Here is a 57,671-nt window from a genome sequence, read left to right on the forward strand (position 1 = left end):
GGTTAATGGAAAACCTTAATAAATAGTGGATCAATATTCAAATGGTGGAGTGGATCACTTTTCGGTTGTTGTTGACATTAACTCCCGGTTATTATCACGCTTAACAGTTAGTAAATTTATGGAAGTGATATTGTGAAATGATTTGAGCTAAAATGATAGCGCAAACTAAAAACCCAACATGAGCTGGGTTTTTAATTAATTTAATGCGCTAGGAGCTACTTATTAGCTTCGTTAAATTATCTATGTAGTTCGCCGACTCTTTCAGGTTGGTAGGTTACTTCTTTTATTTTTACTTTTATTAAACCTCCACCAGGCTTAGGCCATTCAATTTCATCTCCTTGTGATAGCCCAAGTAAAGCGCCTCCTATAGGGGCTAAAATTGATATTTTTTGGCCGCTAGCGTCAAGATCTTTCGGGTAGACAAGAGTTAAATTAAATTCTTCTTTTGAAGATTCTACAACAAAATTTACGGTCGAATTCATGGTAACTATTGTTGCTGGAACGTCTTTAGGATCAACTATAGTTGCTCGCCCTAATTCTGCTTCCAGTTCTTTTTCACCCGCAAAACTGTTTGCTGGCAATGATTCGATTAAATCATATAGTCTATCTGCATCTAATGATGAGATGATTATTTCAGGTCTTTTATTCAACTCAATATCCTTAATAATGTTTATGTAAATAAAACTTACTCTGAGTATGATTCGGCATAAGCTTAATTGCACTAGAATACGTTGAAGTAATTTTTATTTGCAACTCAATAATCAACTATCTTAAGCAATAGTACTTAAGTGACTAAGAGTATAGTTAGTTTTTTATTTTTTCTATAACATTAAAAACCCAGCCGAGGCTGGGTTTTTTAACCGGGAGGTTTAGGTGGGGTTTACATCATACCGCCCATTCCACCCATACCGCCCATGCCACCCATATCAGGAGCGCTATCATCTTTAGGGATTTCAGCTACCATAGCTTCGGTAGTGATCATTAGACCCGCAATAGACCCTGCAAATTGTAGTGCAGAGCGTGTTACTTTAGTTGGATCTAGGATACCCATTTCAATCATGTCATTGTATTCGCCAGTAGCAGCATTGTAACCAAAGTTACCTGAACCTGCTTTAACTGCGTTAATTACAACTGAAGCTTCGTCACCTGCGTTTGTTACGATTTGACGAAGTGGCGCTTCCATTGCACGAAGTGCAACTTTAATACCGTGGTTTTGATCTTCGTTGTCGCCAACTAAATCTACAAGCTTACTTGCTGCACGAACTAGTGCAACGCCGCCACCAGGTACTACGCCTTCTTCAACCGCTGCACGAGTTGCATTTAATGCATCTTCAACGCGGTCTTTTTTCTCTTTCATTTCCATTTCAGTCGCAGCACCAACTTTGATTACTGCAACACCGCCAGCTAGTTTAGCCATGCGCTCTTGTAGTTTTTCTTTATCGTAGTCTGATGTTGCTTCTTCGATTTGTGCTTTAATTTGTGAAACACGGCCGTTAATACCTGCTTCTTCGCCAGCACCATCAATGATAGTTGTATCATCTTTAGTGATAATTACGCGCTTAGCTGTACCTAGGTCTTCAACTGTTGCTTTTTCAAGCTCAAGGCCGATTTCTTCTGAAATCACAGTACCGCCAGTTAATACAGCGATATCTTGTAGCATTGCTTTACGACGGTCGCCAAAACCAGGAGCTTTCACTGCTGATACTTTAACAATACCGCGCATGTTATTAACTACTAATGTAGCTAATGCTTCGCCTTCAAGGTCTTCTGCGATGATTAGTAGTGGCTTGCTTGCTTTAGCTACCGCTTCTAATGTTGGTAATAATTCGCGAATGTTAGATATTTTTTTATCTACAAGTAGAATAAATGGGTTATCTAGTTCAACAGTACCTTTTTCTGGGCTGTTAATAAAGTAAGGAGATAAGTAACCACGGTCAAACTGCATGCCTTCAACAACATCAAGTTCATTTTCTAGTGATTGACCTTCTTCTACAGTAATAACACCACTGTTACGGCCTACTTTTTCCATTGCTTGTGCAATGATGTCGCCAATCTCTTTATCAGAGTTAGCTGAAATAGTACCTACTTGTGCAATTGCTTTAGTGTCAGAGCATGGAACAGATAACGCTTTAAGCTCTGCAACAGCAGCAATTACTGCTTTGTCGATGCCGCGCTTAAGGTCCATTGGGTTCATGCCTGCTGCAACAGCTTTAAGGCCTTCGTTTACAATAGACTGTGCAAGTACTGTAGCGGTAGTTGTACCATCGCCGGCTGCATCGTTAGCTTTAGATGCAACTTCTTTAACCATTTGTGCGCCCATGTTTTCAAACTTGTCTTCAAGTTCGATTTCTTTTGCTACAGATACACCATCTTTAGTGATAACTGGAGAGCCAAATGATTTATCTAGTACAACGTTACGGCCTTTAGGACCTAATGTAACTTTTACTGCGTTTGCCAGGATGTTTACGCCAGTTAGCATTTTAGCGCGTGCGTCACCTGCAAAAAGTACTTCTTTTGCTGCCATGTTTTAAATTCCTCTAAATTCTTAAATGTTTATAAACGAAAAGTAGGTTTAGCCTACAATGCCTAAAATATTATCTTCACGCATGATCAGGTACTCTTGACCTTCGATCTTTTCAACTTTCTCAACATATGAGCCAAATAACACAGTGTCACCGGCTTTAACTTCTAATACTCTAACATCACCGCTTTCTAAAATGCGACCATTACCAACGGCAACAACTTCTCCGCGGGTTGATTTTTCAGCTGCAGAGCCAGTTAATACAATACCGCCAGCAGATTTTGTTTCTTCTTCTAGACGCTTAACGATCACGCGATCATGTAAAGGACGAATATTCATTTATTTAGTTCTCCTAACAGTTTCTGCGAAGGGCAGAAAAAAGCTTATATTGGTTGCATTCAATAATGGGGGTGTTACGCCAAAATCCAAGCGTAAAATTAAAAAAATTAATCTTTTCGTTCAAACTCACCATCTATGATGGTCGGTTTGTTCACTTGATGAGGTTCTGCTTCAGTTTGACTGTGTTGGGTAAATGGTGAACTACCTTGTTGCATACCTGCACTCATACGTACAGTCGCTTGGCTAGCAAGGCCGGCTGCCAGTTTGTTGCGAATTACTGGGGTTAATAATAGTAGCCCAAAAACGTCGGTCATAATGCCAGGCGTTAACAATAATACGCCTGCGATAATAACGCATATACCGGTAAATAACTCTTTGGCAGGCATTTGCCCTTCGGCCATTTGAGTTTGCGCTTTTTGAAGTGCGCTCATACCTTGTTGTTTTACCATTTTTGCGCCTAAGATCGCGGTAATAATTACTAACGCAATTGTCGAAAAACCACCTATTACTTCGCTTACTTGTATAAGTAAGGCGATTTCAATAATAGGAATAATGATAAACAACACAAATAAAAATCTAAACATAAAGCTCTCTAAATAATGAAACTCAAAAGAGTTGATGAAATATAAATGAGGGTGGAGCGGTCTAATTTCAAGGATACAGTAAGTGCTATTGCTATTTTTTTGCAGTTATAGCACCTACACATTACATACGCTATCAGATACTATGCTTACAGACATTATTAAACACATAAAGGTTCATTATGGCGGCGCAATTTAAACTTATTTTTACTACCTGCAAAGATGAAAATGAAGCAAGAGAGCTGGCAAAAGCATTAGTTGAGAGAAAACTGGCTGCATGTGTGAATATCCTACCAAAGGTAGCTTCTATTTACATATGGGAAGGTGAAGTAGTTGAGGCAACCGAGGCCAAACTATTGATCAAAACAAAGTTAGATAAAATGAACGATGTATTTTTAACTATTAAAGCATTACACAGCTACGAAGTGCCAGAGATCCAGGTTGTTGATGTGGCAACGGGTAACTTAGCTTATTTTAATTGGATAGATGAGGTACTTAATTAATGCGTTTTTTCTTTTTATTACTGGTTGCATTATTAGCGGCTCCAGCTAAGGCTAATAATATACTTGGTGATTTACTTGCACCTCCCCAACAAACCTTTTTACAAGTAGACCAAGCATTTGTATTTGATTTTGATCAGCAAGGTAATACTTTATTTATAGGCTGGGATATTGCACCTGAGTACTACTTATATAAAAATAAAATAGAGATTATTGCCAAAGGCGCGAATATAGAAGTAGGCGACTTAGGTAATGGAGAAGTTATCGAAGATGAGTTCTTTGGTAAAACAGAAGTTTTTTTTAATGCACTTAGTATTGTTAGTAAGCTCAGTAATGTAACTGAGGGAGCAGTAGTAAAAGTGCGTTACCAAGGTTGTGCTGAAGCTGGGTTATGTTATCCACCTGAAGTTATTAGTATTCCACTAAACAAAATTGCCGGTGAACAGCTGCAAAATGCAGATGAGGCTACGCAAAGTGCAACCACTGCAAACGCATTTACAGCATTGAGCAAGACGAATGAGCCGACAAGCAATGCCCCTAAAAAAGATCTAACCTTTACCGAGCAGTTAGCAAGCCAAGGGCTAATTACTAATTTACTGATATTTTTTGTTGTTGGTGTTGGCCTGGCTTTTACACCGTGTGTATTTCCAATGTTTCCAATTTTGTCGAGCTTAATTGCTGGGCAAAAAAATCTCTCAACTAAAAAAGCCTTCGCGTTATCATTTGTATATATTCAAGGTATGGCAGTGACCTACGCGGCATTAGGTTTGGTTGTGGCCGCACTTGGCGGGCAAGTTCAAGGTTATTTGCAGCACCCTTATGTACTTATTAGCTTTAGTTTATTGTTTGTATTATTAGCAATGTCGATGTTTGGTTGGTACGAAATAAAGCTACCAAGTGGCATGATGAACAAGTTAACCCAAGTAAGTAATAACCAAAAAGGTGGCAACTACGTTGGTGTGTTTTTAATGGGCGTATTATCGGGCTTGATTGCCTCGCCTTGCACCACCGCACCTTTGTCAGCGGCGCTATTGTTTGTAGCACAAAGTGGCGACTATTTAGTGGGGGGATTAACGCTTTATGTACTGAGTTTAGGGATGGGGCTGCCATTATTGTTACTCGGTACATCGGGCGGAAAACTATTGCCTAAAGCCGGTGGCTGGATGGAGCAAGTTAAAACCCTATTTGGCTTTATTATGCTAGTTGTGCCACTTATATTACTCGAGCGCCTTTTAGATGCCGATGTTATTTTATTAATGGCGGGAATATTAGCCTTAGCAACCGCGCTTTACTTACATCATTGGCAAAGTAGCCAAATGCAAAGCAAGTTAAAAACAGCGCTGTGGTTTGCTGCAACGTTACTCGTTGTTAGTGGCTTTAACTTAACTAAGAATTACTTTTGGCCAGTACACATGCAAACAATGCAAGTAAGTGCGCAAAGTAATGAGTTTAAGCAAGTAGCCAATTTAACTGAGTTAAAAGCAGCCGTTGCTCACGCTAATGAGCAAGGCCGACTGGTTATGGTCGACTTATATGCTGATTGGTGTATTGCGTGTAAAGAATTTGAGCATTACACCTTTCCCGATGCAAAAGTGCAAAATGAGTTTAGTCACTTTGAGCTTATTCAAGTCGATTTAACCGACAGCGATAACAAAACAATCGAGCTAATGGAAGAATATACGGTGTTTGGTTTGCCGAGTATTTTGTTTTTTAATACCCAAGGAGAGGAGCTAAGTGCACAACGTGTTACCGGCTTTTTGAATGCTGACGATTTTGCTCAGCACCTATCTACAGTGCGCGCCAGCGTAAAGTAGCAATATAATAGCCCCCCATAATTTAAAGGCGGGGCTATTACTACCACCTCAATGTTTGTCCCCAATACAGAGATAAGACCAGTATTTTGCTGTTATTTACATCGAAATCACTATAATAGTTGGTTAACGTGAGAAATTGTTGTTATCTTATTTTTTATAATCACATAATTGTAAAAAATTAGCTAACGACTGCTTAACTCAATACTTATAGGATATATCGCGTATTATGGCTGCAAAATTCAAGCTTTTAGTTATAAATGGCCCAAATTTAAATATGCTAGGTAAACGTGAGCCAGATAAATACGGTTCACGTACGCTAAGCGAAATTATGAGCGAACTAACATGTGCCGCTGATAGTTTAAATGTTGAGTTAACGCACTTCCAAAGTAATAGTGAGCAAGCACTGATAGAGCGTATTCACGATACTTGGCAAGCGATTGATTATATAATTATTAATCCTGCTGCATTTACGCATACGAGCGTCGCATTACGTGATGCATTGTTAAGTGTTGATATTCCGTTTTTTGAAGTGCATTTAAGCAACGTGCACGCACGTGAAGCGTTTCGCCATCATTCGTATTTTTCTGATGTGGCGCAAGGCGTAATATGTGGATTAGGTGCAATGGGTTATCACGCAGCGCTTGAAGCTGCAGTAAACCAATTGCAAAACTCAAATTAATTTTAAACACACAAACTAATAGGCGGGCCGTTTATGGATATTCGCAAGATCAAAAAACTTATTGAATTAGTAGAAGAGTCAGGTATTGCTGAGCTAGAAATCACTGAAGGTGAAGAATCAGTACGTATAAATCGTAATAACATGAGTGCAGGCCCAGGCTATGCTCAGTTTGCGCCACAGCAATATGCACCAGCACCAGTTGCCGCTCCAGTTGCTGCAGCTCCTGCAGCAGCAGTTGAAGCCGCTGCTCCAGCAGCCTCTACAGGTCATCAAGTTAAATCACCTATGGTTGGCTCATTCTACGCTGCAGCTTCACCAGAAGCGCCAGCATACGTAGAAGTTGGTTCTCAAGTTAAAGTTGGCGATACATTATGTATCATCGAAGCAATGAAAATGATGAACCAAATTGAGTCAGACAAAGCTGGTACAGTAAAAGCTATTTTAGCTGAAAATGGCGAGCCAATAGAATTTGATCAACCTTTATTCATCATTGAATAATAGCGCAACCTAAAAGGCCAACTCTAATGTTAGATAAAGTAGTCATTGCAAACCGAGGTGAAATTGCACTTCGTATATTGCGCGCCTGCAAAGAGCTTGGGATCAAAACGGTTGCTGTGCATTCAACGGCAGATCGCGATCTTAAGCATGTATTGCTTGCAGATGAAACCATCTGTATTGGTAAACCAGCAGCAACAGAAAGTTATTTAGATATTCCGCGTATTATTGCCGCGGCTGAAATAACTGACGCTGTAGCGATTCATCCTGGTTATGGTTTTCTTGCAGAAAATGCTGATTTTGCCGATCAAGTTGAGCAAAGTGGTTTTGTATTTATTGGTCCTACTGGCGATACAATTCGTCTTATGGGCGATAAAGTATCTGCAATCGCAGCAATGCGTAAAGCCGGTGTTCCGTGTGTACCAGGCTCAGATGGTCCAGTATCAGATGACAAAGAGCGCAATATGCAAATTGCTAAGCGCATTGGTTATCCGGTAATCATTAAAGCCGCCGGTGGCGGTGGTGGTCGCGGTATGCGTGTTGTGCGCAGCGAAGCTGAACTGATTGATTCAATTGCATTAACCCAACAAGAAGCGAAGCAGTTCTTTGGTAATGGCATGGTTTACATGGAGAAATACCTTGAAAACCCACGTCATATCGAAGTACAAATTTTAGCAGATGGCCAAGGTAATGCAGTGCATTTAGGTGAACGTGATTGCTCTATGCAACGTCGTCACCAAAAAGTAGTAGAAGAAGCACCCGCTCCAGGAATTACAGCAGAAACACGTAAATTTATTGGTGAGCGCTGTACGCGTGCCTGTATTGAAATTGGTTATCGTGGAGCTGGTACGTTTGAGTTTTTATACGAAAACGGCGAGTTTTATTTTATCGAAATGAATACCCGTATTCAGGTTGAGCATACAATTACTGAAATGGTTACAGGTATTGATTTAGTTAAAGAACAGCTAAAAATTGCTGCTGGTCAGCCATTGTCGTTCACTCAAGACGATGTTGTTATTCGCGGCCATGCAATTGAATGTCGTATTAACGCAGAAGACCCAGAAACCTTTATTCCATCACCGGGTAAAATTACACGTTTTCATCCTGCGGGTGGTTTAGGTATTCGTTGGGACAGCCATATTTATGCTGACTACACGGTTCCACCACATTACGATTCAATGATTGGTAAGCTAATTACTTACGGTGAAAACCGTGACGTAGCAATTGCTCGTGCACGTAACGCACTAAATGAATTAGTAATCGACGGTATTAAAACCAATACTCCGCTGCATAAAAGAATTCTTGCAGACGAAAACTTCCAAAATGGTGGGACTAATATCCACTATCTTGAGAAAAAATTGGGACTATAATTCCTCGTTAATAGAAACCGGCGCTTAGCCGGTTTTTTTATCTTTAAAAATTGGCTGTATCACCTTAAATAAATAATCTGGTATGATTAACAAATATGCGCTTTAATAAATTTTTGAGGTAAAGGTAATAATGTCACGTAGTTTTAAGTCTCACTTGAGTGATGATATTGCCACGGTAACAATGGGCAATCGAATTGCGGCTATTATAGAGCAAGGTGCGGTAATTTATTTACATGGCGATTTAGGCGCGGGTAAAACCACCTTTACACGTGGCATAGTGCAAGGTTTTGGCCATACAGGTAAGGTTAAAAGTCCAACGTATACCTTAGTAGAGCCATATGAGCTGGAGCGCGCTAATGTTTACCACTTTGATTTGTATCGTTTAGGCGATCCAGAAGAACTTGAATATATGGGAATACGCGATTACTTTTCAGCGCAAGCAATTTGTGTGGTTGAATGGCCAGAAAAAGGCGGAGAGTTTATTCCTGTGCCAGATTTAAATATTACCTTAAGCTATGTAGGCGATGAGCGAAATATCGTTATTAATAGTGCCAGTGAGCGTGGTAGCGTAATTATTGAAAAACTAAATAACTTAACCTCAGAGTAATAATATTGGTTATATAACAAATAATAAAATAGTTAAGGCAGTCACTATCAACATGAGTCGCGGTGTAATTAAACTCTTTATTTATCTTGTAGCTATCACTATGAGTTCGTCGCTATGGGCACAAAATACCATTAATAGTGTGCGCGTTTGGCCATCTCCCGATAGCACTCGGGTGGTATTTGATTTAACTGAAAAGCCTGACTTTAGTTATTTTATGCTTAAAAATCCTAGCCGTTTAGTGGTTGATTTAGAGCAAACACGGGAGCTTAAAGTGTTACCCGGTATTCCGCCTGAGCATCAAATTGTTAGTAAGCTTCGTTATTCTAAACCAAAAAATAAACACAGCGTGCGCTTTGTCTTTGAATTGAGTGCCCCGGTAAAGCCTGTGGTTTTTGCATTAGCACCAACGGGCCCCTATAAAAACAGGTTGGTTGTTGATCTATATGATAAAAGTGAATCATCCACAGCAGTATCACCAGCGCAGACAGCGGCTAAAAACCGTCAATTAAGCCAAGAGCGCGATATTGTTATTGCGATTGACGCTGGTCACGGTGGCGAAGACCCTGGCTCAATTGGCCCATCGGGTACCTATGAAAAAACGATTACATTACAAATAGCTAAACGCTTAGAGAGGATGATTGACTCTGAGCGCGGGATGATTTCGCGTATGGTGCGCAGCGGCGATTACTTTGTAAAGCTCAATACCCGCACCAATCGTGCTCGTGAGAAAAAAGCTGATTTTTTTGTCTCTATTCATGCTGATGCATTTACGAGCCCAGGTCCAAATGGTGCCTCAGTGTGGGTGTTATCACTGCGCCGTGCTAACTCAGAAATAGGTAAATGGATTGAAGATAAAGAAAAACACTCTGAGCTTTTAGGTGGCGCGGCAGATGTAATAAAAGATGCCGCCAATGAAAAGTACTTAGCGCAAGCACTGCTTGATATGTCGATGGATCATTCGATGAAAACCGGTTTGAGCGTTGCTGATGAAGTAGTAAAAGAGCTGCGTAAGGTGGCAAAGTTACATAAAAAAGATCCTCAACATGCGAGTCTTGCAGTATTAAAGTCACCAGACATTCCTTCTATTTTAATCGAAACAGGGTTTATTTCTAATCCCCGTGAAGAAAAATTGCTAAAAAGTGCTAATCACCAAGAGCGTTTAGCCAAAGCTATATTTACCTCAATTAAAAATTATTACTTAAAAAATCCACCTGACGATTCTTTATTTGCCAAGTTAAAGTCGCAATATCCAACCAAGCATAAAGTTCGCCCGGGGGAGTCGTTAAGCATGTTAGCGAGTCGCTACGGCATAACTATAAACAAGTTAAAGCAGGCGAATAAATTAAGCTCTAATACCTTATTTATTGGCCAAGAACTCGATATACCGCAAAGTTAATTGCTTATCATTAGAGCCATGTTTGTTAGGAAATTGAATGAGTATTGAAATACTACCCGCACGTTTAGCGAACCAAATTGCTGCAGGTGAAGTGGTCGAGCGCCCCGCGTCGGTGGTAAAAGAATTAGTAGAAAACAGCCTAGATGCTGGTGCTACACGCATTCAAATAGATATTGAGCGAGGTGGGCAAAAACTAATTCGTATTCGTGACAATGGTGCGGGTATTGCTCAAGACGAGCTTACATTGGCGCTTTCTCGCCATGCAACCAGTAAATTGAAATCCCTCGATGATTTAGAAAATATTTGCTCACTAGGATTTAGAGGTGAAGCACTGGCGTCAATTAGTTCCGTTTCGCGCTTAACGCTAAGCTCAAAAACTAAACATCAAGAAGCCGCTTGGCAAGCATTTGCACAAGGCCGCGATATGGCTGTGCAAGTAAAACCAGTAGCGCACCCAGATGGCACCACCATAGAAGTAAAAGATTTATTTTTTAATACGCCAGCACGGCGCAAATTTTTACGTACCGAAAAAACAGAGTTTAGCCATATTGATGAGCTTATAAAGCGCATTGCGCTGAGTCGATTTGATGTATCTATTACCCTTACTCATAATGAAAAAGTAGTCAGGCAGTACCGTGCTAAAACTGATCCTAGCCAAGCAATTGCCCGTGTAGCGCAAGTGGCGGGTAAAGCATTTGCTGAGCAAGGCTTGCATATTCAATCGGGCGAGGGGGGCTTGCAGCTCCATGGCTGGGTATTGCCGGTTGGTTCTGCTAACACCGTGCAGTATACCTATGTAAATAATCGTATGATGCGCGACAAGCTTATACTGCACGCTATTCGCCAAGCATTTGAAGAAGTAAGTGGTGCCCAAGAGTTACCCGGTTTTGTTATTTATATTGATATTGACCCTCGTCAAGTTGATGTAAATGTTCATCCGGCAAAACACGAAGTACGTTTTCATCAAGGGCGTTTAGTACACGACTTTATACTACAAGCAATTAAACAAGTTGTTGTGCCACTGCAAGGTGAGTTTACTAATGAGCCTTTAAATAACCTAGCCGATACGGCATTTAGTCAGACAGACACTGCGCGTTCTCCCACTGGGAATTTTGAGTCGGGTGAGGTATTTGATTATCCTAAATCGCAATTGCAACCATCTCATAGTGTCAGTTCTGGCGGCGCATCGCTAAGTTCGCGTGGTGCGGGAGGGAGTGGCGGCGGCTACAGAGCTACACCTAGCACTAATCATCATGATATTAATGCTTTTTATCAGGGCGTGAGTGAGCAGCATGCCGCGCATTTTGACCAAGGTGCTCACGTATCTGTTGGGGTTAACCAGTCACACGCTGTGGAGCAGGCAGTTGCTTTAAAAACGGTTGCTATTATCAGCATCAACGAAGGCGTGTGTGTGTTTAGCAGCGAGCAGCAATTGTATTGCTCACATTTTAAATATGCATTAGTTGATGATTGGCATGAGCAAATAAAAGAGCAGGGCAGCTTAGAGGGCAAAGCGCTGTTGTTGCCAGTACGGGTTAATTTATCCAAGCAAGACTGTGAGCTAATAGCAGCGCAACAGTCTTGGTTTACGCTATTAGGTTTTGAGCTAATTATTGAAAAACAGTTTGTGATGGTTAAAAAACTTCCTGCGTGCTTATATTTATTAGACGTTACTAGCGCGGTTGAAAGCCTGCTGGAAGCGTGTAAAGCACCACTTGAAAACATAGAAAGCTGGTTGGCGTGGCAGATGCAGCACACACCAGCGCGTTTTTATTCCAGCAATATCTTTTTAGCGCAGCAAGCCCGCATGCAAAATAATCCGCAAACAATTGAACGTTTGCGTGTAAAAGCAGTTAAAATAGATATAGAGCACTATTTAACGCAATTAGATTAAGGTATTCGTGTTGAGTAATTTACCAGTCATATTTTTAATGGGTCCAACTGCAGCGGGTAAAACGGCGTTGGCAATTTCATTGTGTGAGCATTTAAATACCGAAATAATTAGTGTTGATTCAGCGTTAGTATATAAGGGTATGGATATTGGCACGGCTAAACCCGATGCATCAGAGTTAGCACGTGCTCCGCATCACTTAATTGATTTACTTGACCCAAGTGAAACTTATTCAGTTGCTGATTTTAGACGTGATGCGATAATAAAAATAGATGAATTTCATCAGCAAGGTAAGGTGCCGGTATTAGTTGGCGGCACCATGTTGTACTTCAAGGCTCTGATTGATGGTTTATCACCACTGCCAGAAGCTAACGTGGAAATAAGAGCCGAACTTGAAGCGCAAGCTGCGCAATATGGCTGGCCACATTTGTATCAAGAACTGGTAAAAATAGACCCGCAAGCAGCGCAAAAAATGAGTGAAAACGATTCACAAAGAATTAATCGTGCTTTAGAGGTATACAAATTAACAGGTAAAACCATGACCGAGCTGCAAAAGCAAAAACAGCCGGTTTTACCTTATACTTTTCATCAATTTGCTATTGCGCCAACGCAGCGCAGTGAATTACATCAGCGAATTGAAAAAAGGTTTAAAATAATGCTCGAACAGGGGTTTGAAAATGAAGTTTCGACCCTATATCTACGTAAGGATTTACACCCCAATATGCCTTCTATTCGTTGTGTAGGTTATAGACAAATGTGGGATTACCTTGCGGGTGAAATTGACCATGATGAAATGGTATTTCGCGGCATTGCGGCTACACGTCAATTGGCTAAACGCCAATTAACTTGGTTAAGAAGCTGGCCTGATGTTACATGGTTAACAACGGGTGATGAAGAAAACTTGCATCGTGTAGTAAGTTCGCTAAGCTAGTAGTAGTTGAATAAAATTTAGCTTTGTTAAATAAGTTCAGCCACTTAATTATAATAACACCTAGAACGAAGGAATAATAACATGGCAAAAGGCCAATCGTTACAAGACCCATTTTTGAATGCACTACGCCGTGAGCGCATCCCAGTATCAATCTTTTTGGTTAATGGCATAAAATTACAAGGTAAAATTCAGTCATTTGATCAATTTGTTATTTTACTAGAAAACACCGTAAATCAAATGGTGTATAAACATGCAATTTCAACAGTTGTTCCTGCTCGTGCAGTTAATTTCCAAGGTGTTCAAGAAAATGACGACACTGAAGAACCTGAAGCTGGAAACATTTAAATTAGGAGCGTGATGCTTGTTTGACCGCTATAAATCTGGCGAACAGGCAGTTTTAGTTCATATTGACTTTCCTAAAGAGGGGGATCGTGAAGATCTTCACGAATTAGAATTGTTGGTATCTTCTGCTGGTGTTAGTAGTTTGGCGGTTGTGCAAGGCAGCCGTCAAGCACCACATCCGAAACTATTTGTCGGAACTGGTAAAGCAGAAGAAATAGCTGAGACTGTTAAAATCCACAATGCCGATGTCGTTATTTTTAATCATCAACTCAGACCGTCCCAAGAGCGTAACTTAGAACGCATTTTGCAATGTCGTGTGCTTGATAGAACCACCCTTATTCTTGATATATTTGCGCAACGTGCACGTACCCACGAAGGTAAGTTGCAAGTTGAACTGGCGCAATTGCGTCATATGTCCACGCGACTAATTCGTGGTTGGACGCATTTAGAGCGTCAAAAAGGGGGCGTGGGTTTACGTGGGCCAGGTGAAACACAGCTCGAAACCGATAGACGCTTATTGCGCGCCCGCCTGCAAAATATTCGTGCACGCCTAGATAAAGTTGCTGTACAGCGCGAGCAAGGTAGACGAGCTCGTAGCCGTAACGAAATACCAACTGTATCGTTAGTAGGGTATACTAACGCGGGTAAATCAACATTATTTAATCGTATTACAAACTCAGATGTTTATGCTGCAGATCAATTGTTTGCGACGCTTGACCCAACGTTACGAAAACTTGAGTTAGGCGATGTTGGTCCGGTTATTTTAGCCGATACTGTTGGCTTTATTCGCCATTTGCCGCATGACTTAGTGGCGGCATTTAAAGCGACGCTAACAGAAACGCGAGAAGCCGACTTACAGCTGCATGTTATTGATGTGGCAGATGCACGACTAAAAGAAAATATTGAACAAGTACAATCAGTACTCAAAGAAATTGAAGCTGATGAAGTACCGCAATTATTGGTTTATAACAAAATTGATGCGCTGGATGATATTACTGCGCGTATTGATCGCGATGATGAAGGCCAACCTATAAGGGTATGGCTTTCTGCTCAAACCGGCGAAGGTTGCGAGTTACTTAGCGAAGCTATTAGCGAATTACTTGCTAAACAAATGCTTAGCGAAACATTATTGCTCGCACCACAATATGGACGGTTAAGATCGTCGTTATTTAGTTTAAGTGCGGTAAGCGACGAGCGCTTTGATGAACAAGGTAACTGGCTGTTAGATGTTAGGTTACCTATAGTTGAGTGGAATCGTTTAATTAAAGAATTTGGTCCTGAAATTGCTGGTTTTATCGTCTGTGATTAAAAATTGATGTAATTAATGTCGGTTTTTGTATAAGAAACGCAGTAGATTTGTTAGATTTAACTCAATTTCCTTATTTATTTAGATAACAATGGAGTATAGCTATGGCCTGGAATGAACCGGGTAATAATGGCAATGATAAAGATCCGTGGAATAACAAAGGCGGACGAGATCAAGGCCCACCTGATTTAGACGAGGTGCTGCGTAAATTCAGTAACAAGTTTAGTGGCTTATTTGGCGGCAAAAAACCGGGCAATGGTAGCGGCGGTGGACTTGGTGGAGCCGGTATTTCATTTATACTTATAATTGCTGTAATTGTATGGGCACTCAGTGGTATTTATACCGTGAAAGAAGCTGAGCGTGGTGTGGTTCTTCAATTTGGTAAGTATGATCGTATTGCTGATCCTGGTCTGCGTTGGAAAATGACCTTTATTGAAACCATAATACCAGTAGATATTGAAGCTGTTCGTTCATTATCAACGTCTGGTTTTATGTTAACTGAAGACGAAAACGTAGTAAGCGTTGAGTTCCAAGTTCAATATCGTGTTATTGACCCATACTTGTATAAATTTAGTGTAACTAATGCTGATAGTAGCTTAGAAGAAGCACTAGAAAGTGCACTACGTTATGTAGTTGGCCATGCAAAAATGGACCAAGTACTAACAAACGGCCGTGAGGTTGTGCGCCAAAATACATGGGATGAGCTGAACAAGGTTATTGAACCTTATAACTTAGGTTTAATTGTGACTGACGTGAACTTTAAAGATTCTCGTCCACCGGCTGAAGTTAAAGATGCGTTTGATGATGCAATTGCTGCACAAGAAGATGAAGAGCGCTTTATCCGTGAAGCTGAAGCATATGCGCGTGAAATTGAACCTCGTGCTCGTGGTCAAGTTACACGTATGACTCAAGAAGCCGAAGGTTATCAAGAGCGTATTACACTTGAGGCACAAGGTGAAGTTGCTCGTTTTGAAAAGCTATTACCAGAATATCAAGCGGCTAAAACAGTAACTCGTGAACGTTTATACATTGATGCAATGCAAGAAGTATTAGGCAATAGCTCTAAAGTACTTGTTGATGTAAAAGGTGGCAACAACATGATGTACTTACCACTTGATAAAATTATGGAAAAGCAAGGCACAGCAACCCGTGTTGCACTTCCTAGCTCAAGTGATATTCAAGATTTACGTAACAAAGTAAATACGTCACGTAACAGCTCTGTTAATAGTGGTAATGACCGCTTTAACAACGATCGTTTTAATGATGGGAGATAACAATAATGAAAAACTTTAGTTTAGTCATACTATTAGCTGCCATTGTAATGTCTTTCTCGTCAGTTTTTGTTGTACCTGAAGGGCAAAAAGCAATTGTTTTGTTATTCAGTAAAGTACAAAAAGACAGTGATGATCAAGCCATAGTGTACAGCCCCGGCTTACAATTTAAAGTACCATTTTTTAGCCAAGTACGTCGTATTGATGCACGTATTCAAACGCTTGATGGTACACCAGACCGCTTTGTAACGAGCGAGAAAAAAGACTTAATTGTTGACTCGTTTGTAAAATGGCGTGTTAACGACTTTAGTGCTTTTTACTTGCGTGCTCGTGGCGATAAGCAATATGCTGAAACGCTGCTAGAACAAAAAGTAAATAACGGTCTACGTACTAACTTTGGTACGCGTACTATTCGTGAAATAGTGTCGGGTGAGCGTAGCGAGTTAATGGAAGAGGCGTTAGTACAAGCTTCTGAAAGTGCCCGCGAGCTAGGTATTGAAGTACTTGACGTGCGTGTTAAGCAAATAAACCTACCACAAGAAGTAAGTAGCTCGATTTATCAGCGTATGCGTGCAGAGCGTACTGCGGTTGCTAAAGAACATCGTTCAGAGGGTCAAGAAAAAGCCGAAACTATTCGTGCTGGCGTTGATCGTCGTGTAACGGTAATGCTTGCCGATGCTGAGCGTAATTCACGTACAGTACGTGGTCAAGGTGATGCAGATGCAGCAGCTATTTATGCTAATGCGTACAATAAAGATCCTGAGTTTTTTAGTTTTGTTCGTTCGTTAGAGGCGTATAAACAAACCTTTAAAAACAAGCAAGACGTAATGGTTCTTTCACCAGATAGCGACTTCTTTAAATATATGAAAGGTGCTACTGCACAATAAAGCTAACCAATATATTTAAATCTTAAAAGCCTCGCGTTAGTGGGGCTTTTTATTGAAACAGATTTAATGCATTAAACCACTGTTATCTATGTGGTTATTAGTTAATATTTATACATATAAATATACGAGCGGAAAATATAAGCTAAACGGGGTGAACTTTGGCTTTGTTTTCTGGTAAAATCTTGTCCTAATTTTTTTAAGTGAAGTTACAATGGGTAAAAACGTTGTTGTATTAGGCACCCAATGGGGTGACGAAGGTAAGGGTAAGGTAGTTGACCTCCTTACAGATAAAGCATCTTTAGTAGTTCGTTATCAAGGTGGGCACAATGCTGGCCATACCTTAGTGATCGACGGTGAAAAGACAGTTCTGCACCTTATTCCATCGGGTGTATTACGTGACAATGTTAAATGTGTGATTGGTAATGGTGTTGTATTATCACCAGAAGCGCTAATGAGAGAGATTGGCATGTTAGAAGCACGTGGCGTACCTGTACGCGAGCGTCTTTTAATCAGTGCTGCATGTCCATTAATTTTGCCTTTCCATGTTGCATTAGATGTAGCCCGTGAAACTGCACGTGGTGATAAGCCAATTGGTACAACTGGCCGTGGTATCGGTCCTGCGTACGAAGATAAAGTGGCACGTCGTGGTTTGCGCGTAGGGGATTTATTTAATCCTGAACTATTCGCAGCAAAACTAGAAGAAGTTCTTGAATACCATAACTTTACTTTAGTTAATTACTATAAAGTAGATGCTGTTGATTTTCAGAAAACCTTTGATGACGCAATGGCCGTTGCTGATATTTTAAAAGCGATGATTGTTGATGTTACTGAGCTTTTAGATCAAACGCGTTTAGCTGGCGACAACATTTTGTTTGAAGGCGCACAAGGTACGTTACTTGATATCGATCATGGTACTTACCCTTATGTAACGTCTTCTAACACTACAGCTGGTGGCGTTGCTACTGGTGCTGGTTTTGGCCCACTACACCTTGATTATGTGCTTGGTATTATTAAAGCATATACTACACGTGTTGGTTCAGGCCCTTTTCCTACAGAGCTTTACGACGGCCTTGATAAGCAAGACCCAGTTGGTAAGCACTTAGGCGATAAAGGCCATGAGTTTGGCGCAACCACTGGTCGACTTCGTCGTACTGGTTGGTTAGATGCCGTAGCAATGCGTCGTGCAGTGCAAATCAATAGTATTTCTGGTTTTTGTTTAACTAAGCTTGATGTTTTAGATGGCTTAGAAACACTTAAAATCTGTACTGGTTATAAGCTTGAAGATGGCACAGTTACTAACGTAACGCCATTAGCAGCTGAAGGTTACGAAAAAGTAACGCCAATATACGAAGAAATGCCTGGTTGGTCAGAAAATACTGTTGGTGTAACTAGCCTTGATGGTTTACCAAAAGCAGCGATTGATTACGTTAAGCGTATTGAAGAGCTCACTGGTGTTCCTGTTGATATTATTTCTACTGGTCCTGATCGTGTAGAAACTATGATACTTCGCAATCCGTTTGCGTAATATCAACTAGACTTGAAAAAAGCTGCTTAATGCAGCTTTTTTTATGTCTAAAAATAACAATAGAGTATAAATAACCTGAGATCCGGATAATAAACTTATCTCAAGCAGCTATTTTCAGCGCTAACTGCGTTGAATTTACTTGCAATAGGCCAGCTATTGACGCGTAAATTCGCCTTGTTTTCACTGAAAACCTCTGGCTAGAGAAAATAAAATTAAATATAACTATGATTCAATACGTTAGTAAATCTCTTAACTAGAGTTCAGGTTAAATATTAATCTTGGAACGATCTTTGTATAGTATTTAATAGGTTTATTTTTATAAGTGATAAAGATGCAGTTACTTTTTAGTCATTCAGTTTTGTTATTCCCATTAATGACACTCTCTTTATTGATGAGCAGCAATAGCTTAGCAGAAGAAACGGCAGCAGCAGTGCCACTGTATACTGAGACTGAGTTAATTTCGCTAATTAATAAAAACACCCATTTAGCCCGGGTTAAGGCAGATGATTGCCAGTTAGTACAAGATATAGAAGCGCGAGCCAATAAAATGGCATTACCATCGTATCAGTTTTTATATGGCGATATGCTAGCCTATAACGTATGTGTTGATCGCGATGTAGAGTTAGGTGTGTACTATATGCAAAAAGCGGCTGAGCAGGGCTTAGCAGCGGCTTTAGAGCAGTTAGGGCGTTACTACGACATTGGGCGTTTGGTACAACAAGATAAAGCAATGGCAATCACTTATTTGCGTGAAGCGTCATCGCAGGGAAATTTAAAAGCGCAGTTTCGCTTAGTTAAGTTATTTAACCAAGGCTACGGCAGTCCACGCGACTTTGAAGATATGTATCGTTGGTTATTTAATGCCAAGGTTGCAGATGCCAATACACATAAAAAAATTGCGCGTTTATTAGCTCAGTTAGCCGAAAAAATGCCAGCCAGCGTTGTGGCTCGTGCTCGCCTACCTATGTAAGCATATTGATATACCAAAAATACACTAAAAAGGCCTAACTCTTGCGAGTTAGGCCTTTTTATTAGTTTTTAATAAAAGTGTTAACTTTCTTCTTTAGCTTTTGCTTGTGAATCTTTTAGTAGTGATATTTTAGCCGGTTGCAAAGCAACAATGCGCTCACCTTCTTGCGGTGGTTTTTCCATATCACTGGTAAAGGGTCTAAGTTTAACTGGCGCATCGTCATCGCCATCTTTATCCCCTTTGAGAATAAACAGTGGAATTGCCTCTGGGTTCATTTCTTGATATTGCTCCCAGCTAAACTCATCAGAAATACGGGTAGCACTTACTTTACCGCCTTTCGCTATCACACTGCTTAAGCGTGCATAAGAGCCGTTTTCACCAAATAAAATTTGGCGCGATAAGAAAGTCGCGCTGTCTTTATTCGCTTTAGCATGCGATGAAGATGAGCGTAGCGAAAACACATTTTTATCATTAAGTAAGTGAGAAAAATACTGTACACCTAGCGCATTGTGATGGCGATTTGGTGACAGTGCCAACACACTACGAATAGTGGTTAAAGGCAAGTAACGCTCAGCATGTTCAGATTGTGGATTACCGTAGTAGCAAGGCAAGCCATCCATACGGGCCATTTTACAGTTTTCCCATGCAGGGTCAGATAAATGCACAGGAATATTTTGATCTTTTAAGCCTCGCGCAATAGCACGCGATACATGGTTTGCACCAATAATTAAAATGGTACTTGGTGATGGTTGACGTACACCAAGCAGTTTAGCTAAAGGGATGGCAGTTAGGCTTTGCAGCACCACGGTAATAATAATAACGGTAAATATGAGCGGCACCATTTTTTCTGCATCAGCAACACCAGCTTCCATCATGCTCAGCGCAAATACAGAACCAACAGCTGCGGCAACAATACCGCGTGGCGCAATCCAAGCGAGTACTAAGCGTGACTTCATTGGTAGGTCAGTACCAAAAGTCGATATTGCAATACACACAGGGCGAGCTATAAATAGCACGATAGCTAAAAATATAAAAACGTCACTATCTAGCATCATTAAATCAGAGAGTTCTAACCTTGCTGCAAGTAAAATAAACAGTGTTGAGATTAAAATCATCGATAGATCTTCTTTAAACTCAAGCACCGAATCAATTTCTAAATCATCTTGGTTTGCAAGCCAAATACCAAATACAGTCACCGCTAATAAACCTGATTCATGGCTTAAGTGATTAGACACTGAAAAACTTATAAGCACTAGGGCTAAAATGCCAAACTTATGCAACTCAAATGGTAGCCACTCTCGGCGCATAAGTTGTGTAGTAAGCCAACCTGCAACAACACCAATTGTTAAGCCTACACCTAAGGTTTTAACTAGCGCGATAATGGTATGGCTAAATATTTGACCTTCGCCAACCAACATCACGGCTTCGAAAACTAATACGGCAAAAAGAGCACCAATAGGGTCTATAACAATGCCTTCCCAGCGTAGTATTCGGTCGATGTCTTGAGTTGGTCGCATAGAGTTTAGCAAAGGGGCAATAACAGTAGGACCCGTTACAACAAGTACAGCGCCGAGCACAGCAGCTACCCGCCAGTTAAGCTCTAATAGCCAATAGGCACTAAAGCTAATAATTATACACGTAGTGAGCATACCAATAGAGCACAGGTTTCTGACTACTTTACTGATGCCTTTTAATTCTCTGAAGTGCAGGGTGAGAGAGCCTTCAAATAAAATAATAGCAACGCTGAGTGACACAACAGGAAAGAGTAAATCGCCTAAAAGCGCGTCAGGATCTAGTACGCCAGTAAATGGCCCTAATAATAGTCCTGTAAGCAATAAAAACAGAATAGCAGGGACTCTAAACGCCCATGCGACCCACTGGGCAAGCACGGAGCAAAGTGCGATACCGGCTATATAAATTGCTGACATAGAATAAGAATTCCTTGTGAATATGATAGATAAAAGTATAACTTATGTTAATTATAATACAGGGGTATACACGGATAAGTTAAATTTTGCTAATAGAATTTTAGCTGTTTATCAGATATTACGAGTTTTAAAGTCTATTATTTTAGCAGTAATATTAATAAATACTCTATAAGAAGAGTTTAACTTTTTGATAATTAATACAAAAACAGTTCGAAAAACAAGCTGTATTTTACTTGGTTTGAATTTTAACCTTGATTTTACCTGCTGTTTTAGCGTATTATACTTCGTGTTCAAACAATTAGTTGTCTAATTAAGTGGTTATTTTAAAATAATAACTTATTAATATTAGAGTCACATTAAAGCGGTATAATACTGTTTTGTAGTGATTTAAGGGTTTGAGCAGTATAAATATCATTTACCGAACTCTTTGGTATGATTTTGCTAAACAAGTTTATTTAACTATTTAAATAAATAAAGGTTTGAGTTGAATTATTACCTTTCAATATTTAGCCCCCATCGTGGCGTTTAAATCTCGGTCCTTAAGTCATCACCCTATCTGTTGGTGTATCTGACTTAAGAGGCTCTATGTATGTTGTTAATAAAAAAGCCACACACAGCTTTTACAGCGATACATAAACAACACTTTTTAAATTTTTTGTTAGTACTATTCAACACCGTTGAGTTGTTGCTATTTAGTACTTGCGCTTAAATCTATAACAACAGTTTTAGATGAAGTCGCTTTGCGTGTGTAAAAAAGTGTTTTTAAATGATAAACCAAATTCGAAGCTATGTTTTAAACCTAGCTAACTAGTTTTAGCTCATCACATTGTATGAGCGCAAATAAAATGGAAAGTTGAACATTTATGAATAAGTTAAATTGGCGACGTATAGTACTTAAAGTAGGTAGTGCTTTAATTGCACCGGATCAAGATGGCTGCCGTTCACGTTACATATTAACCATTGCACAGTTTATTGTTCGCTGTCGTGCTCGTGGTATTGAAGTTATTTTAGTTTCGTCAGGCTCAGTTGCTGCGGGGGCACATTTGTTCCCATCAGATACAGCACGTTCAGTCGTGATGAAAAAAGCGATGGCTGCCGCAGGTCAAACAGAAATGATAGCAATGTGGGATAGGTTTTTTGACTTTCCATCAGCTCAATTATTATTAACCCACGGTGACTTACGTGATCATGAACGCTATCAAAGTATTCGCGAAACTGTATTTACTTTGCTTGAGCACGGCGTGCTACCTATTATTAATGAAAATGATGCAGTAACAACCGATGATCTAAAAGTAGGTGATAACGATAACTTATCTGCTATGGTTGCAGCAGCAGCAGATGCAGACGCGCTGCTTATATTTTCAGATGTGGATGGGTTATATGATAAAAACCCTAACTTGCATGACGATGCTATTTTACTGCCTGAAATAAAATCAATTGATGACTCTATTTATGCTATGGCAGGATGTGCAACTAGCGCAGTTGGTACAGGCGGTATGAAAACCAAAATTGAAGCGGCCGAAAAAGCAACCTCACATGGGATTTCAACTTATATTATTAACGGCTTTAAAGAAGAGACATTTACGCGTTTACTTGCAGGTGAAAACCCGGGGACTATTTTCTTACCATACGAAAAACCAATGCAAGATTCTGTACATTGGATGACGCACACTGCAAATGAGCAGGGTGAAGTTGTTGTAGATGGCTCGTTTGATAAGTCACTCGAAGGCGAAACAGGCTGTATTCGTGGCGATGAAATAATGGCCGTGCATGGCGAGTTCGCAATTGGTGACACCATTTTGGTACGTAGTGAAGATGGTACGCGTTTAGCCAAAGCAACCGCAAATTATAGTAGCTGTTTGTTGAGCTTTATTGCAGACAACGAACAGAGTGAATTCAGCGAAAAAATGCAGGACTCAATTGGACCTGTTATATCTGAAAAACATATCGCATTATTGGAGAAGTCATGAGTTTAATTACGGATATTTCACGCCAGGCAGCAAAAGCTGCTCATCAGTTAGCGTTACTCGATACCGAGACAAAAAATAAAGTGCTATTGGACATGGCTGCAGCACTACGTGCAGAAAAAGCATTTATTATTAAAGAAAACGAAAGCGATTTAGCCGCGGCACGCGACAATAACTTAGCAGCAGCAATGGTTGACCGTTTAACGCTTAACGATGAACGTGTTGAAGCAATGGCTGAAGGCATCGAAGTGATAGTAAGCTTAGATGATCCGGTTGGTCAGCTACGCGATATTACCGAGCGTCCAAATGGCATTAAAATTCGTAAAATGCGCGTACCACTAGGCGTAGTTTGTATGATTTACGAAGCGCGCCCAAATGTAACCGCAGATGCGGGTGCATTGTGTTTTAAATCGGGTAATAGCGTTATTTTACGCGGCGGTAAAGAAGCACTAAAAAGCTCACAAGCAATTGCTAGCGTAATGCACAGCGTGCTAGCAAAGCATAATTTACCAGAGGCACTTATTTCGGTAATTCCTGACCCCGATCGTGGCTTATTAATGGAATTAATGCAGCAACGTGACAGCATTGATTTAATTATACCGCGTGGTGGTGAAGGGTTAATAAACTTTGTAACCGAAAACAGCACAATTCCAGTGATCCAACACTTTAAAGGTGTATGTCATTTATATGTTGATAAAGACGCCGACCTTGAAGTGGCAATTAACCTACTGCTTAATGGTAAAACGCAACGCACCGGCGTGTGTAATGCTTTAGAAGGCTTAGTTGTACATCAAGATATTGCCGATGAGTTTTTAAACTTGTGTGCGGTAGTGTTACGTCAAGAAGGCGTTAAAATTAATGCCGATAGCCAAGCAGCTACGTATTTTGACAATGCAACAGTACTGGGCGACGATGAATTTGGTGAAGAGTATTTAGATTTAGAAATAGCCATTCGCGTGGTTCCAAGTTTTGCGGCAGCTGTAGAGCACATAGCGCAATTTGGTTCGCATCATACAGAAGTAATTTGTACTAAAAACGCTGCTACGGCAGAGTTATTCCAACGTAGTGTTGATGCTTCGGTAGTAACTGTTAACGCTTCATCGCGTTTTTCAGACGGTTCACAACTGGGCTTAGGTGCCGAGATTGGTATTGCAACGTCTAAGCTACATGCCTACGGACCTATGGGCCTTGAGTCACTAACTACTGAAAAGTATTTAGTTAATGGCGACGGTCAGATCCGCGAATAAACTTAGTTTATTTCAGGACAAAACATATTATGAATTTCAAAAGCCGAGCTGCAGCTCGGCTTTTTTGTGCAATAAACTAACTTAGGCTCTACTTCGCTAGCCAGTAAAATTAAAAAGCGTGCAATAGCGTTAGCTATATGGCGTATATTTTGGGGTTTAAATACAGAGTGAAACTTAAGATAAAATAGCGAATAAATTGATGGCTTTGAGACAATACTAAGGAGGGAGTAGGAAAGTGGTGGAGCTAAGCAGGATCGAACTGCTGACCTCCTGCGTGCAAGGCAGGCGCTCTCCCAGCTGAGCTATAGCCCCACATTCCTAAATTTTACATATTACGTAAAAGCTTGATTGCTGATTCTCAAGCGGGACGAACTTTAAGATTTTTTATAAAATAGGTCAAGTATTTTTTCACTAATTTTACCGTTTAGATGAAATTTTGGTAGACTCAACAACAATATTCAGTAAAAAGACAATTAAAAATGAAAAAGTATGCCTTAGTACTGATGGTTCTGCTTGTGGGCTGTGCTAACTCAAGTGACGAGCAACCTTATGAAATAAATAATAAACAGTTTCATGAAAAGCAAGATGAGCAAGGAAATAAGCTATTTGCCTATGTAGTATCGGTAAAGGCTAAAAGCCGCCAGAACATTAATTTAGATAAAAAGTTTACCCGCAGTGACTTTGAGCGTTTTGCAGCGCAAGAGCATTTTGAAGAGTCGAGTATTTTAAAATTGCAGTTAGAAGATCAAGCTGTTGAATTGTTAAATAAAGAGCTTGAAACACGCAACTATTGCCCCGCTAAGCATGAAATTAATGAGGTACTGTGGCGTGATTTAAGTGTGCAATTAAGAGGACGTTGTTTGTAGTATGTTAGCTGATAAAACAAAGTTAGCAGCGCTATTAGCGCAGTTAAATATTAATTATGAGGTGATAGAGCACCCACCATTACATGGCAGTTTAGATGCCGATGCCTTTATGGTAGAGCGCCCAGGTACACGACTTAAAAATTTATTTTTACGTGATAATGAAGGTAAGCGGCACTTTTTAGTTATAACCGCCCATGACAAGCAACTTGATTTAAAAGTATTGTCAAAACAACAAGGGTTATCGCGGTTAGGATTTGCCTCAAGCGAGCGTTTAGCGCGCTATTTAAAAGTAGCACCTGGGTGTGTATCTATGCTTAGCCTAATGAACGACAAGCAAAACGAAGTAAGCGTTTGGCTAGATCAAGATATTTGGCAAGGTGAGCTATTTCATTGTCATCCGTTTGAAAACACCCAAACCTGGTTACTTAATAAAGCAGACTTAGAGCAGTTTTTTAACTTTACTGAGCATCAGCCTCGCGTAGTATTTTTACCTTCAAGGTAAGCCCATATAACCAGCATCAAGCCGCATAGGCAAACAGCCAATAAAGCTGCCATAAATGCGGTTTGCCCATGATGCTGGTATATCACCCCTGGTAATAACGACCCAAGTGCACCGCCGCTGTAATAAAACGATACATACCCGCCATTAGTAACACTTGGTGGTGCTTTACTTATTTTATTAACTAAGGGAGCGGCAGTTGAGTGAATCACAAACATAGACCCGCAAAATAATGTAAATGCGGCTAAAAACACTATTAGCTGGTGGCTCATTAACATGACAATGCTAATACTGTAAAACAAAAATATAGCCGTTAATAAATGCCATGCAGAGGGCACTTTTTTAAGTAACCAAGGTGTTGTAATAGACGCTAAAGCGCCGATTAAATAACCACTGTAAACCAAGCCAATGTCGCGAGTATTAGTGATTAAAAAAGTATTTTGCAAAATAAAAGGTAAATAATTAAGTAAAGCGGCAAAGCAAAAAAACATACAAAATACCGCACCATACACTTTTAGCAGCGGCCCTTCACGCAGTTGTTTAATATAGTCTAGTGGTGAAAGTATTGATTTAACGTTATTACTTTTAAAGCGGGTATGGGGAATACTCCACGCAAGCAAAATGAGCATGGTGGCAATAAAATAATAAAAACTTTGCCAGTGCCATATATCGCTAAAAATAGCTGCCAGAACACGTCCAAAATAGCCGCCTACTATGGTGCTGCCAATGTAGATTATCATATTTTTTTGCAGTGTATCGGCACTAAAACTCATGCCAATATAACTGGTCATGGCTGTTAATGCCGCTGGTAATATTAGGCCTTGTAAAAAGCGTACCAATAACAGCAGCTCAAAGGTGGGGGCGTAAACAAATAATAAACAGCATCCTCCCAATAACAACATAGCAATGCGTAATATAAATAAAGGATTACGTTTAGTTAAAAACAACCCATACACTAAAGGCGCAATAGCCAGTGGTAGCATAGCCGCAGTCATTAAGCTGCCAGCAACGGCGGGGGCAACACCAAACTCAACTGCAAATAGGCCAAGCAGTGGTTGTGGAGCGTAAAGTACAAAAAAAATAAATACAGAACAAAGCAACAAGTGAGGTAGGCGCATTATATAGCTTGGCGAGTAACTAATAGTTAAGTGGCAGTATATTAAAAATCCCTTGTGTTTGATAATCTAAAAACGAATACTTTAAGCGACTATTTGGTATGCCCATAAACAGTAATAAGTAATTGTTTACTAAAAGAGTCGCTATCTTTGCGCTAAATCATGGTGTTTTTATCGTCGTTTGTTAGATTAATGATGATAGCGCTGTTATTTGCCGGCATTGGTGATTAAAATAGTCTTAATATTAGTTTTTAGTGGAATAGAGCCATGGGGTCACTTCAAGAGCAATTGCTCCAAGCAGGATTAACAACATCGCATAAAGCTAAAGTTGCTAAATCAGAAAAGCGTAAGCAGCAAAAAAAGCAAAAAAAGGGTGCAACCAGTAACCCTAGCGATTTACAAAAGCATATTCAACAAACAAAACTTGAGCAGCAACAAAAAGCAGAAGAGCTTAACCAGGCACGCCAAGGTAGTTTAAAGCAGCGCGAGCAAAGTGCCCGTGTTAAACAAATTTTAGAACACCATAACCAAGAAGCAATACGTGGTGAGCGTACTTTTAACTTTACTTACGAAAACAAAGTAAAGAGCATTGAAGTAAACGAAAGAACGCAAAAAGCGTTATCGGGTGGTCGCTTAGCTATTTGTGTGCTCGAAGGCCGATTTTACGTATTAGAAGACGAACCGGCACGTAAAGTAGCTGAAGTAGATGAACATTATATTGTTTTTCATGTTGAGCCAGAAAGCAAAGTAAAAGATGAAGACGATCCATACGCCGATTTTGAAATACCAGATGATTTAACGTGGTAAATTTTAGTTAAGTGTAGACTCATTTAATTTTTGCTAAAGTTAACTTAAATGAGCTGTACATGTATTTGTTCTGATTGATCGTCAAATGCTATTAGTTACGTATGCTTTTTATAGTGTTGTTGACTACAATCACCAGAACAGTTTTTTAACCGTCAAAAAAGAAGAGTAAATACAATGAGCAAAATTAAAACACTTTTATTAGGCGCGGGTATTAGTTTAGCCGCAAGCTTGTCATTTAATGCAGCTGCTGCAGATGGTGCTGCACTTTACACTGCTAAAAACTGCCAAACGTGTCACGGCGCTGAAGGTAAAGCACCTATTATGGGCATGTACCCTAAATTAAATGGTCAAAATAAAGACTATTTAGTTGCACAAATGAAAGACATTAAATCAGGTGCGCGCAGTAATGGTATGTCTATGGCTATGAAAGCTATGGTAGCAACCGTAACAGATGAAGAGTTTGCTGCAATTGCTGATTACCTTGCAAACGTAAAATAATAAACGCAGTTAATTATTTTTATTAAAAAACAGCCACACCTAGTGTGGCTGTTTTATTTCCTGATTGCTATAACCTAAATACTAATTTAGACTTCTAAACATCTATTGCGCAATTGATCTTATGTGTATTTAAAGGCTTATTATGTTTGATTTACCCCAGCTCGATTTAAAAAATAAAGTATCAGCACAAGAATGGCAGCTACGAGTTGATCTAGCCGCCTGTTATAGGTTGGTGGATCATTTTCGTTGGGGCGATTTAATTTACACGCATTTATCGGCGCGGATACCGGGCAGTGATCATTACTTAGTGAATGCCTTTGGTTTAACCTTTGATGAGATCACCGCTTCTAACTTAGTTAAAGTAGATTTAAGTGGCAATATTATTGACGACACGCCATTTAATATAAATCCAGCTGGCTTTACTATTCATAGCGCAATTCACGAAGTGCGCGACGATGCGCATTGTGTGATTCATTTGCACACGAAAGAAACCATAGCTGTTGCTACACAAAAAAATGGCTTATTGCCACTAAGTCAGTATTCCATGTTCTCTTTGCCGTCGCTTTCGTATCATGGTTACGAAGGGTTAGCGGTTAACGATGATGAACGAAAACGCTTACAAGATGATTTAGGCAATACTAACCATATGTTGTTAGTTAACCACGGTGGCTTAACAGTGGGGCCAACGGTGGGCGATGCTTTTATGCGCTTTTATGATTTACAGCGCGCCTGTGAAATACAGCTCGCTATTCAAGCCAGTTCGCAGCAGGCTATTAGCGTCCCGCAGCCTATAATCGACAATATTTATAATCAAGCAAATGTAGTGCACAGTGGTAGTACTGGCGGGCAGTTAGCGTGGCCAGCTATGCTGCGCAAAGCGTACCGACTTGATCCTAGTTTTGCAAAATAACCATTTAAAGGTTAATAAGGAATATTCATGAAAGTAAATCGCGTTGAAGTGTTTGATATTCATTGCCCAGATCGTCCTGCTTGGACTCCAGTATTTGTACGTATTCATACTGATGAAGGCATTAGTGGTGTGGGTGAAGCGGGCCTTGCATACGATTTAGGCCACAGCGCTGCTGCCGCTATGATCAAAGAAATGGCCGATGCATTTTTAATTGGCCACGACCCATTTCAAACCGAAAAGCTTTGGTCGCGTATGTTACGTGAAAGCTTTTGGGGTTTAGGTGGTGGGCCTGTTGTATATGCTGCAATGAGTGCGATTGATACTGCTCTGTGGGATATTAAAGGTAAAGCACTGGGTGTACCTGTGTATCAACTGCTTGGTGGTAAGGTTAACGATAAATTACGCACTTATGCATCGCAACTGCAGTTTGACTGGGATAGCGAGTTTAAAGCATTAGTGCAGCCACAAGAATACGCCGAAGCGGCTTTAAAAGCGGTTGCCGAGGGTTACGATGCAGTAAAAGTAGACCCAATTCAGTACGATAAAGACGGCAATACTTACTACGATCGCACTAATATTATTTCCCGCGCTGAAATGAAGTTGTACCGTGCGCGTATGCAAGCGATTCGTGAAGCGGTAGGCGACGAAGTTGATATTATTTTTGAATGCCATAGCTTACCAGGGGTGACTTCGGCAATTCAATTGGGCGAAATAGCGAAAGAATTCGATTGCATGTTTTTTGAAGAACCCGTTAACTATTTAAACCATTCATTGCATGCCAAAGTGGCTGATAAAGTGGCCGTGCCAATTGCTGGTGGTGAACGCTTGTATAACCGCTGGGGTGTACGCCCATACTTAGAAGATCAAAGTATTAATGTATTGCAACCCGATATTGGTTTATGTGGTGGTTTTACCGAAACGAAAAAAGTGTGTGACTACGCCGATATTTTTGATGTGCGCATTCAAGCGCATGTATGCGGCGGGCCAGTAGCGACTGCAGCTTCACTGCATTTAGAAACAGCCATTCCTAACTTTTTAATTCATGAGCATCATACTTATGCGATTAAAAAATGGAACCGTGAGTTGTGTCTGCAAGATCCTCAACCTAAAAATGGCTTTTTTCAAGTGTCGGAAGAGCCAGGTATTGGTATTGAATTAAACGATGAGATTGTAATGCGCTCGCAGCGTGTAGAAATTAAATAGTTTTAGCATACAGATTAAAAAGCCGCGTAGTGATAGCTCACTACGCGGCTTTTTCTATTTGGCGTTATTGTTATAGCTGATTAATTTTACACTGCACGCCTTTTAACTGCTGCGTTGCTTTGCTATCAAGATGGCGAACAAAGCATTGCTTGCCTTTAATCATTAACTCAAACTGGTCGGGCATATTAAGCTGCTTACCCATAATAGGATTACCCATAGAGTCTTTATGGTTGAGTTTATCGAGCGTCACAGTACTGTTAGTAGTAAATACATCATCGGCTAATTGCACTTGTGAGCTATGCAGCAAGCTAGCAATAGCATTAGCTACTGCTATGCTATTAGGTGTTACTAATAGCGCATGCTGCAGCTTAGGAGTTGGCTCAGCGCTTTGTGCTAAGCAGCCGCTGAGTGCGGTTGTTATAAATGCGATTACTGTAAGTCGGCGTACTTTCATGGTTTATCTCATGTTATCGCTAAGAATAGTATTTTGCTCAAGCAAGGTTTGAATTCGCGTATCTTTTACTTCAGGCGAATCAGTTGTAATAGCAGGTGCAAAACCTTGTTTACTGTTTATGGAGCTTGGCGCAGGGCAGCTACCGGTATTTCGATAGTTAAGCGCTGTTTTAAGCAGTGCTTCATTGGCATTACCTAATGGCTGAGAAAAGTCATCGGCAAGCGCACAACCATTTAATAATACGGGTTGAAAAGCGTTATCAATAGTGTTTTTTGGCGCAAAGCCATCAGCATACTCGCCAAAACCTTTATTATTTATACCGCTAAACTGAATGGTAAAATAGGTGGTTGCGCAGTTATCGGTAGGATAAAAGCCATAAGGCTTGCCACAGGTACCAGAGCCTATCTGGATCACTTCAATGTCGGCGCCGCGCAGACCATTAATAATGGCTTCGCTTGCTGAACAGGTGCTGCTAGTCGTGAGAACAAATACGCGGTTTAGGTTTAATGTTGGCAGTGCGCTACCGGGCACAGTTGCAGGGTTATCAGCAAATCCCACAAACTGATTAGTAAACGGCATTGGGCTAAGTGTTTGCCCAGTTACCGGGTTGGTATTTGGATTTTTATCGTTAAAAACAGTACGCTCAAACACTTTTCCTTGGGTGTTCGCGCGGCCCGCAATCATATAGGCTACTTGGCTGGCCATTTGTAAAAAGCCGCCGCCGTTATAGCGTACGTCAATCACTAAGTCTTTAATATTACTTGCTGCAAATTGGTTAAATGCATTGTAGAGCTGATCTTCAGCAATCGCATTATGGCTATTAAACTGAAAATAACCCACATCGCCATCGGCTAAGTCGGTACGCACATTGACTACCGGTTGCGAGGTAATATTTTGCGAGGTGAGTGTTACGGTACGGTTTTGGTTAGTATTTATGTCTTTAAATACAAACTCGGTCGTTTTACCTGTTTGCTCAGGAAACAAACTTGCACTAATAAGAGCAACTTCACTGCTGGAAGTCGTATTTACAAAATCAATGCCATCTACTGCAACAAGTTCAAAGCCACGAGCAAGGTTTTGATTACTCGCAGGTGTATTTGGCTCGGTATAGCTAATAACGGCTTGGCGTGGCGCGCTGCTAGCAAGTATTTTTATATTAAAGCCATAGCCATAGGTTACCCCTGATTGACTTTGGCGCTGCCACTCATCGGTAGGTAAGTTAAAGTGGTAGTTATCTTTTTTAGCGCCTGAATCGGTCAGTTCATTGGTTTTTAAGGTGTTAAAATAAGCAACTACGCCGCTTGTAAGCGCTGGATCGGTATCTATTATCTCATCGTACCAAAGGTAGGTTTCGTTACTCCACGAACGCAGCCAGTTTTTTCATTACTTGCTTGGCATTGTCCTTTAAATTGGCTGGCACTGGCAAATACCCCTGCGTTCCAGCTATTGGTATTGCTATTAGGAGTAAGGCCCTCGCTATCGCTACCGCCGCCACACCCAGATAAAACGCTAAGCAGTGCTAAGGAAGCGAGTGTTGTTGTTTTTTTGTCACGAATTTTAGAGTGCATATAAGAAGCTCTATTTTTAAACGATTAATTTAAATATAGCGGCTTTTATTTAGAGTTGATAGCAGTGTTTAGCGTTTTTATAGCTTAATTGCTGCCAAAGCGCTTGGTTACTACATAAGTTAAAGTGTGCCTGCCATAAGTCGTTATATTGGGTATTGATTTGGCAAACGGGGAAGTTACTCGCAAACATTATTCTTTGCTCGCCAAAGTGTTGCAAAATAATATTAAAGCACTGTGCTTGCTGCCCGCTATTGAGCTTAAGTAACTCAAATCCCGAAAACTTAATTGCAATGTTATGGTACTTGGCGAGTAATTTAATGCCTTGCTGCCACGCTGGCATATTGTGGGGTAAACCTGCGTGATTAAGTATAATTTGTAACTGTGGAAACTGTTTGGCGTATTGAGCAATTTGCTTAACTATAATATGGTTTTCAAGCTCAAACTGGGCTTCAAAATGTAATTTTAACTGCTGTAACGTTTCAAAGTTATTGTAGCAATTACTGCTGAGCAAACGTTTGGCGTCATCACCTTGGGTAATATCTCTAATGCCCGCTAAGCTTGGATGGGAAAGGTTACTGAGCGCATGGCTAAATAGCTGATTGCTTTGATCAATCTGGGCAAAACTAACGGCTTTGTAAGTAATGCCAGCCAAGTGCTTGGTGAGCCAGTTAAGCTCGTTTATAGGTGCGCTGTTATCAAACCCCGCTTCAATATGCACTAAGCCTGCAAGTTTAAAGTCGCAATCTTGCATTAATTGCGCAGCACTGATCGGCTGCTTTATTTTGTCTAAGTTAGGCCATGGCGGCGGGTTAGCGCCTTGTAACCAAGTATATTGCCCCTCAAGTAGATTAAAAAAATGCACATGGGGGTCAATAATAGCACTACTCATTGCGCTGTATAACCACCGTCAATACTTTGCAAGCTACCGGTGATAAAGCTTGCATCATCGCTGACTAAAAAATTCACTAAAGCGGCTACTTCATCAGCTTGGCCTAAACGGTTAAGTGGCTGCAATGCCGCCTCTTCGGCTACTGTTTGTGCTTTATTGGCACCACTGTTTTTACAGTAAGCGTCTATGGCGTTATGAAATAAGGGTGTTTCTATAGTGCCAGGGCACACGGCATTAGCCCTAATATTAAAACTCGCGTAATCAAGCGCGGTGGTTTTTGCCATAGAAGCAAGGGCGTGTTTAGTCAGGTTATAAGCAAATGAATTTTGTTTACCTATAATTGCCTGATCTGAGGCTATAAGCACAATAGCGCCGTTGTTTTGTGTTTTCATTATTGGTAATACACTTTGCACTGCCGCATACGCGCCTTTTACATTAAGCGCAAATAGTGCATCGAGAGTTTGCTCATCGGTACTTTCTATGTTGGCGCTTAAATGTTTTCCTGCATTAGAAACAAGTACATCAATGCGCTGCGTTTGCCCAACTATGGCATTAATACAACGACGTACAACAGTGACATCGCTTACATCACAATGATGAAACTCACCAAAGTTACTTGGTGTTATATCAAGGTTATGTACTTCATAGCCGCTTGCTAGTAAGCGTTGTATTACCGCTAAACCAATACCTTTGGTGCCGCCGGTAACAATAGCCACTTTTGACATACTTGCTCCTTTATTTGTTATTACTTTTTAATTAGTGAGAGTGACCACATCCGCCTGCTGCATGCACATGGCCGTGCGATACTTCTTCGCTGGTGGCTTCACGTACCGACACTACTTCAACATCAAAAGTCAGTGTTTTACCTGCAAATGGATGATTTAAATCACAATCGGCATTAAAGCGGCCTACTTTAATAATAGTTACCTGATGACGACCTTGATCCGAGCTTACCATTGCGGTCATGCCTGGTTTCCATACTTTAACTTTGCTTTGTGTTTGTAAATGCTTTAACGGAATGCGTTGTACTAAGTTATCAACACGTTCGCCGTATGACTCGCTTGGCGCTAATGTAACGCTAAACTTTTCGCCAGCGGCTTTGCCTTCCAGCGCATTTTCTAAACCAGGAAGCATGCCTTCGCTGCCATGAATATAAGTAAGAGGCGCTTCGTTAGTACTGGTTTCTATTTGCTCACCGGCTTCGCTAAGGGTGTAATGAAATTCAACGGCTGAATTTTTACTAATTTGCATGCTTATCTCTTTAAATTTTGACTGTATTAGTTAGAGCGTAATTTTACGCGAAATATGTTTTTTTAGAAACTTAACGTGGCTGATTTAATGTTTTTTGTAGATCTAACAATAAATCTTTTTTAATTGTTGTTACTTGAGGCTTTTCGGCTTGAGGAATAAATAACACTAATTGAATACCTGGTTTGAGCATACTCGACGCTGACAGTTTATTCCATTTAGCTAGGTCACTGTGCGGCACATTGTAAAGCTGACTAATGCTCCACAAGGTATCGCCTGGTTGCACTTCATAGTCTATTTCGAGTGTTGCAATTACCACTTCTTGATGCTCAAGGTAGGGGCTAATTTTATAATCAATAGTCAATGATTCCGGGAGTGTTTTGGGCTGGCCAACAAGTAATTTTTCACCAATGCCAATTAAGTTGTTTTGTTTATTATTAAGTTGCTTTAAGGTACTTAAAGGCATGCCAAAGCGCCTAGCAATACTGTAAAGCGTATCGTTTTGTTTAACTATGTACTCTCCAGCAAAGTTAGTTTTAAAAAACGAACTGTTTAATAGTGCCTGTTGCTCAATTGGCAGTAATAACGTATGCGGACCATTGGGTGAACTTTGATTTTTTAAATACCCTTGATTAAGTGCATGTAGCTGCTTAGAGCCTACTCCAGAGAGCTTGGCAATGATTGAAAAATCAAATTGTTGGCCTACATTCATATGGGTGGTCAATGCTTTGTAAGCGAGCTTTGGGCGTTTAAAACCTTGTTGCGGGTGTTTAACTAAGTAGCTTAGTGCCAGTAACTTGGGTACATAATCGGCGGTTTCTTGAGGTAATTTTAGCGACCAGTAATCAGTGCTTTTACCGTGCTTTTTATTTTGTTTAATCGCGCGTTTAACTCGCCCTTCACCGCTATTATAAGCGGCGAGAGCGTGCAGCCAATTGCCATCAAAGCGTTTATATAAGTAACTTAAATACGCCAGTGCTGCGTCGGTGGCGGCAAGTACATCTTGGCGGCCGTCATACCATTGATCAGACTTAACCCCAAAATGATGTGCAGTTGCTCCTACCAGTTGCCATACGCCAACGGCTTGCTGCGATGAGTGTGCAGTGGGTCTAAATCCGCTCTCTACAAAAGGCAGCAGTGCTAACTCTATTGGTAGTTGCTGTTGTTCTACCTTTTTTACAATATGGTATAAATACGGAGCGGCTCGTTTGCTCATAACTTGCAGGTAATCGGGTTGCTGCAAATACCAATTAATACGCTTTTTCAGCGCTTTATTTTGCTCAATAGGAAAATGCAGATTATTAGCGATATGCTGCCATAAGTCAGTTGTTTTGGCCGGTGGCTTTATTATCTTATTTTTTGTATTTTTAGGCGGCGTTATGCGTAAGTTAGTTTTTGTGCTTTGCGGTGTTTTTAATTCACTAGGGGCGCTGTAACTTGGCTTAAAGTGAGTAAATATTTGCGGTGCTTCTATAGGCTCTGGCTTGGTGGTTTCACAGCCAAATAAAAAAACACCTAAACAAGCTAAAACCAAACTGCGCATAACATTCACTTCTATTAAAATCCTTTTACTATTTTAACACAGTCCGTTGTGTTGAGTTATTTTGCGTTTATCGCGCGAATTAATCCTGCTTGTAAAAATAAATTACTCGACTTGGCATTAAGCGACTCTTGCATGTAGGGTTTAATCGCGACATCAGGAAATGACAGCATTAACTGCTCTATTGTTTGCCCACTATTATTAGCTACATGCTCTGTAATGGCGGTTAAAAATGCGTGCGACTGCTGCAGTTGCGACTTATTAGTTAGTTCACCATGACCAGGAATTATAGTTTTTAGCACTGAGTCATTAATATATTGTTGTAGCAGTGCGCGCCAGCTGCTTAGCTCGCCGTGGCCAGGGTAGGGAAGCCAGTCAACAATATCTCCACCAATCAAAGTGCTGCCACTGTTAGTTGTAATGGTTAAATCGCCATTGGTATGTGCTTGGTGGGCGTTTAAAGTAATTTCAAAATTGCCTAAGTCTAATGTTTTATTGGTGTTTATGCTTATTTCAGGTGCATTGAGTTGATATTTTTGCCAGCGGAATAGGCGCTGTTTAGCGCGTTCTAACTTTGTACGCCACTGCGCTTGCTCATTTTCGGGGAGTGTTGCTAAGCGTTGGTAGCTAAGCTCAATGCTTTTTTCGAATCCTTCTAGCTTATCGTTAAATGCTTGCTGATAAAGGGCAAAGTCAGTTTTTACTTGCTGATGGGTAATTAATTGCGCATCGGGGTAAAAGTGCTGCATTACAGCCATCCCCAGCAAATGATCGTCATGAAAATGAGTGGCCACTAAGTAACACAAAGGTGTTGTTAAGTGCTTTTTTAAATCGCTAGCAAGTTGTTCTACTGCAGCAAAGTTGCCGCTGGTATCTACTAACAGTGCGCATTTACTACCTTCAATTAATACTTGGTTTGAGTCGTAAAAACGTAGTTTATGCTGTTGTTTTAAAAATTGAATATTGGGACTTATTTTCTCCCACGTAACATCGGCGTTAGCATTGGCTGCAAAATAAAAAGAGTTAAGCAGTAGTAGGTACTTACTTAATTTAAATAAACGCAGGGCTGACTTCATATAACGCTCTCTATTATGGTTTAAAAGCTGCGTAATAAATAAAAGCGCTCTAGGCGCTTTTATTTATTATGTTTAGAGTCATTTGATAAGTGCTGACTCAACTTATCAATGAGTTGATCTTGGTGTTGCAGATCAACGGCTTTTATAGTCTTTGCTTCTAGCAATTCGTGGCTTAAATTTAAGGCTGCCATAAGTAGGGCATTTTGCTCATTTTTAACAGTAGAGCGTTGTTTCATTTGCTCAACCAAATCATTGAGATTTTTAGCTGCCGCTTTAAGTGCCTCTTCTTGCCCAGGTGGGCAAGCAAATTGCTGCTCTTTACCAAGCAATTCAACAGTGACTCGCTGGTTTTGCAGCTCAGACATTAGCTAGCCTGTTGTGCGCTTTGTAACTTATCAAGCAGGCCAGATAAAGTAGTGCTGGCATCTTTTTGTTTTTCTTCGTTTTCAAGGGCTTCTAATTGCAAAAGCTCGTTGTCGTCAGCGAGTTTACTATTTTGTTCTTTTAAATTAGAAACATCAGCTTGTAATTGATTATTACGCTGAATTAATTGGTCGATCAGTTGTTCGAGTTGTTGAAGAGTGTTGTTATTCATAAAGGCGCTCATATAACTGTAATTAAGGTAATGCAAATGTAAAGCAAAGTTTGTTTATTTACCAGCATTTACGCTGGTTTTAGCTGATTTTTATTCTCTGTTAAGGGATAATTCAGTGTATTGGCTTTTTCATTCAGAAATGGTTCATTTTAATGGCCGCTTATCAGGGGATAGGTTGTCAAAGTACAGTGCTTATGGTTCACTGTTTTTATTAAATAGCGTATGGCGAAAATAAATAATGCTTAGTTACAGACACTCATTTCATGCCGGAAACCCTGCCGATGTACTTAAACATTTAGTGTTAGCACAAGTGTTAGGTTACCAAACTTTAAAAGATAAGCCACTGGATTATATAGACACTCATTCGGGTGCGGGCTTTTTCGAATTAGCAGCGGCCGATGCACAAAAAACACAAGAGTATCAAGACGGCATTGAAAAACTGTGGCAACACACTAGTAAACACTCAGCTTTAAACGACTACATTGCACTGATCAAATCGTTTAACCAAACAGCCGATTTAGAGTTTTATCCGGGTTCGCCAAAAATTGCGGAACACTTTTTACGCCGCCAAGATAAAGGCTGGTTTTTTGAGCTGCACCCACGTGATTTGTTATTACTAGAGGAGAACATGCAAGGGAAGCGTTCGATTCGAGTACGTGGCGAAAATGGTTTTGCTGGTTTGGTTGGCTTATTACCCCCTGCATCGCGCAGAGCCTGCGTGTTAATAGACCCACCTTATGAAGTCAAAGACGATTACGACACTGTTATTACTACGTTGATGCAAGCGTATCAGCGCTTTGCTACAGGCACATACATGATTTGGTATCCTGTTGTTGACCGCAGCCGCATTGACAACATGGAGCAAGACCTAATTGACTCTGGCATGCGTAATATTCAATTATTTGAGCTAGCTACCAAAGCCGATACCGACGTGCATGGCATGACTGCCTCGGGGATGATAGTAATTAATCCACCGTGGAAATTAAAACAGGTTATGGATGAGGTGTTGCCAGAGCTGGTGAGTATATTGAGTGAATCAAGTGGTTTTTATCGCAGCGAGCAGTTAGTCGCAGAGTAACCCACATAGCAAAATGCCCAGTTAAACTGGGCATTTTAATTATTACTGCAGTTATTTTAGTTAAAGTAAACGGCTTTAAAGGTAGCGAGTTGCTCACCTTTTTCATCTTTTAAGCTCAACGATTCGCCATTAACTTGCCACTGCGCAGCTTTACTTAGCATGCTAGACATTGCAGCTTCTTGATCCATGTTTTCATGACACATTTTTTGCGTTGCCGCTATGTGATCAAAAGTCACCGTTTGCTCATTAACTTCATAACCACCGTTAAAGTTATTGCAGCCTAAAAACCCATGCACTTTGCCATCATTACTAAATTGAATGAAAGGTTCTTTTGTTGTAACCGTAACATTATCGCCAGCTAAAGTGATTGCTTTCCAATATGTATTTGCTAAATCAACATCTGGTTTTTGATCTGCTTTTGTAACCACAATTTTGTACGGGCTGGTTTGTGCATCTGCTGCGAATGGGTTGTTGTTGCTTGTGCTGGTGTAGAGTAGCTCACCATTATTTTCAATACGTGCACTAACGCTGTAGCTAAGTGCTTTATTAATTTTGTTAGTGTCGTAGGCAAGCTCTACTGTATAAGGAGGACCACCATTTAAATCAATAACCTGCTGGCTAATAACGGTTGCTTTAATATCCATTTTAGATACATCGGCAAGTGTTACTGTTAGCTGTGAATTAGGCGCCAACATGCTGCGATCAAGGTAACTAACTTCAGTTGTTAGCGTTGCTGTTGACTCTGCCTGTGTTGCCTGTGCAGTGTTCTTAGCATCATCACATCCAGATAATACCAATGCGCCACTGGCTAAGAAGCTGATCCCTGCTACCGATTTTAAAATTGAACTTGGCTTACGTTTAAACATCGTTGTTCCTTTAATACTAAATTAGATGATTTTAAATGATGATAGTGCTTAGTTACTTAATCAAGGCTTAATTGAGGAGTAAAAGTTTGGCTTAGTGATTGTTACAACGCGTAAAAAAAGGGCGCTTATGCGCCCTAAATAAATATTTTTACTTTTTAACAAACTTGGTCAGAATTACAATACGTTGACCATCAACACGCCCTTCTATATGTTCAGGATTGCTGGTTAAGCCAATATTACGTACCGCAGTACCGCGCTTAGCGGTTAGGCTGCTGCCTTTTACATCTAAATCTTTAATTAGCGTTACGGTATCACCGGCTTTAAGTACTACGCCATTGCTATCAAGATGTTTTAAGTCGTCATCTTCAGCAAGTACTTGTTGAGCCCATGTTAGGGCATCTTCTTCTAGATAAATCATGTCTAGGGCGTCTTGTGCCCAGCCATTGTCGGCAGCTAAGCGGCTCAACATACGATAAGCCACTACCTGAACTGCAGGAGTTTGGCTCCACATGCTGTCGTTTAAACAATGCCAATGAGTAGGGGTTAGCTCAGCGGTGTCTTCAATTTGATCTTTACATACTTGGCAAGTGTAAATGCATTTATCTGAGTGGGCTTCTTTAACTGGCGGAACTTCGTACACAGATAAAGTATCTGTTGCTGCACATAATTCACATTGGTTATTACTACGTTCTACTAAGGCTTGTTCAATGCTCATATAGGAGGCTCTTATGCTGTTTTTACAAAAATATTATGTGGTTATTATACCTCCATCTGGGCTCTTTGTGTACATTTGCACTAAGGATTAGCGCATATCCATATAAAAAGTATGGTTATATCTTGTTTGTAACTGCAAATTACAATAATTAAATACAGCAAACTCGGTTTAGCATTGAGCAAGACGCAGCGTTTAAGTTTGCGTATGATAAGCGCATGATGGTTTATTTTTTTGATATGTTATGCGCTTACTTCTCTCTATAGTTAGTATTTTAATTGCTTTAGCTTTATTGGTTCCCGGTGTTACCCAGCCTGTATTATCCCTAGAGGGGAAAATAGATAAGTCTAAATTAGCGCAAACAGGCATTGAGATGATTGCCGATGAAGGCGACCGCAACACTCGAAACATGCTGATGATGGCATCAAGCATGTTTGGGTTAGATAAGCTTGAAGGTGAGATAAGTGCTTATCAAAAAACACGCAGCATTTGGGGAACGGTTAACGAACTGGCTCATAATAAAAATTATTTAGTGGCGGTGTTGGTGGCTTTTTTCTCAATTGTAATACCGACTATTAAGTTACTAATGCAATTAGTCTTTTGCTTATTGCCAGCGAGTAAGTTTAAGCAAAATCTGGGAGTAACTATTTGCGTTTTGAGTAAATGGAGTATGGTAGATGTGTTTGTTATTGCACTTATTGTTACTTACCTTGCAGGCAATGCCGAGGGTGAAACCGGTGGGCTAATTAAAATGCACGCCGAACTGGGGAATGGCTTTTGGTATTTTACCGGTTATTGCTTATTTGCCATTGCCGCGAGTAGTTTTATTAAAACCGATGCAAAAAATATATAAAGGTTTGTATTAACTATTCAGTTATCATAAACTTCGCTAGAACCTAGAACCTAGAACCTAGAACCTAGAACCTAGAACCTAGAACCTAGAACCTAGAACCTAGAACCTAGAACTTAGAACCTCAATAAGGCAACTTTTTGCAACGCATTTACTCTAGTTTACTGATCATCGCTATGTTACTCACGCTTGTGGGTCAGGCTGTTGCGTCTGTTGCTATGCTATGTGAAATGCCGCACATGAGCCAAACACAGCATGCTGCAACTAATGTTGCAACTGAAAAAGTACATCAGCAAATGTCAGTCAGTATGATGAATATGGACTGTTGCGATGATGCAGCAACCGAGCAAGAATGTAATTGCCCAATTAATGCTTGTTCAGCGTACTCAATGTTGAGTGTTGATGGTTTATTTAGCACCCCACTGATTATTTCTGAAAAAATACAGCTCTATTCCTCACAAAACCAACACCATTTAGTCAGCTCGCTATACCGCCCCCCTATGTCTGCTTAATTGCAGGATAGGTGTACCTAAAATTAGGTCAAGTCGTTTAATTCACCTTTTCTGCCTCTAAATTAATCTTTTAATTTTAGTGGAGTAAGTGATGAATCACTTTGCAGTATTTAAAGTCAGTTTTTTAGCGCTAATGCTAGGAACTGCAATCTCAGCACACAGCAATGAACTTAGCCTAGATGAGGCGCTTTCGTATGCGCTAAACCATGAGCCTTGGCTAAAGGCAAGCCAGTACCAACAAGCCTCAGAGCAAGCACAAAGTATAGCCGCAGGTAGTTTGCCTGATCCGGTATTAACTTTGGGTTTAATGGGCGTGCCAACCGATGGTTTTGCTTTAGATCAAGAAGGTATGACGCAGCTAAGCATTGGTGTAAGCCAAATGTTTAGTCGTGGCGACAGCCTAGCATTAAAACAGCAAGCCTTAGCACAATCTGCGCAGCAACATCCTTGGTTGCGAGCCGATCGCCTTGCACAAGTAAAAACAATTGTTATTGAATCATGGCTTAATGCGTACAGAGCTCAGCGCAGCATTGCGCTTATCGAACAAGATAAAGCCTTATTTTCGCAACTGATTGATATAACCGAATCAAGTTATGCCAGCTCGCTAGGCAAAACTCGTCAGCAAGATATTATTCGCGCTCAGTTAGAGCTCACTCGCCTAGAAGATAAATTAGTAATGCTAGCGCAGCAACTTGAAAGTGCTAAAAAACGGCTGTCGCAATGGTTGCCAATGAGCATGCTAACTCAACCAGTAAGTACTAAAAACACAGCTATTGAGCCGTTAATTAGTTTTACCACGCTGGAATTTGAGGCGCTAATGTCGTTACTTATGGCGCATCCCGCGATTGTTGCTATTGATCAAACAGTAACAGCTAAGCAAACAGAAATAGCGCTCGCAAAGCAAAGTTATAAGCCGCAGTTTGGAGTAAATATGGGCTATAGCCATCGAGGTGATACGCCTATGGGAGACTCACGAGCCGATTTACTCTCTGTTGGGGTAAGTATTGATTTGCCGTTATTTACTAGTAACCGCCAAGATCAGCAAGTTAACGCTGCAATAGCGACAGCTGAAGCAGTTAAAACTCAAAAGTTAATAGCGCTACAAAAGTTAAAAGGGATGTATTTCAAAGAGTTTAGCCAATTAATGCAGCTACAAAAACGCGATACGCTTTATCAAACTAAGTTATTACCGCAAATGGCAGAGCAAGCCCAAGCCACACTCAATGCATACACGCGGGACGACGGTGATTTTTCAGAAGTTATGCGTGCTCGTATTAGTGAGCTTAATGCCAAAATTGACAGCTTAAATATTCAAATAGACCAACAAATTATTATTGCTCGTCTAAATTATTATGCCAGTAGCCAAGACGCTGCTGTGATGCTTGAGCAATTAGGAGAGCAAAATCGTGAATACTAATTTAAAACTATTAATAGCAGCTGTAGTGGGTGGTGGAGTAACGGCATTAGTATTATCGCTTATGCCCGCGAGCAATACTGATATTAAAGCAAGCACAGAAAAACAACCACTGTACTGGGTAGCACCCATGGATAGTAATTATCGACGTGATGAACCCGGGCTTTCGCCAATGGGCATGGATTTAGTGCCTGTTTACGATGAAGCACCAGGCAGTAGTAGCAATTTAGATGGCCCAGGTGCTGTGACTATTTCGCCAGCGGTGGTTAATAATCTCGGGGTAAGAATCGCCAAAGTACAGTACAAAGCGTTACAAAATGAAGTTAAAACGGTTGGCTATGTGCAATATAATCAAGATCAACTTATTCATATTCACCCTCGTGTAGAGGGTTGGTTAGAAACGCTTTATATCAAAGCAGCCGGTGACAGTGTTGAGCAAGGTGAGCCACTTTATACCTTGTACTCACCGCAATTAGTGAATGCCCAAGAAGAGTTTCTATTAGCGCTCAATCGTAACAATCAGGTGCTTATTCGCGCAGCTAAAGCACGCTTAAAGTCACTTAATATATCGGATGATTTTGTAGAGCGGCTGCAAAAAAGTAAGCAAGTAATGCAAAACATTACCTTTTATGCCATTCAAAGTGGCGTAGTTGAAGAGCTAAATGTGCGCGAAGGTTTTTATGTTAACCCCGGCACCACTATGATGAGTATTGGTAAGCTTGATGAGGTATGGGTTGAAGCGCAAGTGTTTGAGCGCCAAGCTGAGCTAATTAAGATTGGCCAGCCAGTAAGCATGACGCTTGATTATTTAAGTGGCCAAAGCTGGCAGGGTAAAGTGGATTATATTTACCCAACACTCGATGCTAAAAACCGGACCTTGCGAGTGCGCCTGCGCTTTAATAACGAAGGCCATAAACTTAAGCCTAATATGTTTGCCCAAGTAAATATTCATACTCAAGCCAATAAAGCGCAATTAGTAGTCCCTAAAGAAGCGGTGATCCGCACCGGTAACCAAAACCGTGTAGTGGTTGCCTTGGGCGAGGGGCGCTTTAAATCTGTGGCTGTAGAAATGGGCAGAAGTGACAGTAAAAACACCGCAATATTATCAGGAATAATGGCAGATGATGACGTGGTGGTTTCGGCGCAATTTTTATTAGATTCAGAATCAAGTAAAAGCTCAGACTTTAAACGTATGCAAGCCCCTCAAGCTGTTAGCTCTGTATGGAGCGAGGGCATTGTTAATAGCATTATGGCGGAACATCGTATGGTTAATATTAGCCATGAGCCGATAGCTGAACTTGATTGGCCTAGTATGACAATGGACTTTACGGTTGCTGATGATGTTGACTTTAGTGCTTTTGAAAATGGCCAAACATTACATTTTGAGCTGACTAAGCAAGCTGATGGCAGTTATGTATTAACGGCTATTCATATAATGAAAAGCACAGTAACAAATAGCGAAAAAAATACAGCAACTGTTTTGGGCACAATTAACAGTATTGATAAAGCACAGCGCATAGCAAATATTAGCCGTGGTGCAATAGAAAAATGGGGACGCGAACCTGCAAGGCTCGATTTTACCTTTGCAGATGATATAGATTTAACCGCACTTGCAGCGCAGCAACAAATAAACTTTACCTTTAGTTTGCAGCAAGGGGAGTTTGTGATTAGCCACATAAATGGTGAGCACTCTACAAGCGCATCAGGTAATCACACTATGCAATTGCATAACGCGCATTAGGAGGCAATATGATAGCTGCAATTATACGTTGGTCCGTTCTTAATCGCTTTTTTGTGTTGTTACTGACCGTTATTTTAATTGGCGGGGGCTTATTTGCTGTTAAAAATACCCCAGTTGATGCCTTGCCCGACTTATCAGATGTGCAAGTAATTATTAAAACCTCGTATCCGGGGCAAGCACCGCAAGTAGTGCAAGATCAGGTTACTTTTCCACTTACCACCGCAATGTTATCGGTGCCAGGAGCGCAAACAGTAAGGGGCTTTTCATTTTTTGGAGACTCTTACGTATATGTAATATTTGATGAAAAAACCGATTTGTACTGGGCACGTAGCCGAGTACAAGAATATTTAAGCCAAGTAGCGAGCCGCTTGCCAGCTACAGCCAGCGCAGAGCTTGGCCCCGATGCCACCGGTGTTGGTTGGATTTACTTATATGCACTGGTAGATAAAACTAATCAACACGATATTAGCCAATTACGCAGCTTACAAGATTGGTTTTTAAAATTTGAATTACAAACCGTACCTGGCGTATCTGAGGTTGCCTCAGTAGGGGGCATGGTAAAACAGTACCAAGTTACGGTTGACCCCGATAAGTTACGAGCTTATGGCATTCCACTGAGCTTAATTCAAACTGCCATTGCCCAAGGCAATCAAGAAATGGGCGCATCGGTAGTCGAAATGGCCGAGGCTGAATACATGGTTACTAGCACCGGTTATATTAAAAGTGTCGCCGATTTAGAAGCGATTCCTTTAGGTGTAAATACTAATGCCACACCACTGCAATTGCGTGATGTGGCCGATATTCGTCTAGGGCCGCAAATGCGCCGTGGTATTGCCGAACTTAATGGCGAAGGCGAAGTGGCTGGTGGCGTAGTGGTAATGCGATACGGTGAAAACGCGCAAAAAACCATTGAGCTGGTAAAAGCAAAGCTCGAGTCATTAAAAAAAGGGTTACCAGCGGGAGTTGAAATTGTACCCGTGTACGACCGCTCCAACTTGATTAAAGATGCAGTTGATAACTTAAGCAGTAAATTACTCGAAGAGTTGGTTGTGGTTGCTTTGGTTTGCATTGTATTTTTGTTTCATGTGCGCTCATCTTTAGTAGCGATTATTACTCTACCGCTGGGTATTTTAACAGCATTTTTAATTATGTATTGGCAAGGTATTAATGCCAATATTATGTCGCTTGGCGGTATTGCCATTGCAATTGGCGCTATGACCGATGGCGCTATAGTGATGATTGAAAATATGCACAAACATATGGAAAAAACCCCACTAACCGATGAGAACCGCTGGCAAGTGGTGATCGATTCGGCCAGTGAAGTCGGCCCCGCATTATTTTTTAGCTTAATGATAATTACGGTAAGTTTTATGCCGGTATTTATTTTAGAGGCGCAAGAAGGGCGTATGTTTTCCCCGCTGGCGTACACTAAAACCTATGCTATGGCTGCCTCTGCTGGGCTTGCAATTACTTTAGTACCGGTGCTTATGGGTTACTTTATTCGCGGCAAAGTAATTTCAGAGCAAAAAAATCCGGTTAACCGCATGCTGGTAAATGCTTATAAACCATTACTTAACGCAGTACTTAAGTTTCCTAAAGCAACTTTGGCCTTAGCTACGTTGATTGCAGTGATTGGCTTTTATCCTGTAAATAAAATGGGGAGTGAGTTTATTCCCCCCCTTGATGAGGGCGATTTAATGTATATGCCAACTACTTATCCAGGTATTTCGATTGGTAAAGCGCGGGAGTTGTTACAGCAAACCGATAAATTAATTGCCACTGTGCCAGAGGTACTAACTGTATTTGGTAAAGTAGGGCGAGCAGAAACCGCCACAGATCCAGCGCCGCTTACCATGATAGAAACCTTTATTCAGCTCAAGCCTAAAGATCAATGGCGCGAAGGTATGACCCTAGATAAACTCAAAAAAGAGCTAGATAGTTTAGTGAAGTTTCCTGGGGTAACTAACGCATGGGTTATGCCAATAAAAACCCGTATTGATATGTTAGCAACCGGCATTAAAACCCCGGTGGGGATTAAAGTTGCTGGCCCTAAATTGAGTGAAATTCAAAAAATAGGTCAACAAATTGAAAGCATTTTAAAAGATGTACCGGGTACGGCATCCGTTTATTCTGAGCGAGTTGCTGGTGGGCGTTATATTAAGGTAGATATAAACCGTGAAAAAGCGGCGCGCTATAGTTTAAATATTGCCGATATACAGCAAGTTGTAGCTACTGCTATTGGCGGCACAAATGTCACCCAAACCGTAGAAGGGCAAGAGCGCTATCCGGTAAATTTACGATACCCGCAAGGTTACCGCGATTCACCTGAGGAGCTAATGTTACTTCCTATTGTAACTCCAGCCGGGCAGCGTATAGCTTTAGCCGATGTTGCTAAGGTATTTATTGAAGATGGCCCAGCCGGAATAAAAAGTGAAAATGCCCGCTTAAATGGTTGGAGCTTTATTGATATAGAAAATATTGATATTGGTACATATGTAGAAAACGCCCAGCAAATTTTGCATGAGCAATTGATACTACCAGCAGGATATTCAATTACCTGGGCTGGGCAATATGAATATATGCAGCGTGCTAAAGATAAGCTTGCTTACGTATTACCACTAACGTTAGCCATTATTGTAGTGCTGCTGTATCTGAACTTTAGAAGCTTTGCGGAGGTATTGATTATTATCGTTACTTTACCGTTGGCGATGATTGGCGGAATATGGCTAATGTACCTAGAAGGCTTTAACTTTTCGGTGGCTGTTGGGGTGGGCTTTATTGCACTTGCAGGGGTGGCCGTAGAAATTGGGGTGATCATGCTGGTGTATTTAAATCAGGCCTACCAAGAAAAAATTACCCAAGCACAACAAACTGGTGTGCCGCTTAATTATGAGCAGCTTAAGCAAGCAATAACAGAGGGCGCAGGGCTAAGAGTACGCCCCGTAATGATGACAGTAGCTACTATAGTGATAGGTTTATTACCGGTACTTTATGGCACTGGCACGGGCAGTGAAATAATGAGCCGCATAGCAGCGCCTATGGTAGGGGGTATGTTTAGTGCGGTTGTTTTAACCTTATTAGTAATACCGGCAACGTATTTATTGTGGCGCAAACGCGACCTATAATATTTACATTGGTTATGTAACTTATACTGAAAAACAGTATTAAGTTACATAGCCTGCAACTTTGCTATTGATATTGCTCACTTTTTTATATGGCACGATTTACGCATTACTATGTTTACTCAGCTTAAGTAAGGAATGCAGATGCAAGTTAAAACAATTCAACAAATGTATGACTGGACTATTTTGTTTCATACACAAATGGCGGCCAACTTTTTTAGTGTGCGGGAACTATTAGGTGAGCATAATACTCAATTAGTTGATTACTGTACTAAATACGAAAAAAAACTCGCTGAAGATTTAATTGGCTTTAAAGCAATCACCACCATAAATACGTTAGATACCTACTGCTATGAGTATTTTGCAGAAAATCCAGAGCTACTGAATTTTACTGATTTAGATCGAAGTACCCAATTAGATGAGCAAGCTATTCAGGGTTATTTGTCTGATCAGCATCAAAAAGTAATAAATGCTTATGAGTACTTAGAGGGAAAAACACAAACTGCAGACGGCAAAGAAAAACTCGGACAAATACTGCAGCTTGAGTACCAAGGATTAAAACAAATGGTACAAAGTATAAACCGACATATAGATATGTAACCTGATCTCCGGATAATAAACTTATCTCAAGCAGCTATTTTCAGCGCTAACTGCGTTGAATTTTCTTGCAATAGGCCAGCTATTGACGCGTAAATTCGCCTTATTTTCACTGAAAATCTCTAGCTAGAGAAAATAAAATTAAATATAACTATGATTCAATACGTTAGTAAATCTCTTAACCAGAGTTCAGGTTATGTAAATTTATATACAGTTAAAACTAATAAAAATAACGGCGCTACATTATGGTGTGTAGCGCCGTTATTTTGTTAAACCTTTTCTACATCAACAATTAAGTCGCTTGTTATCGACTCTAATGCATTAATTACTTCTTCTTTATTCAACCCATTAGGTAGTGTTACTGTAGCAACAGCACTAAAAATAGGCACGCCCCAATTAGGTGCGCTTTGTTGCCTTGAGTTTAAGTGAGTAATATTGGCTCCTTTATGACGAATTACACTTGCAAGCTCTTGCACAATACCCGGGCGATCGTTACCGGTAATAACAAAGTTAAGTTGCTCACGTGTGGCGGGTTCTATTTCTGTATTGCCTGTTTCAATACGTACATCAAGTTTAGGCAGAGCATTGAGCGCATTTTGCAGTGCCTGAAAATGCTCTTCGCTAACTTCAATCTGAATAATACCTGCAAAGTGACCGAGCAAATGGCTCAAGTTGCTGCTTAGCCAGTTGCCATGATTTTCTAAAATAACGGATGAAATGCTCTCTACTAAACCAGGACGATCTTGTCCTAAAATGGTTATAACCAACTGCTTCATAAATAGTTCTCTTCTTTAAAGCCCAAATAAGGTAATGCATAGGCATTAAGTGTTGTTTAACTCTATTCAGAGTTCAGGTTAAATATTATGATTTAGTTGCTAAAGTTAGACCTTTAATCCTACAGTGCAGCCCTTGCAACAAACCATAATTATTAACTAAATGCTTCCTGAGTATTGACCTCGATAAATACTTTGTCCAATAAATATAATATTTAGTTCATCAATACTGCATAAACACGGCTGCTATTTGATCTTAAAGATATTTAAATTACACGGTAAATAATTATTACCGCTGTAACATTACTGTCACTTTGATGAAATATAATCACTGCAACGTTAAGATTAAAGGATGTTTTGATGACTTCCAATCCGAATAAGCCGACTTTTAATACGGATCGAAGCCGTCTATTTAAAGACCGACTTGCCCAGTTTGGCATAACCGTAGGTGGAGTAATGGTATTAATAGCGCTGCTATTAATTTTTTTCTACCTTCTTTATATAGTACAGCCAATTTTTGAATCAGCTAAAGTTGAAAAGCGCGACAGTTTTAATCTTACAAACGCAGAGCAAATAGTGGGAGTAGGCGTTGAGGAACAAACTGAAGTTGCTTATTTATTAAGCCAGCAAGGGAGTGTTGACTTTTATAGTGTTGAAAAAGCTAACTTTGGTAAAAAGCTAAAAACGCTAGAGGTAACCCTGCCTAGCGATGTGAGTAGCTTTGCTACCAGTGCACCGTTTCAGGGGCAATATGCATATGGTTTAGAAAATGGCAGTGTAAAAATTGTTATTCCTAAATTTATGGTGACGTTTCCAAATAACGAACGTAAATTAACTCCACGTTTAGATTATCCGCTAGGCGAACTTGCTTTAGAGGTAGACGAGCAAGGTGCTGCTATAAAGCGTTTTGCATTTAGCCACTTTGAAGACAAAACAGCCGTTGTTGCGCTAACAGCCGACAAGCGCGTTTTATTTAGTAGCTTTGTTGCTGAAGAAAACATGTTTAGCGGTGAAGTTGAATGGCTTGTGGAACGCACCGAGCTAGATGTTGCTGGGCGAGTAGATGAGTTACTTATGTCGCCAGATACTACCCGAGTATTTGTGCGCTCAGCTAATCAAATTTATGTTTACGATACGCGTGACCCAAGCGAAGTAGAGCAAATTCAATTACTGTCTGCCAATGAAGAAAACGCTAATATTGTTTCGGCGCAATTACTTGCGGGCGCTAACTCTCTTATGTTGGCAAACGATAATGGAAAGGTATCGCAGTGGTTTGAAATAAATACCGACAGTGGCCGTGAATATCAAAAAATTCGTTCATTTGAAACAACAAAGCAAAGTAAGTTAAACGTATTTACTGAGTTTTACCGCCGTACCTTTTTTACTACCAGTAGTAATGGTGAGTTAGGTGTTTATTACACCACAAGCCAAGCAAAATTGTGGCAAGGCAAAGTAAGCGAAGGAGCAATTAAAAGCTTTGCTATAGCACCGCGTGCAAATGCAGCGCTAATTGTTGCTGACAACAAACTAACCGTATTAGAAATTCATAACGAACATCCTGAAGTTACTTGGTCTGCACTTTGGCAAGAAGTGTGGTACGAAGGTTACCCAGAGCCAGGTTATATTTGGCAATCAACCTCAGCCAGTGACGACTTTGAGTCTAAGTTTTCGTTAGTGCCTATTTCGTTTGGTACCTTAAAGGCGGCATTTTACGCCATGCTATTTGCCGTACCTATCGCGATTTCTGCTGCTATTTATACCGCTTACTTTATGTCGAGTGAACTGCGTAAAGTGGTTAAGCCAACGGTAGAAATAATGGAAGCACTTCCTACCGTTATTTTGGGCTTTTTAGCGGGCCTATGGTTAGCGCCTTTAATAGAGCAGCACTTACCAGCCATAGTCGGCTTACTGGTGTTATTACCTTTAGGTATTTTGGCTACTGCGCTTGGTTGGACTAAATTACCAGCCAGTATTCGCCATAAAATTCCTGAAGGATCGCATGCCATTATACTTATACCGGTAGTGTTATTTATTGGTTGGTTTTCGTTTGCGATGAGCGAAACTGTTGAGCTGTGGATGTTTGATGGTAACGTGCGCCAATATTTAACTAACGAGCTTGGCATGACCTTCGATCAGCGTAATGCCTTGGTAGTGGGTATTGCGATGGGCTTTGCTGTAATTCCTACTATATTTTCGATTGCGGAAGACGCGGTATTTAGCGTGCCTAAGCATTTGTCTAATGGCTCACTGGCACTGGGTGCAACACAGTGGCAAACACTGATACGCGTGGTATTACTTACCGCCAGCCCTGGAATATTTTCTGCGGTAATGATGGGCCTTGGCCGCGCAGTAGGCGAAACCATGATAGTGCTTATGGCAACCGGTAATACCCCGATTATGGATTGGAGTGTGTTTCAGGGAATGCGTACGCTTGCGGCAAATATTGCGGTTGAAATGCCAGAGTCGGAAGTGGGTAGTTCGCATTACAGAATATTGTTTTTAGCAGCATTTGTATTATTTATATTTACCTTTGTTTTTAACACCATTGCTGAGTTTGTTCGTCAGCAACTGCGTGAAAAATACAGCTCAATGTAAGTGGAGAACACGACATGGTAAAGCAGTGGTTTAGGTCTGGTTCTCCTTGGATTTGGATGACCGGTGGTGCGGTGAGCATCAGCTTAATTTCAGTAATTGGTTTATTAGCTATGATAGCGTGGAAAGGGTTAAGCTTTTTCTGGCCTTCTGAAGTAGTGCAATTTGAGCTGGAAGGCTCAATTGCAAAACAAACTATTATTGGTGAAATTTACGATCGAGAATTAGTACCCAAAGCGCGTTTAGCGGCAACCGGTGTTGATGTTTCGGCATATGATAGGGAAGAATTTGAGCGGTTATTAATTAAAACCGGTAACCGTGAATATGTAGATTTAGATTTTCGTTGGATATTAAACACCGACATAAAAAACCAATCAACGCCTACCACCCTTGCCGTGTTTGAGCGTAGCAAAAATGGTAATTTTTATGGCTACGTAGAAGGCGTAATTGAAGACGGACAACCTGTTACCGGCGATAAGGTAGCCTATTTACATAAGCTGGTTGAACGGGCAGTTGATTTAAACGACGAAGCACTTGATTTACAAAACGGTGATATTGGTCATATTAACTATGAACTGGAACGTCTAAGGCTAAAAGAAAAATCCTACTTACTTGATAATGAACTTACAGACGAACGTGTTGCTGAGCTTGCAGAGGCGCGTGCAGAACTACGTGCCGAGTATGCGGTGCTCGAAAAGCAACTGTTTGCACTGCGTAAACAAGCACAGCGCGACCAAGTTATGGTTAAAGATATGCGCGGCGAAATAGTCACCATTCCATTGTATCAAGTATTAGATGTGTGGTTTCCAAACGACATGAGCTTTTTAACCAAACTGGGCCATTACTTTATCCAATTAGGTAAGTTTGTATCAGACGACCCTCGCGAAGCAAATACCGAAGGTGGCGTATTTCCGGCCATATTTGGTACCGTGTTTATGGTTATGCTAATGGCTGTTATTGTGACGCCATTTGGGGTGGTTGCTGCAATTTACTTGCATGAATACGCGGCTAAAAATGCGGTAACTAAGATGATCCGTATTGCGGTAATTAACCTAGCCGGTGTACCTTCTATTGTATATGGTGTATTTGGCTTAGGCTTTTTTGTTTATATGCTAGGTGGCAGCCTTGACCAATTATTTTATCCTGAGTCATCACCTACTCCGGTATTTGGTACACCAGGTGTTATGTGGTCGGCTTTAACACTGGCAATACTTACCTTGCCTGTGGTTATTGTTTCCACTGAAGAGGGACTATCGCGTATTCCAAGTACGGTACGCCACGGATCGTTAGCGCTTGGTGCCACACAAGCAGAAACCTTATGGCGTATTGTTATACCTATGGCAAGCCCAGCAATTATGACAGGTTTAATACTGGCTGTTGCGCGTGCAGCAGGTGAAGTAGCGCCATTAATGCTGGTGGGTGTAGTAAAAATGGCACCTACGTTACCGCTTGATGGTAACTTTCCATACTTTCACTTAGACAGAAAGTTTATGCACTTAGGTTTTCATATTTACGATGTTGGCTTTCAAAGCCCGAATGTTGAAGCGGCGCGACCGCTGGTATATGCAACGGCATTTTTATTAGTGTCGGTAATTATTACCCTCAACATAACCGCTATTGGTATACGTAATCATTTACGTGAAAAATTCAGATCGCTTGAGCTTTAATAAGATTTAATAGGTAACAAACATGATTTCAGTCGCTCCAAAAGTAAATCAAGCCAATACCAGCTTGAAGTTAGACTTAGACAATTTAACCACAGAGCAAACAGCGTTAGAGATTAAAGATCTCGATCTTTACTACGGCGATAAACAAGCGCTGAGTAAAGTGAATATGAATATTCCAAAAGGCCAGGTAACAGCCTTTATTGGCCCGTCGGGGTGTGGTAAATCAACCTTATTACGGTGTATTAACCGCATGAACGACTTAGTTGATATTTGCCGCATAGAAGGTGAAATACTGCTACATGGACAAAACATTTACGATAAAAGCGTTGATGTAGCGGCGCTGCGTCGTAACGTAGGCATGGTATTTCAGCGACCTAACCCTTTTCCTAAATCAATTTATGAAAATGTGGTTTATGGTTTGCGCTTACAAGGTATTAAAGACAAACGTAAATTAGATGAAGTAGTTGAGCAATCATTGCGTGGTGCAGCGCTGTGGGATGAAGTAAAAGACAGGCTACACGACAGCGCTTTTGGGTTGTCGGGGGGACAGCAGCAACGTTTAGTTATTGCGCGCTCAATTGCTATTTCGCCAGAAGTATTACTGCTTGATGAACCTACCTCGGCACTAGACCCTATTTCTACTTTAGTAATAGAGGAGCTAATTAACGATTTAAAGAGCAAGTTTACAGTGGTAATTGTTACCCATAATATGCAACAGGCCGCCCGGGTTTCTGACCAAACGGCGTTTATGTATATGGGGGAGCTAATTGAATACTCAGACACCAATACTTTATTTACAACGCCTAATAAGAAAAAAACAGAAGACTATATAACCGGTCGTTACGGCTAATTCAGCCGATATTATGTGTACAATATTGATAGGATAATAACGATGGAACATAACATTAATAAGCATATTTCTGGCCGTTTTAATCAAGAATTAGAAAACGTACGCAACCTTGTGCTTAGTATGGGCGGGCTGGTTGAGCAACAGCTTAACAGTGCGTTAGATGCAGTGAGCCAAAATGATGCTATGCTTGCGCAAAAAGTGCGAGAGAATGATTATAAAGTTAATGCAATGGAAGTAAGTATTGACGAAGAATGTACGCGAATTATTGCCAGGCGTCAGCCTGCTGCAAGCGATTTGCGTTTAGTGGTGGCTATTGCAAAAACCATTGCTGATTTAGAGCGTATAGGCGATGAAGCAAAGCGAATTGCTAAAGTTGCATTAGACTCATTTACTAAAGACCAACAGGCTTTATTAGTAAATATTGAAAATATGGGACGCCAAGTATCAAAAATGTTGCACGATGTACTTGATGCATTTGCACGTATGGACGTACAACGTGCATTTGAAGTACACAAAGAGGATGCTAAAGTTGATAGAGAGTACGAAGCCATTATTCGTCAAATTATGACCTATATGATGGAAGACCCGCGCTCAATCCCAAAAATTATGGATTTAGTGTGGTCAGTTCGTTCATTAGAACGCATTGGTGATCGGTGTCAAAATATTGCTGAATATATTATTTATTTTGTTAATGGAAAAGATATTCGTCATACATCTCAAGAAGATATAGAAAAGTCTTTATAATTTTTTTAATTAGTCCTTTTTATTACAACGACGAATTATAATTTTTTTTTAGTTTGCTGGCGGTTGAGCAATAAAAAGCGTTCACAATCGAGCTTAATACTGTAAAATTCATGCCGCACAGCATACTAAATTGATTTAAGGGTCAGTTATGCAAACTAACGCGTTTCTAGGAGTATTTGCAAAATCTCCTATCAAACCAATGGAAGAACATATTCGGAAGGTTCATCAAGCTAGTAAAGCTTTGATTCCTTTTTTTAATCACGTATTTAAAGAAGAATGGCAACAAGCTGAAGAGCTACGTTTAACCATTCGTAATTTAGAACGTGAAGCCGATGAAATGAAAAGAAATATACGTTTACAACTACCGCGTGGATTATTTATGCCGGTAGAGCGTACAGATCTGCTCGAATTAGTAACCCAGCAAGATAAAATTGCCAATAAAGCAAAAGACATTGCAGGGCGTGTAATTGGTCGTGAGATGATCATACCAAAAGTAATTCAAATCGACTTTTTAGCTTATTTAACACGTTGTGTTGATGCTACTAAACAAGCATCTAATGCGATAAATGAGTTAGAAGAGTTATTAGAAACAGGTTTTAAAGGTCGCGAAGTGGCCTTGGTTGAAAAAATGCTCGTTGAATTGGATGCCATAGAACAAGACACGGATGAAATGCAAATTAAAATACGCCGCCAACTACGCGCAGTAGAAGGTGAGTTAAACCCGGTTGATGTGATGTTTTTATATAAGATCATTGAATGGGTTGGCGAGCTTGCAGATATTGCAGAGCGCGTAGGATCACGTCTTGAGCTGATGTTAGCTCGTTAATTTAAAATCAGTTCAAAAACGATAGATTAAGGTTACACAATGGATATCATTGCATCTTACGGCACGGTATTAATTTTAATTGCCGCAGCAGTTGGCTTTTTTATGGCTTATGGTATTGGCGCAAATGATGTTGCCAATGCAATGGGCACATCAGTAGGCTCTAAAGCGCTAACGATTAAACAAGCGATTTTTATCGCGATGATCTTTGAGTTTGCAGGTGCTTACTTGGCCGGCGGCGAAGTTACATCGACAATTCGTAATGGCATTATTGATTCAACGCCATTTATGGATATTCCTGAATTAATGATATTAGGTATGATTTCTGCGCTTTTTGCAGCAGGCGCCTGGCTATTAATGGCATCATTCTTAGGATGGCCAGTATCAACTACTCACTCTATTATTGGCGCTATTATAGGTTTTGCTTTAGTTGCAGTAGGCAGTGAAGCGATTCATTGGAACAAGGTTGCAGGAATTGTTGGTAGTTGGATAGTAACGCCTGCTATATCGGGTTTTATTGCCTACTTAATATTTATGAGCGCACAAAAGCTTATTTTTGATACGGCTACTCCGCTTAAAAATGCTAAACGTTTCGTGCCAATTTATATGGGCTTAGCTGGCTTTATTATGTCACTTGTGACAATTAAAAAAGGCTTAAAACATATTGGTATTAACTTAGGCACAGTGGAAGGTATTAGTCTATCTATTGCGATTGCAGTAGTAGTAGGCTTTATTGGTAAAATTGCAATTTCACGTTTAAAAATCGACCCTCAGGCCGATAAAAAAATGCAATTTAATAACGTTGAAAAAGTTTTTGCAGTACTTATGGTCTTAACGGCTTGTTGTATGGCATTTGCTCATGGTTCTAACGACGTTGCTAATGCTATTGGTCCTCTTGCGGCTGTGGTAAGTATTGTTGAAAACAACGGTGAAATTGCAAAACAAGCGGCTATTGCTTGGTGGATATTACCACTAGGTGGCTTTGGTATTGTGGCCGGTTTAGCTATTTTAGGTAAAAAAGTAATTAAAACGATTGGCGAAGGGATCACACATTTAACCCCTAGCCGTGGTTTTGCTGCTGAATTAGCTGCTGCTTCAACAGTTGTAATTGCATCTGGCACAGGCTTACCAATTTCAACTACGCAAACCTTAGTGGGTGCGGTGTTGGGTGTAGGTATGGCACGCGGTATTGCCGCACTGAACATGGGTGTTATTAGAAACATTGTAGTTTCTTGGGTAATTACATTGCCAGTGGGCGCAGGCCTTGCTATTGTTATTTTCTACGTACTAAGAACCGCATTTGGGGTTTAATAAAAAAGTACTTAAAGACTTTTAGCTTGAAAAGATCTCAATGCCCTAGGTGTTGGGGTCTTTTTATTTGTGGAAAGACAAAATGACTAATCTTCCGAGTATAAAACAGCTGCAGTATTTACTTGCAGTACATCAATATCAACATTTTGGCCGCGCTGCTAGTGCGTGCTTTATTGGCCAATCA

At 40.5% G+C, this 57,671-nt stretch carries 56 protein-coding genes and 1 tRNA gene (1 of these 57 running past the window's edge); 37 read left to right on the forward strand and 20 right to left on the reverse strand.

The genetic code is table 11. The features are described from left to right. Window positions 1-236: 236 nt before the first annotated feature. The 4 genes from rnk to HC000_RS10355 form a co-directional block, all read right to left on the reverse strand. Window positions 237-650, reverse strand: coding sequence for a nucleoside diphosphate kinase regulator (gene rnk / locus HC000_RS10340; RefSeq protein WP_041454318.1), 414 nt, complete (start codon window positions 648-650; stop codon window positions 237-239). A gap of 230 nt (window positions 651-880) precedes the next feature. Continuing rightward, window positions 881-2,524, reverse strand: a complete 1,644-nt coding sequence (groL, locus tag HC000_RS10345; protein ID WP_011326972.1) for a chaperonin GroEL — start codon at window positions 2,522-2,524, stop codon at window positions 881-883. Window positions 2,525-2,572: 48 nt separating this feature from the next. Further along, the gene (locus HC000_RS10350) at window positions 2,573-2,860 is read right to left on the reverse strand and encodes a co-chaperone GroES (RefSeq protein ID WP_179807597.1); all 288 of its coding nucleotides are present in this window, start codon (window positions 2,858-2,860) and stop codon (window positions 2,573-2,575) included. Window positions 2,861-2,967: 107 nt separating this feature from the next. Continuing rightward, on the reverse strand, window positions 2,968-3,444 hold the full coding sequence (locus HC000_RS10355) for an FxsA family protein (RefSeq protein WP_179807598.1): 477 nt from the start codon (window positions 3,442-3,444) through the stop codon (window positions 2,968-2,970). Between the two features lie 179 nt (window positions 3,445-3,623). Between HC000_RS10355 and cutA the strand changes: the two genes are divergently transcribed. From cutA to HC000_RS10430, 15 genes are all read left to right on the forward strand, one after another. Next, complete coding sequence (gene cutA / locus HC000_RS10360) at window positions 3,624-3,944, forward strand: divalent-cation tolerance protein CutA (protein ID WP_179807599.1); 321 nt, start codon at window positions 3,624-3,626, stop codon at window positions 3,942-3,944. Next, window positions 3,944-5,755, forward strand: a complete 1,812-nt coding sequence (locus tag HC000_RS10365; protein ID WP_179807600.1) for a protein-disulfide reductase DsbD — start codon at window positions 3,944-3,946, stop codon at window positions 5,753-5,755. Before cutA ends, HC000_RS10365 begins: the two co-directional genes overlap by 1 nt. Before the next feature lie 226 nt (window positions 5,756-5,981). Then, window positions 5,982-6,434: a type II 3-dehydroquinate dehydratase gene (gene aroQ / locus HC000_RS10370; RefSeq protein ID WP_011326977.1), complete on the forward strand. Its 453-nt coding sequence runs from the start codon at window positions 5,982-5,984 to the stop codon at window positions 6,432-6,434. A 33-nt stretch (window positions 6,435-6,467) separates the two neighbouring features. After that, window positions 6,468-6,932, forward strand: coding sequence for an acetyl-CoA carboxylase biotin carboxyl carrier protein (gene accB / locus HC000_RS10375; protein ID WP_011326978.1), 465 nt, complete (start codon window positions 6,468-6,470; stop codon window positions 6,930-6,932). Between the two features lie 26 nt (window positions 6,933-6,958). After that, on the forward strand, window positions 6,959-8,299 hold the full coding sequence (gene accC, locus HC000_RS10380; RefSeq protein WP_011326979.1) for an acetyl-CoA carboxylase biotin carboxylase subunit: 1,341 nt from the start codon (window positions 6,959-6,961) through the stop codon (window positions 8,297-8,299). A 130-nt stretch (window positions 8,300-8,429) separates the two neighbouring features. Continuing rightward, complete coding sequence (gene tsaE / locus HC000_RS10385) at window positions 8,430-8,906, forward strand: tRNA (adenosine(37)-N6)-threonylcarbamoyltransferase complex ATPase subunit type 1 TsaE (RefSeq protein ID WP_011326980.1); 477 nt, start codon at window positions 8,430-8,432, stop codon at window positions 8,904-8,906. Between the two features lie 52 nt (window positions 8,907-8,958). Then, a complete protein-coding gene (locus tag HC000_RS10390; protein ID WP_041454319.1) occupies window positions 8,959-10,302 on the forward strand; it encodes an N-acetylmuramoyl-L-alanine amidase in 1,344 nt (447 codons plus the stop codon). 37 nt (window positions 10,303-10,339) lie between these two features. Beyond that, entirely contained in the window at window positions 10,340-12,196 is a 1,857-nt protein-coding gene (mutL, locus tag HC000_RS10395; RefSeq protein WP_179807601.1) for a DNA mismatch repair endonuclease MutL, read from the forward strand. 10 nt (window positions 12,197-12,206) lie between these two features. After that, window positions 12,207-13,124 carry a tRNA (adenosine(37)-N6)-dimethylallyltransferase MiaA gene (gene miaA / locus HC000_RS10400; RefSeq protein WP_041454320.1) on the forward strand — a complete coding sequence of 306 codons (918 nt, stop codon included), beginning with the start codon at window positions 12,207-12,209 and terminating at the stop codon, window positions 13,122-13,124. An 81-nt stretch (window positions 13,125-13,205) separates the two neighbouring features. Further along, complete coding sequence (hfq, locus tag HC000_RS10405) at window positions 13,206-13,469, forward strand: RNA chaperone Hfq (RefSeq protein ID WP_011326984.1); 264 nt, start codon at window positions 13,206-13,208, stop codon at window positions 13,467-13,469. Window positions 13,470-13,485: 16 nt separating this feature from the next. Then, the gene (gene hflX / locus HC000_RS10410) at window positions 13,486-14,775 is read left to right on the forward strand and encodes a ribosome rescue GTPase HflX (RefSeq protein ID WP_179807602.1); all 1,290 of its coding nucleotides are present in this window, start codon (window positions 13,486-13,488) and stop codon (window positions 14,773-14,775) included. A gap of 101 nt (window positions 14,776-14,876) precedes the next feature. Continuing rightward, the gene (gene hflK, locus HC000_RS10415) at window positions 14,877-16,046 is read left to right on the forward strand and encodes an FtsH protease activity modulator HflK (protein WP_179807603.1); all 1,170 of its coding nucleotides are present in this window, start codon (window positions 14,877-14,879) and stop codon (window positions 16,044-16,046) included. Window positions 16,047-16,051: 5 nt separating this feature from the next. Then, window positions 16,052-16,930, forward strand: a complete 879-nt coding sequence (gene hflC, locus HC000_RS10420) for a protease modulator HflC (protein ID WP_011326987.1) — start codon at window positions 16,052-16,054, stop codon at window positions 16,928-16,930. A 211-nt stretch (window positions 16,931-17,141) separates the two neighbouring features. Next, on the forward strand, window positions 17,142-18,455 hold the full coding sequence (locus HC000_RS10425) for an adenylosuccinate synthase (protein WP_011326988.1): 1,314 nt from the start codon (window positions 17,142-17,144) through the stop codon (window positions 18,453-18,455). Between the two features lie 331 nt (window positions 18,456-18,786). Then, window positions 18,787-19,425: a tetratricopeptide repeat protein gene (locus HC000_RS10430; RefSeq protein ID WP_179807604.1), complete on the forward strand. Its 639-nt coding sequence runs from the start codon at window positions 18,787-18,789 to the stop codon at window positions 19,423-19,425. 80 nt (window positions 19,426-19,505) lie between these two features. On the opposite strand, the gene HC000_RS10435 is transcribed toward HC000_RS10430, so the two are convergent. Further along, complete coding sequence (locus HC000_RS10435; protein WP_058372400.1) at window positions 19,506-21,353, reverse strand: sodium:proton antiporter; 1,848 nt, start codon at window positions 21,351-21,353, stop codon at window positions 19,506-19,508. A gap of 863 nt (window positions 21,354-22,216) precedes the next feature. On the opposite strand from HC000_RS10435, the gene proB reads away from it, so the two are divergent. Both proB and HC000_RS10445 read left to right on the forward strand, forming a co-directional pair. Further along, the gene (gene proB / locus HC000_RS10440) at window positions 22,217-23,323 is read left to right on the forward strand and encodes a glutamate 5-kinase (RefSeq protein ID WP_011326992.1); all 1,107 of its coding nucleotides are present in this window, start codon (window positions 22,217-22,219) and stop codon (window positions 23,321-23,323) included. Next, window positions 23,320-24,567: a glutamate-5-semialdehyde dehydrogenase gene (locus HC000_RS10445; RefSeq protein WP_086994847.1), complete on the forward strand. Its 1,248-nt coding sequence runs from the start codon at window positions 23,320-23,322 to the stop codon at window positions 24,565-24,567. The genes proB and HC000_RS10445 overlap by 4 nt, the downstream gene beginning before the upstream one ends. A 236-nt stretch (window positions 24,568-24,803) precedes the next feature. Here HC000_RS10445 and HC000_RS10450 read toward each other — a convergent pair. Then, window positions 24,804-24,879 (reverse strand) — tRNA-Ala (locus HC000_RS10450). Window positions 24,880-25,046: 167 nt separating this feature from the next. On the opposite strand from HC000_RS10450, the gene HC000_RS10455 reads away from it, so the two are divergent. Beyond that, window positions 25,047-25,433 (forward strand): hypothetical protein, encoded by a 387-nt coding sequence (locus HC000_RS10455; RefSeq protein WP_011326994.1) that lies wholly within the window; start codon window positions 25,047-25,049, stop codon window positions 25,431-25,433. Between the two features lies 1 nt (window position 25,434). Further along, entirely contained in the window at window positions 25,435-25,935 is a 501-nt protein-coding gene (locus HC000_RS10460) for a prolyl-tRNA synthetase associated domain-containing protein (protein ID WP_011326995.1), read from the forward strand. Here HC000_RS10460 and HC000_RS10465 read toward each other — a convergent pair. Then, a complete protein-coding gene (locus tag HC000_RS10465) occupies window positions 25,902-27,050 on the reverse strand; it encodes an MFS transporter (protein ID WP_179807605.1) in 1,149 nt (382 codons plus the stop codon). The genes HC000_RS10460 and HC000_RS10465 overlap by 34 nt on opposite strands. Before the next feature lie 264 nt (window positions 27,051-27,314). Between HC000_RS10465 and HC000_RS10470 the strand changes: the two genes are divergently transcribed. From HC000_RS10470 to HC000_RS10485, 4 genes are all read left to right on the forward strand, one after another. Further along, window positions 27,315-27,854: a DUF2058 domain-containing protein gene (locus HC000_RS10470; RefSeq protein WP_011326997.1), complete on the forward strand. Its 540-nt coding sequence runs from the start codon at window positions 27,315-27,317 to the stop codon at window positions 27,852-27,854. A 174-nt stretch (window positions 27,855-28,028) separates the two neighbouring features. Then, window positions 28,029-28,352: a c-type cytochrome gene (locus HC000_RS10475; protein WP_011326998.1), complete on the forward strand. Its 324-nt coding sequence runs from the start codon at window positions 28,029-28,031 to the stop codon at window positions 28,350-28,352. Window positions 28,353-28,494: 142 nt separating this feature from the next. Beyond that, window positions 28,495-29,262, forward strand: coding sequence for a class II aldolase/adducin family protein (locus HC000_RS10480; RefSeq protein ID WP_179807606.1), 768 nt, complete (start codon window positions 28,495-28,497; stop codon window positions 29,260-29,262). 27 nt (window positions 29,263-29,289) lie between these two features. Further along, window positions 29,290-30,465: a mandelate racemase/muconate lactonizing enzyme family protein gene (locus HC000_RS10485; RefSeq protein WP_011327000.1), complete on the forward strand. Its 1,176-nt coding sequence runs from the start codon at window positions 29,290-29,292 to the stop codon at window positions 30,463-30,465. Between the two features lie 70 nt (window positions 30,466-30,535). Here the strand turns inward: HC000_RS10485 and HC000_RS10490 are convergent, their stop codons facing one another. The 10 genes from HC000_RS10490 to zapB form a co-directional block, all read right to left on the reverse strand. Further along, complete coding sequence (locus tag HC000_RS10490) at window positions 30,536-30,919, reverse strand: hypothetical protein (RefSeq protein ID WP_011327001.1); 384 nt, start codon at window positions 30,917-30,919, stop codon at window positions 30,536-30,538. 3 nt (window positions 30,920-30,922) lie between these two features. Beyond that, entirely contained in the window at window positions 30,923-31,903 is a 981-nt protein-coding gene (locus HC000_RS18550; RefSeq protein WP_257025493.1) for a S41 family peptidase, read from the reverse strand. A gap of 341 nt (window positions 31,904-32,244) precedes the next feature. After that, window positions 32,245-32,487, reverse strand: a complete 243-nt coding sequence (locus HC000_RS18555) for a hypothetical protein (protein WP_257025494.1) — start codon at window positions 32,485-32,487, stop codon at window positions 32,245-32,247. Window positions 32,488-32,536: 49 nt separating this feature from the next. Beyond that, window positions 32,537-33,376 (reverse strand): amidohydrolase family protein, encoded by an 840-nt coding sequence (locus tag HC000_RS10500; protein ID WP_179807607.1) that lies wholly within the window; start codon window positions 33,374-33,376, stop codon window positions 32,537-32,539. Then, window positions 33,373-34,101: an SDR family oxidoreductase gene (locus HC000_RS10505; RefSeq protein ID WP_179807608.1), complete on the reverse strand. Its 729-nt coding sequence runs from the start codon at window positions 34,099-34,101 to the stop codon at window positions 33,373-33,375. The genes HC000_RS10500 and HC000_RS10505 overlap by 4 nt, the downstream gene beginning before the upstream one ends. 31 nt (window positions 34,102-34,132) lie before the next feature. After that, a complete protein-coding gene (locus tag HC000_RS10510) occupies window positions 34,133-34,627 on the reverse strand; it encodes a peptidylprolyl isomerase (RefSeq protein WP_011327005.1) in 495 nt (164 codons plus the stop codon). A gap of 70 nt (window positions 34,628-34,697) precedes the next feature. Then, a complete protein-coding gene (locus HC000_RS10515) occupies window positions 34,698-36,167 on the reverse strand; it encodes a transglycosylase SLT domain-containing protein (RefSeq protein WP_179807609.1) in 1,470 nt (489 codons plus the stop codon). Between the two features lie 56 nt (window positions 36,168-36,223). After that, a complete protein-coding gene (locus tag HC000_RS10520) occupies window positions 36,224-37,240 on the reverse strand; it encodes an MBL fold metallo-hydrolase (protein WP_011327007.1) in 1,017 nt (338 codons plus the stop codon). A gap of 59 nt (window positions 37,241-37,299) precedes the next feature. Further along, window positions 37,300-37,605: a cell division protein ZapA gene (locus HC000_RS10525; protein ID WP_011327008.1), complete on the reverse strand. Its 306-nt coding sequence runs from the start codon at window positions 37,603-37,605 to the stop codon at window positions 37,300-37,302. After that, on the reverse strand, window positions 37,605-37,835 hold the full coding sequence (gene zapB / locus HC000_RS10530; protein WP_011327009.1) for a cell division protein ZapB: 231 nt from the start codon (window positions 37,833-37,835) through the stop codon (window positions 37,605-37,607). Before zapB ends, HC000_RS10525 begins: the two co-directional genes overlap by 1 nt. 238 nt (window positions 37,836-38,073) lie before the next feature. On the opposite strand from zapB, the gene rlmJ reads away from it, so the two are divergent. Further along, window positions 38,074-38,913: a 23S rRNA (adenine(2030)-N(6))-methyltransferase RlmJ gene (rlmJ, locus tag HC000_RS10535; RefSeq protein ID WP_086994820.1), complete on the forward strand. Its 840-nt coding sequence runs from the start codon at window positions 38,074-38,076 to the stop codon at window positions 38,911-38,913. A gap of 56 nt (window positions 38,914-38,969) precedes the next feature. On the opposite strand, the gene HC000_RS10540 is transcribed toward rlmJ, so the two are convergent. Both HC000_RS10540 and HC000_RS10545 read right to left on the reverse strand, forming a co-directional pair. Continuing rightward, window positions 38,970-39,779, reverse strand: a complete 810-nt coding sequence (locus tag HC000_RS10540; protein WP_179807610.1) for an META domain-containing protein — start codon at window positions 39,777-39,779, stop codon at window positions 38,970-38,972. Between the two features lie 148 nt (window positions 39,780-39,927). Beyond that, window positions 39,928-40,494 (reverse strand): alkylphosphonate utilization protein, encoded by a 567-nt coding sequence (locus HC000_RS10545; RefSeq protein WP_086994814.1) that lies wholly within the window; start codon window positions 40,492-40,494, stop codon window positions 39,928-39,930. Window positions 40,495-40,735: 241 nt separating this feature from the next. Between HC000_RS10545 and HC000_RS10550 the strand changes: the two genes are divergently transcribed. The 6 genes from HC000_RS10550 to HC000_RS10575 all read left to right on the forward strand — a co-directional run bounded on the left by HC000_RS10550 (window position 40,736) and on the right by HC000_RS10575 (window position 48,730). Further along, entirely contained in the window at window positions 40,736-41,344 is a 609-nt protein-coding gene (locus HC000_RS10550) for a paraquat-inducible protein A (RefSeq protein ID WP_179807611.1), read from the forward strand. 137 nt (window positions 41,345-41,481) lie between these two features. Further along, window positions 41,482-41,853: a hypothetical protein gene (locus HC000_RS10555; protein WP_179807612.1), complete on the forward strand. Its 372-nt coding sequence runs from the start codon at window positions 41,482-41,484 to the stop codon at window positions 41,851-41,853. 91 nt (window positions 41,854-41,944) lie between these two features. Continuing rightward, window positions 41,945-43,270, forward strand: a complete 1,326-nt coding sequence (locus tag HC000_RS10560; protein ID WP_179807613.1) for a TolC family protein — start codon at window positions 41,945-41,947, stop codon at window positions 43,268-43,270. Then, complete coding sequence (locus tag HC000_RS10565; RefSeq protein WP_179807614.1) at window positions 43,260-45,008, forward strand: efflux RND transporter periplasmic adaptor subunit; 1,749 nt, start codon at window positions 43,260-43,262, stop codon at window positions 45,006-45,008. Before HC000_RS10560 ends, HC000_RS10565 begins: the two co-directional genes overlap by 11 nt. 8 nt (window positions 45,009-45,016) lie before the next feature. Next, the gene (locus HC000_RS10570; protein ID WP_179807615.1) at window positions 45,017-48,133 is read left to right on the forward strand and encodes an efflux RND transporter permease subunit; all 3,117 of its coding nucleotides are present in this window, start codon (window positions 45,017-45,019) and stop codon (window positions 48,131-48,133) included. Window positions 48,134-48,274: 141 nt separating this feature from the next. Further along, entirely contained in the window at window positions 48,275-48,730 is a 456-nt protein-coding gene (locus tag HC000_RS10575) for a hypothetical protein (protein WP_011327019.1), read from the forward strand. 266 nt (window positions 48,731-48,996) lie between these two features. Here the strand turns inward: HC000_RS10575 and HC000_RS10580 are convergent, their stop codons facing one another. Then, window positions 48,997-49,503, reverse strand: coding sequence for an ACT domain-containing protein (locus HC000_RS10580; RefSeq protein ID WP_011327021.1), 507 nt, complete (start codon window positions 49,501-49,503; stop codon window positions 48,997-48,999). A gap of 357 nt (window positions 49,504-49,860) precedes the next feature. Here HC000_RS10580 and HC000_RS10585 point away from each other — a divergent pair, with 357 nt between their 5' ends. The 7 genes from HC000_RS10585 to HC000_RS10615 form a co-directional block, all read left to right on the forward strand. Next, complete coding sequence (locus tag HC000_RS10585) at window positions 49,861-52,095, forward strand: ABC transporter permease subunit (protein WP_179807616.1); 2,235 nt, start codon at window positions 49,861-49,863, stop codon at window positions 52,093-52,095. A gap of 14 nt (window positions 52,096-52,109) precedes the next feature. Beyond that, window positions 52,110-53,759: a phosphate ABC transporter permease PstA gene (gene pstA, locus HC000_RS10590; protein ID WP_011327023.1), complete on the forward strand. Its 1,650-nt coding sequence runs from the start codon at window positions 52,110-52,112 to the stop codon at window positions 53,757-53,759. Window positions 53,760-53,781: 22 nt separating this feature from the next. Then, the gene (gene pstB, locus HC000_RS10595; RefSeq protein ID WP_011327024.1) at window positions 53,782-54,609 is read left to right on the forward strand and encodes a phosphate ABC transporter ATP-binding protein PstB; all 828 of its coding nucleotides are present in this window, start codon (window positions 53,782-53,784) and stop codon (window positions 54,607-54,609) included. 42 nt (window positions 54,610-54,651) lie between these two features. Beyond that, window positions 54,652-55,353, forward strand: a complete 702-nt coding sequence (phoU, locus tag HC000_RS10600; protein WP_011327025.1) for a phosphate signaling complex protein PhoU — start codon at window positions 54,652-54,654, stop codon at window positions 55,351-55,353. 148 nt (window positions 55,354-55,501) lie between these two features. Continuing rightward, window positions 55,502-56,179 carry a TIGR00153 family protein gene (locus HC000_RS10605; protein WP_011327026.1) on the forward strand — a complete coding sequence of 226 codons (678 nt, stop codon included), beginning with the start codon at window positions 55,502-55,504 and terminating at the stop codon, window positions 56,177-56,179. Window positions 56,180-56,218: 39 nt separating this feature from the next. Beyond that, window positions 56,219-57,487 (forward strand): inorganic phosphate transporter, encoded by a 1,269-nt coding sequence (locus HC000_RS10610; RefSeq protein WP_041454322.1) that lies wholly within the window; start codon window positions 56,219-56,221, stop codon window positions 57,485-57,487. Between the two features lie 82 nt (window positions 57,488-57,569). After that, window positions 57,570-57,671: the start of a hydrogen peroxide-inducible genes activator gene (locus HC000_RS10615; RefSeq protein ID WP_086994795.1), read on the forward strand. Its footprint extends 837 nt past the window's final position; 102 of the gene's 939 nt are visible here — the first part of the coding sequence; it begins with the start codon at window positions 57,570-57,572; its stop codon lies off the right edge, out of view.

The organism is Pseudoalteromonas sp. MIP2626 (assembly GCF_013414205.1).
Lineage (GTDB): Bacteria > Pseudomonadota > Gammaproteobacteria > Enterobacterales > Alteromonadaceae > Pseudoalteromonas > Pseudoalteromonas nigrifaciens.

Bases quoted from the DNA above. Each gene is read 5' to 3' on its own strand.
- accC (WP_011326979.1), top strand. From the start codon at position 6,959: ATGTTAGATAAAGTAGTCATTGCAAACCGAGGTGAAATTGCACTTCGT.
- cutA (WP_179807599.1), top strand. From the start codon at position 3,624: ATGGCGGCGCAATTTAAACTTATTTTTACTACCTGCAAAGATGAAAAT.
- HC000_RS10525 (WP_011327008.1), bottom strand. From the start codon at position 37,605: ATGTCTGAGCTGCAAAACCAGCGAGTCACTGTTGAATTGCTTGGTAAA.
- aroQ (WP_011326977.1), top strand. From the start codon at position 5,982: ATGGCTGCAAAATTCAAGCTTTTAGTTATAAATGGCCCAAATTTAAAT.
- HC000_RS10605 (WP_011327026.1), top strand. From the start codon at position 55,502: ATGCAAACTAACGCGTTTCTAGGAGTATTTGCAAAATCTCCTATCAAA.
- HC000_RS10510 (WP_011327005.1), bottom strand. From the start codon at position 34,627: ATGCAAATTAGTAAAAATTCAGCCGTTGAATTTCATTACACCCTTAGC.
- rlmJ (WP_086994820.1), top strand. From the start codon at position 38,074: ATGCTTAGTTACAGACACTCATTTCATGCCGGAAACCCTGCCGATGTA.
- HC000_RS10365 (WP_179807600.1), top strand. From the start codon at position 3,944: ATGCGTTTTTTCTTTTTATTACTGGTTGCATTATTAGCGGCTCCAGCT.
- HC000_RS10520 (WP_011327007.1), bottom strand. From the start codon at position 37,240: ATGAAGTCAGCCCTGCGTTTATTTAAATTAAGTAAGTACCTACTACTG.
- hfq (WP_011326984.1), top strand. From the start codon at position 13,206: ATGGCAAAAGGCCAATCGTTACAAGACCCATTTTTGAATGCACTACGC.
- HC000_RS10570 (WP_179807615.1), top strand. From the start codon at position 45,017: ATGATAGCTGCAATTATACGTTGGTCCGTTCTTAATCGCTTTTTTGTG.
- hflK (WP_179807603.1), top strand. From the start codon at position 14,877: ATGGCCTGGAATGAACCGGGTAATAATGGCAATGATAAAGATCCGTGG.
- accB (WP_011326978.1), top strand. From the start codon at position 6,468: ATGGATATTCGCAAGATCAAAAAACTTATTGAATTAGTAGAAGAGTCA.
- HC000_RS10585 (WP_179807616.1), top strand. From the start codon at position 49,861: ATGACTTCCAATCCGAATAAGCCGACTTTTAATACGGATCGAAGCCGT.
- HC000_RS10490 (WP_011327001.1), bottom strand. From the start codon at position 30,919: ATGAAAGTACGCCGACTTACAGTAATCGCATTTATAACAACCGCACTC.
- proB (WP_011326992.1), top strand. From the start codon at position 22,217: ATGAATAAGTTAAATTGGCGACGTATAGTACTTAAAGTAGGTAGTGCT.
- HC000_RS10545 (WP_086994814.1), bottom strand. From the start codon at position 40,494: ATGAGCATTGAACAAGCCTTAGTAGAACGTAGTAATAACCAATGTGAA.
- HC000_RS10480 (WP_179807606.1), top strand. From the start codon at position 28,495: ATGTTTGATTTACCCCAGCTCGATTTAAAAAATAAAGTATCAGCACAA.
- HC000_RS10445 (WP_086994847.1), top strand. From the start codon at position 23,320: ATGAGTTTAATTACGGATATTTCACGCCAGGCAGCAAAAGCTGCTCAT.
- HC000_RS10350 (WP_179807597.1), bottom strand. From the start codon at position 2,860: ATGAATATTCGTCCTTTACATGATCGCGTGATCGTTAAGCGTCTAGAA.
- HC000_RS10580 (WP_011327021.1), bottom strand. From the start codon at position 49,503: ATGAAGCAGTTGGTTATAACCATTTTAGGACAAGATCGTCCTGGTTTA.
- HC000_RS10550 (WP_179807611.1), top strand. From the start codon at position 40,736: ATGCGCTTACTTCTCTCTATAGTTAGTATTTTAATTGCTTTAGCTTTA.
- HC000_RS10355 (WP_179807598.1), bottom strand. From the start codon at position 3,444: ATGTTTAGATTTTTATTTGTGTTGTTTATCATTATTCCTATTATTGAA.
- HC000_RS10610 (WP_041454322.1), top strand. From the start codon at position 56,219: ATGGATATCATTGCATCTTACGGCACGGTATTAATTTTAATTGCCGCA.
- HC000_RS10505 (WP_179807608.1), bottom strand. From the start codon at position 34,101: ATGTCAAAAGTGGCTATTGTTACCGGCGGCACCAAAGGTATTGGTTTA.
- HC000_RS10500 (WP_179807607.1), bottom strand. From the start codon at position 33,376: ATGAGTAGTGCTATTATTGACCCCCATGTGCATTTTTTTAATCTACTT.
- zapB (WP_011327009.1), bottom strand. From the start codon at position 37,835: ATGAATAACAACACTCTTCAACAACTCGAACAACTGATCGACCAATTA.
- HC000_RS10515 (WP_179807609.1), bottom strand. From the start codon at position 36,167: ATGCGCAGTTTGGTTTTAGCTTGTTTAGGTGTTTTTTTATTTGGCTGT.
- HC000_RS10475 (WP_011326998.1), top strand. From the start codon at position 28,029: ATGAGCAAAATTAAAACACTTTTATTAGGCGCGGGTATTAGTTTAGCC.
- HC000_RS10470 (WP_011326997.1), top strand. From the start codon at position 27,315: ATGGGGTCACTTCAAGAGCAATTGCTCCAAGCAGGATTAACAACATCG.
- HC000_RS10390 (WP_041454319.1), top strand. From the start codon at position 8,959: ATGAGTCGCGGTGTAATTAAACTCTTTATTTATCTTGTAGCTATCACT.
- pstB (WP_011327024.1), top strand. From the start codon at position 53,782: ATGATTTCAGTCGCTCCAAAAGTAAATCAAGCCAATACCAGCTTGAAG.
- HC000_RS10575 (WP_011327019.1), top strand. From the start codon at position 48,275: ATGCAAGTTAAAACAATTCAACAAATGTATGACTGGACTATTTTGTTT.
- tsaE (WP_011326980.1), top strand. From the start codon at position 8,430: ATGTCACGTAGTTTTAAGTCTCACTTGAGTGATGATATTGCCACGGTA.
- mutL (WP_179807601.1), top strand. From the start codon at position 10,340: ATGAGTATTGAAATACTACCCGCACGTTTAGCGAACCAAATTGCTGCA.
- groL (WP_011326972.1), bottom strand. From the start codon at position 2,524: ATGGCAGCAAAAGAAGTACTTTTTGCAGGTGACGCACGCGCTAAAATG.
- HC000_RS10460 (WP_011326995.1), top strand. From the start codon at position 25,435: ATGTTAGCTGATAAAACAAAGTTAGCAGCGCTATTAGCGCAGTTAAAT.
- HC000_RS18555 (WP_257025494.1), bottom strand. From the start codon at position 32,487: ATGCACTCTAAAATTCGTGACAAAAAAACAACAACACTCGCTTCCTTA.
- HC000_RS10465 (WP_179807605.1), bottom strand. From the start codon at position 27,050: ATGCGCCTACCTCACTTGTTGCTTTGTTCTGTATTTATTTTTTTTGTA.
- HC000_RS10560 (WP_179807613.1), top strand. From the start codon at position 41,945: ATGAATCACTTTGCAGTATTTAAAGTCAGTTTTTTAGCGCTAATGCTA.
- phoU (WP_011327025.1), top strand. From the start codon at position 54,652: ATGGAACATAACATTAATAAGCATATTTCTGGCCGTTTTAATCAAGAA.
- HC000_RS10485 (WP_011327000.1), top strand. From the start codon at position 29,290: ATGAAAGTAAATCGCGTTGAAGTGTTTGATATTCATTGCCCAGATCGT.
- HC000_RS10455 (WP_011326994.1), top strand. From the start codon at position 25,047: ATGAAAAAGTATGCCTTAGTACTGATGGTTCTGCTTGTGGGCTGTGCT.
- HC000_RS10540 (WP_179807610.1), bottom strand. From the start codon at position 39,779: ATGTTTAAACGTAAGCCAAGTTCAATTTTAAAATCGGTAGCAGGGATC.
- HC000_RS10435 (WP_058372400.1), bottom strand. From the start codon at position 21,353: ATGTCAGCAATTTATATAGCCGGTATCGCACTTTGCTCCGTGCTTGCC.
- HC000_RS10425 (WP_011326988.1), top strand. From the start codon at position 17,142: ATGGGTAAAAACGTTGTTGTATTAGGCACCCAATGGGGTGACGAAGGT.
- pstA (WP_011327023.1), top strand. From the start codon at position 52,110: ATGGTAAAGCAGTGGTTTAGGTCTGGTTCTCCTTGGATTTGGATGACC.
- HC000_RS10430 (WP_179807604.1), top strand. From the start codon at position 18,787: ATGCAGTTACTTTTTAGTCATTCAGTTTTGTTATTCCCATTAATGACA.
- hflC (WP_011326987.1), top strand. From the start codon at position 16,052: ATGAAAAACTTTAGTTTAGTCATACTATTAGCTGCCATTGTAATGTCT.